55 protein-coding genes, 1 tRNA gene and 1 pseudogene (1 of these 57 cut by a window edge) are annotated in these 56,588 nt (G+C 55.8%); 19 read left to right on the top strand and 38 right to left on the bottom strand.

Translation table 11 applies throughout. The annotated features are described in order from the left end of the window. The 16 genes from AB0A83_RS13210 to smpB form a co-directional block, all read right to left on the bottom strand. Positions 1-1,117, bottom strand: the 5' end (the start) of a protein-coding gene (locus AB0A83_RS13210; RefSeq protein WP_367154421.1) for a hypothetical protein. It extends 2,483 nt beyond the left edge of the window; 1,117 of the gene's 3,600 nt are visible here — the first part of the coding sequence; the start codon lies at positions 1,115-1,117; its stop codon lies beyond the left edge, outside the window. Between the two features lie 392 nt (positions 1,118-1,509). Continuing rightward, a complete protein-coding gene (locus AB0A83_RS13215; RefSeq protein WP_367154422.1) occupies positions 1,510-2,691 on the bottom strand; it encodes an O-succinylhomoserine sulfhydrylase in 1,182 nt (393 codons plus the stop codon). 12 nt (positions 2,692-2,703) lie between these two features. After that, the gene (gene purF, locus AB0A83_RS13220) at positions 2,704-4,203 is read right to left on the bottom strand and encodes an amidophosphoribosyltransferase (RefSeq protein ID WP_150049147.1); all 1,500 of its coding nucleotides are present in this window, start codon (positions 4,201-4,203) and stop codon (positions 2,704-2,706) included. A 22-nt stretch (positions 4,204-4,225) separates the two neighbouring features. Continuing rightward, on the bottom strand, positions 4,226-4,744 hold the full coding sequence (locus AB0A83_RS13225; protein ID WP_232056650.1) for a CvpA family protein: 519 nt from the start codon (positions 4,742-4,744) through the stop codon (positions 4,226-4,228). A 42-nt stretch (positions 4,745-4,786) separates the two neighbouring features. Then, positions 4,787-5,545 carry an SPOR domain-containing protein gene (locus AB0A83_RS13230; RefSeq protein ID WP_367154423.1) on the bottom strand — a complete coding sequence of 253 codons (759 nt, stop codon included), beginning with the start codon at positions 5,543-5,545 and terminating at the stop codon, positions 4,787-4,789. Positions 5,546-5,550: 5 nt separating this feature from the next. Next, positions 5,551-6,822 carry a bifunctional tetrahydrofolate synthase/dihydrofolate synthase gene (folC, locus tag AB0A83_RS13235; RefSeq protein ID WP_367154424.1) on the bottom strand — a complete coding sequence of 424 codons (1,272 nt, stop codon included), beginning with the start codon at positions 6,820-6,822 and terminating at the stop codon, positions 5,551-5,553. A gap of 6 nt (positions 6,823-6,828) precedes the next feature. Then, complete coding sequence (gene accD / locus AB0A83_RS13240; RefSeq protein WP_367154425.1) at positions 6,829-7,749, bottom strand: acetyl-CoA carboxylase, carboxyltransferase subunit beta; 921 nt, start codon at positions 7,747-7,749, stop codon at positions 6,829-6,831. A gap of 25 nt (positions 7,750-7,774) precedes the next feature. After that, a complete protein-coding gene (trpA, locus tag AB0A83_RS13245) occupies positions 7,775-8,578 on the bottom strand; it encodes a tryptophan synthase subunit alpha (RefSeq protein ID WP_150049155.1) in 804 nt (267 codons plus the stop codon). After that, a complete protein-coding gene (trpB, locus tag AB0A83_RS13250) occupies positions 8,575-9,777 on the bottom strand; it encodes a tryptophan synthase subunit beta (RefSeq protein ID WP_150049157.1) in 1,203 nt (400 codons plus the stop codon). The genes trpA and trpB overlap by 4 nt, the downstream gene beginning before the upstream one ends. Before the next feature lie 2 nt (positions 9,778-9,779). Continuing rightward, the gene (locus AB0A83_RS13255; protein ID WP_150049159.1) at positions 9,780-10,403 is read right to left on the bottom strand and encodes a phosphoribosylanthranilate isomerase; all 624 of its coding nucleotides are present in this window, start codon (positions 10,401-10,403) and stop codon (positions 9,780-9,782) included. A 95-nt stretch (positions 10,404-10,498) separates the two neighbouring features. Beyond that, positions 10,499-11,251 (bottom strand): DUF2231 domain-containing protein, encoded by a 753-nt coding sequence (locus tag AB0A83_RS13260; protein WP_150049161.1) that lies wholly within the window; start codon positions 11,249-11,251, stop codon positions 10,499-10,501. Between the two features lie 57 nt (positions 11,252-11,308). Continuing rightward, positions 11,309-12,358: an FAD:protein FMN transferase gene (locus tag AB0A83_RS13265; protein ID WP_367154426.1), complete on the bottom strand. Its 1,050-nt coding sequence runs from the start codon at positions 12,356-12,358 to the stop codon at positions 11,309-11,311. Beyond that, positions 12,336-12,923, bottom strand: coding sequence for a phosphotyrosine protein phosphatase (locus tag AB0A83_RS13270; protein WP_150049165.1), 588 nt, complete (start codon positions 12,921-12,923; stop codon positions 12,336-12,338). Before AB0A83_RS13270 ends, AB0A83_RS13265 begins: the two co-directional genes overlap by 23 nt. Positions 12,924-13,004: 81 nt before the next feature. After that, positions 13,005-14,213, bottom strand: coding sequence for a hypothetical protein (locus AB0A83_RS13275; RefSeq protein ID WP_367154427.1), 1,209 nt, complete (start codon positions 14,211-14,213; stop codon positions 13,005-13,007). Positions 14,214-14,227: 14 nt separating this feature from the next. Continuing rightward, positions 14,228-15,190, bottom strand: coding sequence for a polysaccharide deacetylase family protein (locus tag AB0A83_RS13280; RefSeq protein WP_190303136.1), 963 nt, complete (start codon positions 15,188-15,190; stop codon positions 14,228-14,230). 41 nt (positions 15,191-15,231) lie between these two features. After that, positions 15,232-15,717 (bottom strand): SsrA-binding protein SmpB, encoded by a 486-nt coding sequence (smpB, locus tag AB0A83_RS13285; RefSeq protein WP_150049170.1) that lies wholly within the window; start codon positions 15,715-15,717, stop codon positions 15,232-15,234. Between the two features lie 97 nt (positions 15,718-15,814). Between smpB and AB0A83_RS13290 the strand changes: the two genes are divergently transcribed. The 3 genes from AB0A83_RS13290 to AB0A83_RS13300 are packed head-to-tail and all read left to right on the top strand — an operon-like array spanning position 15,815 to position 17,884. Then, positions 15,815-17,173, top strand: coding sequence for a sodium-dependent transporter (locus AB0A83_RS13290; RefSeq protein ID WP_150049172.1), 1,359 nt, complete (start codon positions 15,815-15,817; stop codon positions 17,171-17,173). After that, complete coding sequence (locus tag AB0A83_RS13295) at positions 17,173-17,610, top strand: type II toxin-antitoxin system RatA family toxin (RefSeq protein ID WP_150049174.1); 438 nt, start codon at positions 17,173-17,175, stop codon at positions 17,608-17,610. Before AB0A83_RS13290 ends, AB0A83_RS13295 begins: the two co-directional genes overlap by 1 nt. Beyond that, a complete protein-coding gene (locus AB0A83_RS13300; protein WP_150049176.1) occupies positions 17,600-17,884 on the top strand; it encodes an RnfH family protein in 285 nt (94 codons plus the stop codon). The genes AB0A83_RS13295 and AB0A83_RS13300 overlap by 11 nt, the downstream gene beginning before the upstream one ends. A gap of 85 nt (positions 17,885-17,969) precedes the next feature. On the opposite strand, the gene AB0A83_RS13305 is transcribed toward AB0A83_RS13300, so the two are convergent. After that, positions 17,970-18,452: a hypothetical protein gene (locus AB0A83_RS13305; RefSeq protein ID WP_190303137.1), complete on the bottom strand. Its 483-nt coding sequence runs from the start codon at positions 18,450-18,452 to the stop codon at positions 17,970-17,972. Positions 18,453-18,645: 193 nt separating this feature from the next. On the opposite strand from AB0A83_RS13305, the pseudogene AB0A83_RS13310 reads away from it, so the two are divergent. Continuing rightward, positions 18,646-19,439 (top strand): annotated as a pseudogene (locus AB0A83_RS13310) (transposase); the annotation flags it as partial. A 248-nt stretch (positions 19,440-19,687) separates the two neighbouring features. After that, positions 19,688-20,209, top strand: coding sequence for a hypothetical protein (locus AB0A83_RS13315; protein ID WP_150049180.1), 522 nt, complete (start codon positions 19,688-19,690; stop codon positions 20,207-20,209). 15 nt (positions 20,210-20,224) lie between these two features. Here AB0A83_RS13315 and AB0A83_RS13320 read toward each other — a convergent pair whose 3' ends face one another. The 7 genes from AB0A83_RS13320 to AB0A83_RS13350 form a co-directional block, all read right to left on the bottom strand. Then, a complete protein-coding gene (locus tag AB0A83_RS13320; protein ID WP_150049182.1) occupies positions 20,225-20,626 on the bottom strand; it encodes a hypothetical protein in 402 nt (133 codons plus the stop codon). A gap of 247 nt (positions 20,627-20,873) precedes the next feature. Further along, positions 20,874-21,386 carry a VPLPA-CTERM sorting domain-containing protein gene (locus AB0A83_RS13325; protein ID WP_150049184.1) on the bottom strand — a complete coding sequence of 171 codons (513 nt, stop codon included), beginning with the start codon at positions 21,384-21,386 and terminating at the stop codon, positions 20,874-20,876. A gap of 387 nt (positions 21,387-21,773) precedes the next feature. Next, a complete protein-coding gene (locus AB0A83_RS13330; RefSeq protein ID WP_367154428.1) occupies positions 21,774-23,630 on the bottom strand; it encodes a PQQ-dependent sugar dehydrogenase in 1,857 nt (618 codons plus the stop codon). A gap of 424 nt (positions 23,631-24,054) precedes the next feature. Beyond that, complete coding sequence (locus tag AB0A83_RS13335; protein ID WP_150049187.1) at positions 24,055-24,339, bottom strand: hypothetical protein; 285 nt, start codon at positions 24,337-24,339, stop codon at positions 24,055-24,057. A 294-nt stretch (positions 24,340-24,633) separates the two neighbouring features. Next, complete coding sequence (locus tag AB0A83_RS13340) at positions 24,634-25,422, bottom strand: sulfite exporter TauE/SafE family protein (RefSeq protein ID WP_150049192.1); 789 nt, start codon at positions 25,420-25,422, stop codon at positions 24,634-24,636. 452 nt (positions 25,423-25,874) lie between these two features. Further along, positions 25,875-26,657, bottom strand: a complete 783-nt coding sequence (eutC, locus tag AB0A83_RS13345) for an ethanolamine ammonia-lyase subunit EutC (RefSeq protein ID WP_367154429.1) — start codon at positions 26,655-26,657, stop codon at positions 25,875-25,877. Continuing rightward, positions 26,654-28,042: an ethanolamine ammonia-lyase subunit EutB gene (locus tag AB0A83_RS13350; protein WP_367154430.1), complete on the bottom strand. Its 1,389-nt coding sequence runs from the start codon at positions 28,040-28,042 to the stop codon at positions 26,654-26,656. Before AB0A83_RS13350 ends, eutC begins: the two co-directional genes overlap by 4 nt. Before the next feature lie 174 nt (positions 28,043-28,216). Here AB0A83_RS13350 and AB0A83_RS13355 point away from each other — a divergent pair, with 174 nt between their 5' ends. Further along, complete coding sequence (locus tag AB0A83_RS13355) at positions 28,217-29,629, top strand: flavin monoamine oxidase family protein (RefSeq protein WP_367154431.1); 1,413 nt, start codon at positions 28,217-28,219, stop codon at positions 29,627-29,629. Between the two features lie 24 nt (positions 29,630-29,653). On the opposite strand, the gene AB0A83_RS13360 is transcribed toward AB0A83_RS13355, so the two are convergent. From AB0A83_RS13360 to hemN, 8 genes are all read right to left on the bottom strand, one after another. Further along, the gene (locus AB0A83_RS13360; protein WP_150049200.1) at positions 29,654-30,124 is read right to left on the bottom strand and encodes a GNAT family N-acetyltransferase; all 471 of its coding nucleotides are present in this window, start codon (positions 30,122-30,124) and stop codon (positions 29,654-29,656) included. 162 nt (positions 30,125-30,286) lie between these two features. Further along, complete coding sequence (locus tag AB0A83_RS13365) at positions 30,287-30,685, bottom strand: hypothetical protein (RefSeq protein WP_367154433.1); 399 nt, start codon at positions 30,683-30,685, stop codon at positions 30,287-30,289. A gap of 136 nt (positions 30,686-30,821) precedes the next feature. Then, the gene (locus AB0A83_RS13370) at positions 30,822-31,268 is read right to left on the bottom strand and encodes a hypothetical protein (protein WP_190303138.1); all 447 of its coding nucleotides are present in this window, start codon (positions 31,266-31,268) and stop codon (positions 30,822-30,824) included. A gap of 84 nt (positions 31,269-31,352) precedes the next feature. Further along, on the bottom strand, positions 31,353-31,847 hold the full coding sequence (locus AB0A83_RS13375) for an ATP-binding protein (protein WP_150049205.1): 495 nt from the start codon (positions 31,845-31,847) through the stop codon (positions 31,353-31,355). Between the two features lie 438 nt (positions 31,848-32,285). Continuing rightward, positions 32,286-32,362 (bottom strand) — tRNA-Arg (locus AB0A83_RS13380). Between the two features lie 92 nt (positions 32,363-32,454). Beyond that, positions 32,455-34,044: a glycosyltransferase gene (locus AB0A83_RS13385; protein ID WP_150049206.1), complete on the bottom strand. Its 1,590-nt coding sequence runs from the start codon at positions 34,042-34,044 to the stop codon at positions 32,455-32,457. Beyond that, positions 34,037-35,083, bottom strand: coding sequence for a glycosyltransferase family 2 protein (locus AB0A83_RS13390; protein WP_150049207.1), 1,047 nt, complete (start codon positions 35,081-35,083; stop codon positions 34,037-34,039). Before AB0A83_RS13390 ends, AB0A83_RS13385 begins: the two co-directional genes overlap by 8 nt. Positions 35,084-35,130: 47 nt before the next feature. Next, entirely contained in the window at positions 35,131-36,510 is a 1,380-nt protein-coding gene (gene hemN, locus AB0A83_RS13395; protein WP_150049208.1) for an oxygen-independent coproporphyrinogen III oxidase, read from the bottom strand. A gap of 197 nt (positions 36,511-36,707) precedes the next feature. Between hemN and purE the strand changes: the two genes are divergently transcribed. From purE to AB0A83_RS13450, 11 genes are all read left to right on the top strand, one after another. After that, the gene (gene purE / locus AB0A83_RS13400; protein WP_150049209.1) at positions 36,708-37,205 is read left to right on the top strand and encodes a 5-(carboxyamino)imidazole ribonucleotide mutase; all 498 of its coding nucleotides are present in this window, start codon (positions 36,708-36,710) and stop codon (positions 37,203-37,205) included. After that, entirely contained in the window at positions 37,202-38,296 is a 1,095-nt protein-coding gene (locus AB0A83_RS13405) for a 5-(carboxyamino)imidazole ribonucleotide synthase (protein WP_367154437.1), read from the top strand. Before purE ends, AB0A83_RS13405 begins: the two co-directional genes overlap by 4 nt. Positions 38,297-38,485: 189 nt before the next feature. Further along, the gene (locus AB0A83_RS13410) at positions 38,486-39,847 is read left to right on the top strand and encodes a V-type ATP synthase subunit B (protein ID WP_367154438.1); all 1,362 of its coding nucleotides are present in this window, start codon (positions 38,486-38,488) and stop codon (positions 39,845-39,847) included. After that, on the top strand, positions 39,825-40,427 hold the full coding sequence (locus AB0A83_RS13415) for a V-type ATP synthase subunit D (protein WP_367154439.1): 603 nt from the start codon (positions 39,825-39,827) through the stop codon (positions 40,425-40,427). Before AB0A83_RS13410 ends, AB0A83_RS13415 begins: the two co-directional genes overlap by 23 nt. Continuing rightward, positions 40,427-42,226, top strand: a complete 1,800-nt coding sequence (locus tag AB0A83_RS13420) for a V-type ATP synthase subunit I (protein WP_367154440.1) — start codon at positions 40,427-40,429, stop codon at positions 42,224-42,226. Before AB0A83_RS13415 ends, AB0A83_RS13420 begins: the two co-directional genes overlap by 1 nt. After that, positions 42,219-42,668 (top strand): ATP synthase subunit C, encoded by a 450-nt coding sequence (locus AB0A83_RS13425; RefSeq protein ID WP_150049215.1) that lies wholly within the window; start codon positions 42,219-42,221, stop codon positions 42,666-42,668. The genes AB0A83_RS13420 and AB0A83_RS13425 overlap by 8 nt, the downstream gene beginning before the upstream one ends. A gap of 10 nt (positions 42,669-42,678) precedes the next feature. Beyond that, on the top strand, positions 42,679-43,368 hold the full coding sequence (locus tag AB0A83_RS13430) for a hypothetical protein (protein ID WP_367154441.1): 690 nt from the start codon (positions 42,679-42,681) through the stop codon (positions 43,366-43,368). Further along, positions 43,368-44,060, top strand: a complete 693-nt coding sequence (locus tag AB0A83_RS13435) for a DUF2764 family protein (protein WP_367154442.1) — start codon at positions 43,368-43,370, stop codon at positions 44,058-44,060. The genes AB0A83_RS13430 and AB0A83_RS13435 overlap by 1 nt, the downstream gene beginning before the upstream one ends. Next, positions 44,057-45,865 (top strand): V-type ATP synthase subunit A, encoded by a 1,809-nt coding sequence (locus tag AB0A83_RS13440; RefSeq protein WP_367154443.1) that lies wholly within the window; start codon positions 44,057-44,059, stop codon positions 45,863-45,865. The genes AB0A83_RS13435 and AB0A83_RS13440 overlap by 4 nt, the downstream gene beginning before the upstream one ends. Before the next feature lie 546 nt (positions 45,866-46,411). Continuing rightward, positions 46,412-47,053: a TlpA disulfide reductase family protein gene (locus AB0A83_RS13445; RefSeq protein ID WP_367154444.1), complete on the top strand. Its 642-nt coding sequence runs from the start codon at positions 46,412-46,414 to the stop codon at positions 47,051-47,053. Positions 47,054-47,317: 264 nt separating this feature from the next. Further along, positions 47,318-48,706, top strand: coding sequence for a nicotinate phosphoribosyltransferase (locus tag AB0A83_RS13450; RefSeq protein WP_150049226.1), 1,389 nt, complete (start codon positions 47,318-47,320; stop codon positions 48,704-48,706). Positions 48,707-48,986: 280 nt separating this feature from the next. Here the strand turns inward: AB0A83_RS13450 and AB0A83_RS13455 are convergent, their stop codons facing one another. Next, complete coding sequence (locus tag AB0A83_RS13455; protein ID WP_367154445.1) at positions 48,987-49,187, bottom strand: hypothetical protein; 201 nt, start codon at positions 49,185-49,187, stop codon at positions 48,987-48,989. Between the two features lie 267 nt (positions 49,188-49,454). On the opposite strand from AB0A83_RS13455, the gene AB0A83_RS13460 reads away from it, so the two are divergent. Continuing rightward, positions 49,455-49,769, top strand: coding sequence for a hypothetical protein (locus AB0A83_RS13460; RefSeq protein ID WP_150049230.1), 315 nt, complete (start codon positions 49,455-49,457; stop codon positions 49,767-49,769). Between the two features lie 58 nt (positions 49,770-49,827). On the opposite strand, the gene gspF is transcribed toward AB0A83_RS13460, so the two are convergent. The 5 genes from gspF to AB0A83_RS13485 all read right to left on the bottom strand — a co-directional run bounded on the left by gspF (position 49,828) and on the right by AB0A83_RS13485 (position 55,403). Beyond that, a complete protein-coding gene (gene gspF, locus AB0A83_RS13465) occupies positions 49,828-51,039 on the bottom strand; it encodes a type II secretion system inner membrane protein GspF (protein ID WP_150049232.1) in 1,212 nt (403 codons plus the stop codon). A gap of 3 nt (positions 51,040-51,042) precedes the next feature. Then, positions 51,043-52,554, bottom strand: coding sequence for a type II secretion system ATPase GspE (gene gspE / locus AB0A83_RS13470; RefSeq protein ID WP_367154446.1), 1,512 nt, complete (start codon positions 52,552-52,554; stop codon positions 51,043-51,045). 1 nt (position 52,555) lies between these two features. Then, complete coding sequence (gspD, locus tag AB0A83_RS13475) at positions 52,556-54,430, bottom strand: type II secretion system secretin GspD (RefSeq protein ID WP_367154447.1); 1,875 nt, start codon at positions 54,428-54,430, stop codon at positions 52,556-52,558. Positions 54,431-54,451: 21 nt separating this feature from the next. Beyond that, positions 54,452-54,967 (bottom strand): type II secretion system protein N, encoded by a 516-nt coding sequence (locus AB0A83_RS13480; RefSeq protein ID WP_367154449.1) that lies wholly within the window; start codon positions 54,965-54,967, stop codon positions 54,452-54,454. 313 nt (positions 54,968-55,280) lie between these two features. Then, complete coding sequence (locus AB0A83_RS13485) at positions 55,281-55,403, bottom strand: hypothetical protein (protein WP_367154451.1); 123 nt, start codon at positions 55,401-55,403, stop codon at positions 55,281-55,283. An 83-nt stretch (positions 55,404-55,486) separates the two neighbouring features. Between AB0A83_RS13485 and dhaK the strand changes: the two genes are divergently transcribed. Then, positions 55,487-56,473 carry a dihydroxyacetone kinase subunit DhaK gene (gene dhaK / locus AB0A83_RS13490; protein ID WP_150048553.1) on the top strand — a complete coding sequence of 329 codons (987 nt, stop codon included), beginning with the start codon at positions 55,487-55,489 and terminating at the stop codon, positions 56,471-56,473. Positions 56,474-56,588: the final 115 nt, after the last annotated feature.

Here is a 56,588-nt window from a genome sequence, read left to right on the forward strand (position 1 = left end):
CACCTACAAAGCCGCCGGCATGCCGGGCTTCGGCAAACTTCGCAGCCAAATCCAGTTTGCGGTAATCCAACTGCGGCGCCAGCATCGCCGCTTCCAGCTGGTCTTCGATTTCGGCTTTAATCGCTTCGAACGGCCGTTGGTCCTGACTTTCTTCTCGCCCGAGTTCGGAGGCGATGAAGCAGGATAAGGCTTCGCTCAGCGTCGCGCCGAAATTGACTTTAGGGTCCGCCAGCTGCGGGGTCCACACCGGCTCCTGCTCCTTGTCCGGTCTGAAATCCAGCTGACCGCAACAGGCCAGCAAGGCGTCGGCCGGCGGGTCGTTGCCGACCGTCCAATCCAGCTTGTCGCGCAGCACCTTGCTCATCAAATCCTTGCCGGTTTCGTCCTGCGAGCGCCCGGCTCTGGCCTGCTGCAGCAAGATTTGCAAGTAGTCGTGCCGGCCATCGTCGTACCAACCAATGACTTGATAATACAAGCCGTCAGGCATGCCGGCGGCGAAGCGCGGATCGTAAAACCCGAACACGCTGTGGCAGTTGGGGTAAAACGCAGCGAAACTCGGCTCGCCGTAACCGACGGCGCTAGGGGGAGGATTCAGATAGTCGTTGCGGCTTCTGTCTTGCTGCAGCCATTGCTTGAGTGGTATCGCTCTGCCCATGCGGCGAAACGGTCGCTGCTGAGTTGCTTGCGCGTCTTGCTCACTCCAAAACGGGTAAGCGATGCTGCGATGCTTAGGGTCTTGCGATGAATCGTCCTCGGGGAACAGATAGTTGCTCTCCACGATCCACTGGCTTTCGATTTGCCTACGTCCACCGCGTTCGCGGCCTTGGGTAATCAGCCAGCGATCCGGCAACGCCGGAAAGCCGCCGCCGTCGGCGCCTCGGGTCAATGCCGCCGGAAACGCCCAATGCAGGTGTATGCCCTTTTCCAGAAAGAAATGCCGGTCCTGGAAGGGTTGAGTCACGACGGCTTCGCTAAGCCAGGCAATCGAACTGTTGACGTCGCGCGTGCCGTCGAAATACGGCAAGCGGGAAAAATCGGCGCCCGGCTCGGCGACTCGGCGCCCTTGCTTGACGTAAAGCGCATCCAGGTGGATGGGGACTAGAACGACTGTTCTCATTCGGAAAAGACCGCCTTGCAACACATTGCGCAGAAAACCCAAACCAAGGCCGGCTACCCGCTATAGCCATCCGCCTCGCATGCAACGACACCATGGACCAGCGCAACTAGCCTCCACGAACGGCGCTTGTTCCTCACTTTCCGGTGCAAACCTAAACGACTATCCGGTTCGCTTCCGCAACGGCATTCGCAGCCTCAAGCAAGTAGCAGGCCCGCAACCAGGAAAGTTTTGTCTAGCGCTTCACAGTCGGGATAAGCAGCACATATTTGGCCCCAGAAGGGTGCGCTTAGTCAATAGACAAAAACTTTACCGGGCTGTCTTTCCCTTGGTTCGGCACAAAGCGGCAAGGTTATAGTTTCCGGGCGATGCGCCCACTTTGTACCGGCCTGGCATTACAAACCGCGCAGCAAATCGGCTTTGATGTCGTCCAAATGTTCCAGTCCAACCGAAATTCTGACCAAACTATCTTTGATGCCGGCTTGCGCCCGAGCTTGTGCACTCAGGCGGCCGTGGGTGGTAGTCGCCGGATGGGTGATGGTGGTTTTGACGTCGCCTAAATTGGCGGTGATCGACAGCAGCTTGGTGGAATCGATCAGGCGCCAGGCGTGGCCTTGTCCGCCGGTTAGCTCGAAGCTGACCACGGCGCCGAAATGGCCTTGCTGCCGCTTCGCCAATGCGTGCTGAGGATGCGAGGCCAGCCCCGGATAGTGAACCTTGGCCACCGAGGGTTGCTGCTCCAACCATTTGGCGAGCTGAAAGGCGTTGTCACAGTGGGCCTGCATCCTGAGCGCCAAGGTTTCCAGACCGGACAAGAATACCCAGGCGTGAAACGGGCTCATGGTCGCGCCGCCGGTACGCAGATAGGGGTAGATTTCTTTGTCGATCAGCTCGGCGCTGCCGATGACCGCACCGCCCACGCAGCGGCCGTGTCCGTCGATATATTTGGTCGTCGATTGCACGACCAAATCGGCCCCCAAGGTCAAAGGCTTCTGCAAGGCGGGGGTGCAAAATACGTTGTCCACGATCAACAAACAACCGTGGCAGTGCGCAATGTCGGCCAATGCTTGAATATCGGCGATTTCTATCAGCGGATTGGACGGCGTTTCCAAAAATAAAAACCGGGTATTCGGTTTGATCGCCGCTTCCCAGGCAGACGGATCTGTCAAATCGACGAAATCGCTTTCGACGCCGAATTTGCCGAAATAATTTTGAAACAACAAAACCGTATTGCCGAATACCGACCGGGAGCACACCACATGATCGCCGGCTTTCAGCAAGGCCATGCCTACCGCCATGATGGCCGCCATGCCCGAAGCGAACGCCAAGCAGCGTTCGCCTTGCTCCAACGCCGCCAAACGCTCTTGAAAGGCCGATACCGTCGGATTGGTGAAGCGCGAATAGATATTGCCCGGCTGCTTGCCGGTGAAGCGCAGGGACGCTTGTTCGGCCGAGTCGAATACGTAACTGGAAGTAGCGAAGATGGGAATGCTGTGTTCGTCTTCCGTCGTGCGACGCTGACCGGCCCGAATTGCCTGTGTTTCCAGCGCGTAATCTTGCCATTCGAATTCTGTCATCGTTTACCGCCGTTATTTTTGAGCAATCGTGTTGGAGCCGTTGCGCAGTTCCTGCGCGCCGTCGTTGCGTAACGCTTCAATGCGGGCCAAATAGTCGTCGTCGATGTCGCCGGTTACATATTCGCGGCTGAAACAAGAGGTATCGAATTGGCGTATGCCGGGATTGCCCTTGCCGACCGCATCGATCAAGTCCTCCAAATCCTGATAAATCAGTTTATCGGCGCCTATGGCTTTGCAAACCTCTAGTTCGCTACGGCCATGGGCAATCAATTCGCGCGCGGCCGGCATGTCGATGCCGTACACGTTAGGGTAGCGCACCGGCGGCGCCGCAGAGGCAAAATAGACTTTGCGCGCCCCGGCGTCGCGGGCCATTTGAATGATTTGTTCGGAGGTAGTGCCGCGGACCACCGAGTCGTCCACCAGCAATACGTTTTTGCCGGCGAACTCCAAGGAAATCGCATTGAGCTTTTGTTTGACCGACTTTTTACGCATTTTTTGTCCGGGCATAATGAAAGTACGGCCGATATAACGGTTTTTCATAAAACCTTCGCGAAATTTAACGCCTAGTTCGTGGGCGATTTGCAGCGCGGCGGTACGGCTGGTATCCGGTATCGGGATGACCACGTCGATGTCGTGATTGGGCCAATCCTTAAGAATTTTTTTTGCCAGTTTTTTACCCATCCGCATCCTGGCCTTGTATACGGAAATATTGTCGATGATGGAATCCGGGCGGGCAAAATAGACGTATTCGAAAATGCAAGGGCTGTGGTTGGTTTTTTCCGCGCATTGTTTGACGTGCAGCTTGCCGTTAGCCTCGATGAATACCGCTTCGCCGGGCGAAATATCGCGCAGCAAGCGAAAATCCAGCACGTCCAGCGCCACGCTTTCGGACGCGATCATGTAGTCCGAACCGCCCTCCTCGTTTTTGCGCTCGCCGAATATGATGGGCCGAATGCCGTGCGGGTCGCGAAAACCCAGTACGCCGAAGCCGGCGATCATCACCACCACTGCATAGGCACCGCGGCAACGTTTATGCACCATGGTCACCGCTTTGAATACGTCTTCCACGGTCAAGGTCAGACGGCCGGTTTGCTGTAATTCGTGGGCAAACACGTTCAACAGCACTTCCGAATCCGAATCGGTGTTGATGTGCCGCTGGTCGTCGACGAACACCTGAATCTTTAACTCTTCGGTATTGGTCAGATTTCCGTTATGCGCCAGCGTCAAGCCGAACGGAGAATTGACGTAAAAAGGCTGCGCTTCTTCGGAACTGGTGCAACCGGCGGTCGGATAACGCACATGAGCGATGCCCATATTACCCTTGAGCTTGAGCATCTCCTTGGCGGAAAACACGTCGCGCGCCAAGCCGTTCTCCTTGCGCAAATGCAGGCGCGAGCCGTCGCAAGTCGCGATGCCGGCGGCGTCCTGCCCCCTATGTTGCAAGACGGTGAGCGCGTCGTACAGCTCTTGGTTTACGTTTTGGTTGGATACTATTGCGGCGATACCACACATACTATTTGGAGCTGTCAGCAAGTTAGTGAAAATGTATATATCCCGCCAAATCCGGCGGAATATGGCCTTTTAGCCATAGGGCAAGCGCTTGGAACGGCGGTATCAACAGCGAACGCTGCCACCAAGGATCTTCGGGCAACGGCGTGGTTCCGGCCAGCATCACCGTCAGCGCGACCAATACCGAGCCTCTCAGTATCCCGAACATCATGCCTATCAAACGATCGGTGCCGCTCAATCCGGTTTTCTCGATCAACTGTCCCAAGATGTAGCTGATCACCCCACCCAGCAGCAAGGTCATGAAAAACAACAAGGCAAATGCCCCGGCTATACGCGCCGACGGATAGCTGATGGTATTTTCCAACAGCACGGCGAACGTTCTGCTGTAATGCACCCCAACGCCGACCGCCGCCATCCAGGTAAACAGCGCAAACGCCTCTTTGATAAAACCGCGGATCAAGCCGATCACGGCCGAAACCGATATCAAACCGGCGATCAGATAATCCACCCAAATCATCTGTTCGAACATAGCCAGCTGCGGCATGACTCCCCCCGTAAGCGACACCGCAGGAACTACCATGCACGCCTATTCTTCGCCGGAAACGAAGCTGTTGACGTTGATGCGACTTAGCTTGGCTTTCACTTCCTGCGCCTTGGCCTTATCCAGCATCGGACCTATCCGCACTTTATAAACAGTGCCCTTCTCGCCGGCAACTTCTTTGAGCGTAGCGGCAAAACCTTGCTGTTTTAATTTATCTTGTAAGGCCAGCGCGTTGGCTTTCTGGCCAAACGTTCCGGCATTCAAATACCAGCGCACCGCAGCATTTTCGACTTGAACCGGCGCCGGTTTGGCAATCGGCTCCGCAATCGCCGGTTTAGCCGGCTTGGCATTTTCTGTTGCCGGCGGCAATTTAGCCGGTTTGACCGCTTCCGGTTGCGGGCGAGGGGCCACATCGTCGTCCTCGGACGGTTCCACCCAGCGCGGCGCGGGTTCGCCGCTCGGCTTTTGCGGCGGTGCCGGTTTGGTATCGTTCGCGGTAATCTGCGGCCTTGGCGCGAATCCTTCTTCAGCGTCCTCTTCGGACTCGTTATCAGATACCGGTGGCTTGGGCTCGGTTACGGACGCTTCAGGAGCCGGCGGGGTTTGCACCACGTCCTCCACCTTTTCGGGCAACGGCATGATTTCCACATCCTGCGCTTTGCCCGGCAATTCCGGCATTTTCAATTCGTTGACGATTTTGCCCGATTCGTCGACCGGATCGTCGAACAACATCGGCACGAATATGGCCGCCAACGCGGTAATGACCGCCGCGCCTATCAATCTTTGCTTTAGCTCTTGATCCATGGTCCTCACCTCTGATCAAACTGAGACAAATATTCCGATACGAGAAAAAAAGATCCGAAAATCAGAACCAGCTCGCCGGGTTTCGCGGCTTGCCGGGCCGCAACAAAGGCCGCGCTCGCATCCGCGAAGCCACGATTTACCGCGCCGATTCCTGCTTCGTTCAATAAACTGGCAATCGATTCTACGCTTGCCGCGCGCGGATTGCGCAAAGGCGCCAGATACCATTCGACTATCCGGTCGCGCATCATCGCAACGACGCCGGCAATATCCTTGTCTTTCATCATTGCGAACACGGCGCGCACCGCTACGCCGGCGAAATGAGCCGACAAATGTTCGAGCAGCGTGCTCACCGCTTGCGGATTGTGCCCCACGTCCAAAAGGACCGGCACCTCGCCCTGAATCAGCTGAAAACGCCCTTCCAGCCGAGCCGTTTGCAATCCTGACACCATCGCGGCCGCATCTACCGGCAAACGCGCTTGCAAACTATGTACGGCTTGCAGCACCGCCGCCGCATTTCTAAATTGATGTTCGCCTTGCAAAGCCGGCAAAGGCAAGCCGGCGAGCGTCTGATTGTCCGTCCACCAGTCCCATCCAGCCGCTGTTTTGAGGTAACCGAACGCGCGACCGATTTGCGCAATCCTTGCCTGTTTTTCTTGGGCTACCTTCAGTAAGGAATCGGGAACGTTGGCGTCGCCGATAATGGCAGGGGTATCGGCACGAAAGATGCCGGCTTTTTCACGGCCTATGGCTTCCAAGGTGTCCCCCAGCCAATCGACGTGGTCGATGGCTATCGTCGTAACCAAAGCCGCATCCGGATCTACGATATTGACCGCGTCCAGACGCCCGCCTAAACCCACTTCCAAAATCCGGACGTCGACTCGTTCACGGTCGAAAATTTCCAAAGCCGCCAGCGTGCCGAATTCGAAATAGCTGAGGCTGGTATCGCCGCGCGCTGCGTCTATCCGCTCGAACGCCTCGCATATCTCGGCGTCACCCGCTTCCCGGCCATCGATGCGGATGCGCTCGTTGTAGCGCAATATATGCGGCGACGTATATGCGCCGACTTTATAGCCTTGCGCCAAGTAAATGGCTTGCAAGAACGCTACACAGGAGCCTTTGCCGTTGGTTCCGGCTACCGTTATCGTGGGGATGTCGGGTTGCGCCGGCCTTAGGCTGGCATAAACCCCGGCAACCCGTTCCAACCCCAGATCGATTTGCCGAGGATGCGATTGTTCCTGCCAAAGCAGCCAATCCTGCAGAGCGGCGAAACGCGCCATTGCGGCTTAGATCGTAGCGCTCTCGCTGTCTACCACGATTTGCGCATCGACGAACCGGTCACCGCCGGTCTCGGTAACAGGATACAAAATCGCTAAAATGCCGGCTATTTTATCGCGCATTTCCCGGCGGTCGATAATCATGTCGATTGCGCCGTGCTCCTGCAAAAATTCGCTGCGCTGGAAGCCTTCCGGAAGCTTCTCCCTGACGGTTTGCTCGATCACCCTGGGACCGGCAAAACCGATCAGCGCGTCGGGCTCGGCAGCGTTGATGTCGCCCAACATCGCCAAACTGGCGGATACGCCGCCCATGGTCGGGTCGGTCATGAACGATATATAAGGTATCCCGGCCGTGGCCAATTTAGCCAATGCGGCACTGGTTTTACTCATTTGAAACAAGGAGTATAAAGATTCCTGCATCCGCGCGCCGCCGCTGGCGGTAAAAACGATAAACGGCAAGCGCAAGCGCAAACTTTCGTTGATACCGCGCACGAAACGTTCGCCGACCACCGACCCCATGGACCCGCCCATAAAACTGAAATCGAAAGCCGCCGCGACAATGCCACGTCCGTGCAGCGAGCCTCGCATGGTCACCAGTGCGTCGTTTTCGTTGCTTTGCTTTTGCGCCTGACTGATACGGTCTTTGTATCGTTTGCTGTCTTTGAATTTCAAAGGATCGCTGGGCTTTAAACCGGCGCCGATTTCGACGCGCTCGCCTTCGTCCAGAAACAGTTCCAGCCGGGTGCGGGCGGAAATCCGCAAATGGTGATCGCATTTGGGGCAAACATGCAGATTTTTGACTAGCTCCGCGTTAAACAAAATGGCATCGCAACGCGGACATTTGCTCCATAGTCCCTCTGGCACGGAATTACGCTTTTCGGTCGCCTCGGTACGTATGATGGAGGGAACTAATTTCTCAAACCAACTCATTTTATTCTCTACTCCGCGTCGAGCTCTAGCTATCCATCGCTTGGCGCATGGACGTTAATAATTCGATGATGCCGCGCTTGGCTTGATCGGGATCGTCCAAACTGGCTTCGATTTTACTGATCAGGGCACTGCCGACCACCACTCCGTCGGCGATATTGGCTATGGTTTTAGCTGTTTCGGCATCCTTGACGCCGAAACCGACTCCGACCGGCAAATCGGTATTGGCCTTGACCAGCTTTAATTTTTCCTCGACGTCGCCGGTATCCAAATGGCCGGCCCCGGTAACCCCTTTCAGAGAGACGTAGTACAGATAACCGCTGCCGACCGCATCCATTTTTCGAATGCGTTCCGCCGTGGTATTGGGCGCCAACAAAAAGATTTGGTCGATTTCGCGCGCTCTTAACAAGGCTACGCAATGTTCCGATTCTTCCGGCGGCAAATCCACCGTCAACACGCCGTCGATGTCGGCGCGTTGCACGGCGTTGGCGAAATCTTCATAACCCATGATTTCGATGGGATTCAAATACCCCATCAACACCAGCGGCGTGGTTTGGTCGGTTTTGCGAAACTCCATGGCCATGCTCAACACCTTACGCAAACCGACATGATGGACCAAAGCCCGCTCGCTGGCGCGCTGAATCACCGGACCGTCGGCCATCGGGTCGGAAAACGGTACACCCAATTCTAAAATATCGGCGCCGGCCTTGACCATTTCGTGCAACATCGGCACGGTAAATTCCGGGTAGGGATCGCCGGCGGTAATGAAAGGAATCAGGGCTTTTCGGCCGGACGCGCGTAATTCGGCGAATTTGGCGGCTAAACGGCTCATAACGAAATCCCCTCGCGTTGCATGATGGTGTGCATGTCCTTGTCGCCGCGGCCGGACAGATTGGCGACGATGATTTGCTCTTGCCGCATCCGCGGAGCCAGCTTCATCGTATAAGCCAGGGCATGGCTGGATTCCAGGGCCGGAATAATGCCTTCCATCCGGGTCAAGGCGTGAAAGCCTTGCAAGGCTTCGTCGTCGGTGATGCTAACGTATTCGGCGCGGCCTATGTCTTTCAACCAAGCATGTTCGGGGCCGACGCCGGGATAATCCAGCCCGGCCGAAATTGAATGGGTTTCGATAATTTCGCCGTCGTCGTCGGCCATCAGATAAGTGCGGTTGCCGTGCAACACGCCGGGCCTACCTGCGGACAACGGCGCGGAATGCCGCCCGGTCTCTATGCCGTCGCCGGCCGCTTCGACGCCTATCATTTTCACCGAGGCGTCGTCTATGAAAGGGTAAAAAAGCCCGATTGCATTGGAGCCGCCGCCTACGCAAGCGACCAAAGCGTCCGGCAATTTACCGGCTTGATCCAGGCATTGCTGCCGAGCTTCCCGGCCTATCACCGCCTGAAAATCGCGCACCATGGCCGGGTAAGGATGCGGGCCGGCTACCGTCCCTATGATGTAAAAAGTGTTGTCGATATTGGTCACCCAATCGCGCAAGGCTTCGTTTAGCGCGTCTTTCAGGGTTTTCGAGCCTGATTCGACCGGCACCACGGTGGCACCCAACAGCTTCATACGGTACACGTTCAACGCCTGGCGAGCCACGTCGACCGCGCCCATGTAGACCACGCACTCCAGTCCGAGCCGTGCCGCGACCGTGGCAGTGGCCACCCCGTGCTGGCCGGCGCCGGTTTCGGCGATGATGCGGGTTTTTCCCATGCGCTTGGCCAATAACGCCTGGCCGACCGTGTTGTTGACCTTATGCGCGCCGGTATGATTGAGATCTTCGCGTTTCAAATAAATTTGCGCGCCGCCCAGATGCTCGCTCCAGCGTTGCGCGTGGTACAGCGGCGACGGCCTGCCGACGTAATCGCGCAAATCGGCATCCAATTCGGCAATGAAATCGGGATCTTGCAAATAGCGCTGATAAGCTTCGTTGAGCTCGGTAATGGCGGGCATCAAGGTTTCCGCCACGAAAATACCGCCGTAAGGCCCGAAATGGCCCCGGACATCCGGCATTGCGTATTTCTCAGTCATGATTACTCTGTTACTTGATTAGTTATTCTTATGAAGGCCGCCATTTTCCCGGTATCCTTTATGCCCTTGCCGGCTTCCACGCCGCTACTGACGTCCAACGCATAGGGCCTAACTTGCCGTACCGCTTGCGCGGCATTTTCCGCCGACAATCCGCCGGCTAAAATGATAGGCATCGAATGCGCGCGCGGGATCAAGTCCCAATCGAATCCGCTGCCGCTACCGCCCTGCACTCCCGGATGATAGGCATCCAACAACAAACCTGCCGCATCGGCGTAGTCTTGCTCGTAGTCCGACAACTCGATGTCAGGCGTCATCCTAATCGCTTTGATATAGGGTTTGCGATAAATCCGGCAGGCATCCGGGGTCTCCGCGCCGTGAAACTGCAAGCAATCTATCGCCACTTCGCCTAACACTTGCCTGACCCAATCCGGATCGGCGTCTACAAACAAACCGACCACAGTCACGAAGGCCGGCAAAGCCCTGACTATGCAAGCGGCCTGCTCTATCGTCACGTTACGCGGGCTGGGCGGATAAAACACCAAACCTACCGCGTCCACCCCCAACCTTGCCGCGGCAACGGCATCTTGTACCCGAGTAAAGCCGCAAATTTTAACGCGAGTTCGCATCGGCTGCCTCCCCAAAAAGGCCGGCTAGCATACCATAACGCTGGAAAATTTCGCGACGCAAATTGCCGCAAGACTCCGGGCTATAGGTCCGGGCATCAATGGTTGTGACCGTGGTGGTCGTGATGATGAGCGTCCGGCGCTACCGGTGGGGGCGGGGGCGCCTGTAAAACGGGTTCGACCGCAATCGGCGGGGTTTCGCCGGTAGCCGGCATGGCACTATCGCCGTGTTGATGCCGAAGCGCCGCCGCTTGATTCAGGGCTTCGACAGGCTTGACCGCCACACCGTATCGGTAAACCATCAAGCCACCCAAATCGGCGGTGAATGTCAACAGCACGAATAGCACGCTAGCCAACAACTGATACAAGGTGTTGGCGGCACCGCTGAGTTCCTGCTTGGCCAGCCAGCGCCACACCGCCAACGCCGATGCCAGCGACAAGACCGAAATCCCCAAGTGCTCGTGATTTTCCATGATTTCGTGCACCTCGCCGCCGTGAGGGATAGTGGCGGCGGCAAGCAAGCCGGCCGCGACCGTGAACCCGGCAAACACGGTGCCGGAGTATAAAAACCAACCGGCGATATGGCGCCATGAAGACTTGGACCACAAACTTCCGCCCAAATCGAACAAGTAAAACAAGGTCAACAACGCGATCGGAAAATGCACGAACAACGGGTGCAAATTATCCAGACTCGCCAAGCCCGGCATCAACGCCTGACCTACTTGAGCAGGCGACAGCTGCAGCAAGGACTCGATGAAGCTCAAAATGCTCTCCACCGCTCCCGCCGGACCGCCCCCCGAATCGCCGCCGCCGTGTACGGCAAAACTCGTAAAACCAACCATATCCAACATTATATCCCCCGGGTGTTTTAAGGCCGCCGGCAGTTAGGCGGCGGCGACGGCTGACGTTTACTCTATCGACAAACCGCTAGCCGCCAAAGCCTGCGATTTAGTTTCCACGAACCGGTCGCCTTGCTGCTGCACGAATAACACTTTGATCCGTTCCGCATCGGCCCATTGCATAGCTTGCTGTTGGCCTACACACAACAACGCCGTCGACAGGGCGTCCGCCAACGTCGGATCCTCGTGCAATACCGTCACCGAGACCAAATCGTGACTGACGGGTTTACCGGTTCCGGCATCCAACACGTGACTGTAGCGTTTACCGTTGACATCGAAATAGTGCCGATAAGTTCCCGATGTCATCACCGCCAAAGCATGTTCGGTAGGCATGCTCAGTACTTTGGACATACGCTGCTGATCCGGCAGCGGTTTTTCCACCGCAATACGCCAAGCCCCGCCGTCCGGCTTGCTACCTTGGGTTTTCAACTCGCCACCGATTTCAACCAGATAATTCCTTACCCCGTTTTGCTCCATGACCCGGCTGATGCGTTCGACGCTGTAGCCTTGCGCAATCGAGGACACGTCTACCCGCACCTGTGCCGGCTTGCGTAAATGGGTATCGTCGACGACTTCCACTTTGTCCATGCCGACATTGGCCAGCGTACTGAATAACATCGCTTGATCCGGAATATTCAACACGTCGTCCTTAAAGCCCCACAAGTCGAACAAGGGTTTAATCGTCAAGTCGTAACAACCTTGGCTGGCGCGAGTTACGCTTGCAGCGATTTTAACCAAAGACACGATTTCCGGGCCGACTTCTTGGCTGGCGTTGGATTCGCTGTTGTTGAACGACTCGATCAGCGAATCGGCCCGGTAATTCGACAACACGTTGTCGATTCGCTCCAGTTCACCGGCAACGGCCTGCTGCAAGTTCCGGGCGTCCACCGCTGGCTCGGACCAGTAACTGATATGGTAGGTGGTACCTTGGGTAAAGCCTTCGAACTTTTGCAATTCGACCCGCTCGGAACAGGCGGTGGCGAAAAAAACGATCAAAAACCATGCAAGGAATTTGGATAAGCCGGTATTCGCTACGCTATCGCATCGAACGCGCGGCAACGTAGTCCTCCGATAAGTGCTTGACGGCATTTTCTATGGTCTTGTAACAGTTGATGAAATAATCCGGATCCAGATTCATGGGATCGTGTATGTGCGGCTGCATGGGCCTCGCCCACAAACCCAACAACGCAATGTCGGCCTGAATCGCGGGCAAAGCGTTGCGCAAACGTTCAATTTGCCTCGCTTCCATCACCAAGTACAAATCGCCGTCACGCGGGACGAAATCGCCGATGTCGGTCGCTCGGTGCGCAGCAAGGTCGCGGCCGCGCCGTTTTGCGGTGTCTATGGCCGGTCCGTAAGCGGGCTGCCCGCTAGCGGACGCCAAACCCAACGATACGGCAGGCAGGCCGGATTCGCGCGCGATCAATTCGGCATAGGGACTGCGACACACGTTCCCCAGGCACACGAAAACCAAGCGCTCTACCTTGGATAAATCCGGCGTTAGCTGCCGATCGTATCGGCCCGACAGATAGTCGAGCCAAGCCAAACCCAAGCGTATTAAGCCTCGATAAGTCCCGAAATGGGTGTCGATACGTTTGAAAAATGCTGTCGGATAGTGCCGCATGGCTGAATTTTCCCACTGCCTGCTGTTAAATTTGTTTTTTAAAGTCTCGGGTGCCGGCGTTGACACCGCCAATCAATCTGCCTAAAGCCTAAACAATTTACGCAGCATATTCACGAGGTCAAATAAAAACGGTTTAGGGTCGTCCCAACTGAATACGTAGTAGTAACTGTCGGCCCGGAAAAACCGGCGCAAAAACGCCGATATTTCCGCGCATTTGGAAAATCGCAAGGTCTTGTTTTGAATCCTGTCCGGGAATAACAAAATGGTCATCAGGCGTTTGCATTCCGGCACCAGATAGCGGCATTGGACATTGGCTTGGTATTGCGGCTGTTCGGGTTGCTGCCCACCGGTCGCCGCCAAAAACCAGCCGCTAACGAACGGCACCCCTGCGTAGTAGGCTAACGGTAAACTCCCCCAAAACCGGCCATTGATTTCCATCAACACCGCACGCTGCCGGATCGGATCGTAGCGATACTCGACCATGGCCGGCCCGGTCCAATCGAGGGTTTGCAGCAATTGCGCCGATTTGGCCATCAACTCTTGATGCAGATCCAAGCCGAGCGAACGGCAAACCACGGACACCCCGCCTTCCGGCGGCCATTCGGCTATGCGCTGGTGCTGAAACCTCAAAATCACCCGGCCGGCAGACGCCAAGAACATTTGCCCCAAGCCGTATCCGGGGCAGTACTCCTGAATCAACGGAAACTCGCCGATCACGTCGTACTCGGTTAAATATTGTTTTAATTCCGCTGGGTCGTAAACGTAGCGAAACTTGTCGACCTGCCGGTTTAACGCGTGAATCTTAGCCTTGACCGCATGCGGATTGTCCCATTTAAGAATCAAAGGATAAGACAATTCGCTCGCGAGACCCTCCAGGTCCGCCAATGCCTTGATCCGCCAAGTTTTCGGGGTATCGATCCCGATTTGCCGGGCGGCCTCCAAGGTAACATTTTTATTGACCACCGCCGCGAACGCCGCTTCACTCGGCACGATGGGTTGCACCTGCAAGGCGTCGCGGTTGCGTTGCAAAAACATAATGTCGTCTTCGCTGACCGCCATGATCCAGGGACAAGCGAAAGCCTCGGCGATAGCGTTCAATTGCTCGACCAATTGGCCGGATTGCCGATAGTGCGCGCTTTCCAGATATTTCGAATATAAACCGACGCTGCCCTTGCCCCAGCCTATTCCGTGTACTTTGATACCGGCTCGGCCCAGCTCGCGAATCATGGTCAATCCGATAGGCGAATCGGCTCCTAACAAAATCGTCTGCATAGATTGGGATGATTGCATGGCGAGAACGGGTTTTATTGATAACGGCCGGCGGCCTGTGCCAAATAACGACCAGCAGTCAGCCAGGCCGGAGTTTCGGGTAATTCGGGTTGAAGAGCCGAGACTTGCGGGACCAAGCCGCCGATGCCCACGGTAGCGAACCGGTCGGCATGGTCGGCCAAATAACGGCATAACGCGACAAAGCGGCGAAAAACCATGCGGTCAGGCCGCAATTTGTCCTCGGTCAGCAACTCGAAGTTGTGCAGCACTATCACCACACTATCCCACCCCGTCCGCTGTGCATATTCCAACATCCAACGCATTTCGGCGAACGAACAGGCCGTTAATTGCAGGTGCCGGGATAGGCGCGCGCCTCCCGGCCGGTACACCGATACCGGCAGTTCCGTCACGCCGGCATCTATGGCCGGTTGCAGCAGCCGCCGACCCGGAAACATGTCGCAAACGCCAACCGGCGCAGCCCAGTTGTAACTACTGTCGATAAAAATCCCGTTATCGGCCAAGGCCAGCAAGGTATTGCGGTCGGCGGCGTAACTGCCGGCCCGAAACCCCTCTACCGATTGCGCCCCGGCTGCGACCAGCAATTCTTTGGCCTTGGCGATGATTCGGCGTTGTTGCTCCGGAGAAAACCCGCTTAATCTGGGCTGTTTGGTGTGCATGTCGAATAACGGCGCTTCCCGGGATTCATCCAACCATTCCGGGTGCGCGTGCAGTTGTACGTCCTGGCCGGCATCTTGCACCAAGCCGACGATTTCCCGCAAGGGCTCCAAACCGAAACGCAAGGCGAACAAAGGCTCGACGAAAAATGTCGCCCGCAAGCCGAAATCGGCCAACACTTTGAACAAAATCGGCAAAGCATAATGTCCGGCCCGAGTCGGGCCGTACACGTATTTTCTGAAATAATCCGGAAACTTGGCGTCCAAATCATGCCAACCCTCGCACCAGACTTCGGTATCAACAGTCAATAAAACATTGGTCATCATGTAATCCGGAAGAATTTTAGGGCCGGCATCGACTCGAATTAAGCGTGCTTCATCACTCTGGCCTTTTCCCGCTGCCAATCCTTTTCCTTGGCGGTTTGACGCTTATCGTGCAATTTCTTGCCTTTGGCCAAACCGATTTTCAGTTTGGCGCGGCCGCGCACCCAATACATCGATAGCGGAATCAAGGTGTAGCCCTTGCGCTCCACCGAACCGATCAATTTCGACAATTCGCGCTTATGCAACAATAGTTTTTTACGGCGCACCGCGTCGGGATTCACATGGGTAGAAGCCGACAACAGCGGCGACACGTGAGCCCCGCACAACCACGCTTCGCCGCGTTTGATGTCCACGTAACTTTCTTTCAGCTGTATCCTGCCGTCTCTCAAACTCTTGACTTCCCAGCCTTCCAGCACCAAACCGGCCTCGAATTGCTCCTCGATGTAATACTCGTGGGTAGCCTGGCGATTGACGGCTATGGTGTTGTCGGTTTGCTTGCTGTCCTTTTTGGATTTCTTGGCTGCCATGGCGTGCTGCGGATTTTTCCCTGACTGGAATAGATAATTTTGTTATTTTAACCGACCAGCAAGCAAAATAACGACATAATCAACCCGGCTTTGTCCCATGACGCAGACTACCCATTCTATCCACGGCCAATGGTCGTCGCGATTCGCCTTCATTTTAGCGGCCACCGGCTCTGCGGTTGGCTTAGGCAACATTTGGAAGTTTCCTTATATTACCGGCGAAAACGGCGGAGGCGCCTTCGTTTTAGTGTATTTGATCTGCGTGGCCGCGCTGGGAATACCGGTCATGATCGCCGAAATCATGCTAGGTCGCCGCGGCCGGCAAAGTCCCATCAACACCATGGAAACCCTGGCCGAAGAAGCCGGAGTCGATAAACGCTGGCACTACGTAGGCTGGTCCGGCATGATAGCCGGTTTTCTGATACTGGCGTATTACAGCGTGATTGCCGGTTGGTCCATGGCTTATATCACCAAGGCCTTCTTCGGCCAATTCATCAACAGCAGTCCTGAAGAAATTCAGCGACTGTTCGAAAACTTGATGGCAAGCCCCGTGGAGCAGATTTTTTGGCATAGCCTGTTCATGTTTGCCACCATGCACTACGTGATGAAAGGCGTGCAAGGCGGGCTGGAAAAAGCCGTGCGCTTTTTGATGCCGGGATTGTTTTTCATCTTGGTGTTTCTAGTCGGTTACGCGATGGTCGCCGGCGATTACCAGCGCGGCATGGCTTTCCTGTTCACCCCGGATTTCAGCAAAATCGGCGCCGAGGCGATACTCACCGCGATGGGCCAAGCCTTCTTTACCCTGAGCTTGGGCATGGGCGCCATTATGGTATACGGCTCCTACCTACCCAACCACGTTTCCATCGCCAAAACCACCTTCTTCATCGCCGGCGCCGACACCGCCGTCGCCTTGTTGTCCGGCATTGCCATCTTCCCGCTGGTGTTCGCCAACAACCTGGAAGCCGCTGCCGGCCCCGGTTTGATTTTCCAAACCCTGCCGCTGGCCTTCGGGCAAATGACCGGCGGTTGGTTATTCGGTATCTTGTTTTTCGTGTTGCTGTTTTTTGCCGCCCTGTCGTCGTCGATTTCTTTAATCGAACCGGCGGTTGCCTGGTTGGTGGAGAACGAAAACATCGAACGGCATAAGGCCTCGGTCTGGTCGGGTACGGCGTGTTGGGCGGTAGGCGTCGGCGTGGTGTTTTCGTTCAACGTGTGGTCGAACGTCACCTTATTCGGTAAAAACATTTTCGAATTCCTGGACTTTGTCACCGCGAATCTGATGCTGCCGTTGGGCGGCATGGCCATTGCGATTTTCTCCGGTTGGTTGATGAAGCGCGAACACGCCGAACACGAATTGGAAGTCGGCCACGAAGCGTTCGAAGCCTGGTATTTCCTGATCAAATATGTCGCACCCGCTGCGGTGTTTCTGGTGTTTTTGCACGTACTCGGAGTCATTTAATGATTTCGGTCGTACAAAAAAGCGCGTTGGTCAAGTTTTCGGCCAAACAAATGTTCGACCTGGTCGACGACATCGAGGCCTATCCGCAGTTTCTGCCCTGGTGCAGCGGCAGCAAGGTACTGCGCCGGGACGGGAATATCGTCGAGGGGCGCATCGACATTGCCAAAGCCGGCTTTCATAAATCCTTTACCACCCGCAACGTAACCGATCCCGGTGGGCGCATCACGATCAGCTTGTTGGACGGCCCGTTCAAGTCGCTGGAAGGCGTATGGAACTTCATGCCCTTACGCGCGGACGCCAGCAAGATTTCTTTGGATTTGGAATTCGAAATCGCCAGCACTTTCGCCGGCTTGGCCTTCGGACCGGTGTTCAACCAAATTTGCAACACCATGGTCGGGGCCTTCACCCAACGGGCCAAAGTCATCTATGGCTGTTGATGAAACTCTGCACATCGAGGTCGCTTACGCAACGTTGGAAAAACAATGCGTCCTCGAACTGAGCCTGCCCGTCGGCTGCAGTGCCGAACAAGCCATCCGGGCGTCCGGCATACTGCACATTTTTCCGGCAATTGACCTAACGACTCAAACGATCGGGATTTTCGGCCACATCTGCCAACTAGAGCAAACCTTGCAAGACGGCGACCGGGTGGAAATCTACCGGCCGCTGACGCAGGACCCCATGGCTGCGCGCCGGAATCGGGCGCAGCGCTAAGCGCAATCACCCGGATTAAGCCCCCTCCAGCCGCCACTCCCTTCAGGTCGGGACATTCGCCCCATCACGCCAAGCCGGCCGGCAGCTATTGCAGCAACCCTAAATCGGACAGCGCGTCGACCACCATGCCGGTACCGACCGCGATCATCAAGATATCCGACGCTACCCTGACGTAACGGTAACCTGCCGGCGGGTAGCCGATTTGGCTGACAATCGCCGGCGGCAAATCGTAATAGACTACCTCGCGCGGTAAGGGACGCCCCACCACCCAACGTTTGTGCTGACCTGGCGGCACGCAACCGTTATGTTTTTTCTTCAAACCCGGCGGGCAACGGCCGCCGTTGAATTCGTCTCGGTAGTAATTGTGGATAATCAGTCGGTGTTGATCCGAAAAGTACTTTTCCTCGCGACGGTCTTCTTCCCGCCGTTTTTCGTGATGCGACTTTTGTTTGTGCTTGCCCTCGTTGCCGTGCCCCGAATGCTTGTCCGCCAGTACGGGCAGACTGCAACTAAGCGCTAGCAAGGCCGTGCAAACAGGCGTTAAAAATCGTTTTGATGTCGCGTTCATAGATAACCCCATGGTGAAAAATTGTTTTAAATGCGAATCCGCAAGAACCTAGGACAGGTCAATTCGGCGTTGCGGCTGTACACGTTAGTAGATCGTCCCATTAATTATGGTTACAGGTTTATCCTGAATTGTCAGGATCCTCCTATTATTCTAATTGGCGGGTGATTATGGGACGTAAAAGTGAGCGAGCGGCTCTGAGGAGGCTAAGGCCTGGGTGGTCAGTATCGCTTGCATCCAGCTGAAGGAACTGGGGCTGGCCGCGGAATTGTGGAGGCTCTCGGCCTTGGCGCGCTATGTGTGCGAACACGCGGAGTCGGTAGGGTTCCCGCGTCTTGCCAGGGCCGGTAAAAGTACGGTTTGGCGGATTCTCGACGAGAACGAACTGAAGCCGCACAAGATCCGTTACTACTTGGAAAAGCCCGCCCCCGATTTCGACCGGAAGATGCGCGAGGTGCTGATCGCCTATCGCGACGTTTCGCTCTATGCCGAAGCTAGCCTTCAGGATGGGGCTAACCCGGTTTACACGGTCAGCGTCGATGAGAAGTCTGGGGTTCAAGCCATCGGCTTAACGGCTCCCGATTTGCCGCCGGTTCCCGGTAAGGCGCCAACGGTTAGCCGGGATTACGAATATATTCGGCACGGCACCGTAGCTGCGAATTCATTGCGTTGCTCCGGTCGATCGATGCCTACTACCCGCCGCAGGCCGTCATCCGTGTCGTTCTGGATAACCATTCGCCGCACATCTCCAAGGAAACCATGGCTTATTTGGCCACGCGGCCCGGGCGGTTTGAGTACGTTCACACCCCCAAACACGGTTCCTGACTCAACCTGATCGTGCGCCTTCTCGAAAATGGCCCGAACCTTCCTCCGTCATATCCGCGTCTCCCCGTTGCTGAACTCAAGGCGCGCATCCTGAAAGGGACTGCTGAAATGAATGCCGCGCCGGTCGTTTTCCGCTGGAAAAAGTTCGACTTGGAGCTTGCTTAATTAGTCAATATATTCATGGAACGAACTACTAATTTCCAGGGAATTAGTTCGAATACCCTATTTCGCTTTAATAACCAGATTAACGCCTTTTTTGATTCATGCGTTTTACACAGTGCAGTTTGACGGCAAATTGCCGGAGTTTACGGAGGAACCTTCGGGGAGTGTTGAACAATTACGATTTTTTCTTGACTTCTCCTATCTTCGGGGAATAGATAGTGCTTTCTGTTGTTGAATACAGGAGAAGCACTATGCAGATCAAAGATTCCTACTTAAACGCTGCCACCCCCACTTCGATCGCTGCTATCGTTTCCGCCATCGATAAAGATGTCGAGCATGGCGAAGACATTTTAATGCTTGGCTACAGCCTGGTTCTTATGGCGCCGATTTTCGCCCCCATTGCCCCGCCGCAAGTGCTGTTACCGTTAATGGCGTTAGTGTTTGCCGTATCGGTATGGCGGGCAAGGGCGAACTTTCTGGCTATTCGCGACAAACTGCTGCAAGCCATAAACGCTGACCAATGCCGCGACTGGTCGCGGTTAAACCCTATCGTCCAGGTATTTTCCGAACATCCCAAGCAACCTTTAAGCCAAGGATTTAATCCGCTCAAAAACGGCATGCGTACCGCTCGTAGCGTATTAGGCGCCTTAATGATCAACCCGCTGTGGATGCCGATTTTTTATACGCTGGGATTGCAGTTCTCGGAGGAACAACAGCTATCGCTATTAAACAAGGCAGTGTTAGCGGTTGAACAACGCTGGGGCAATCATTAAAACTATCAAGCGCAATTATTGAACCCGAATCAAATAGCCGTCGGTATGTATACAGTTAGGCTTGGTGTGCGCCGTAACGCTTAGCCTAACAAAGCCGTGTTGGAACGGCCTATCCAATTTACCGCTTACCTCAAAACGGCCACTCCGCTGCGGTGTAATGACCAATTGCTTGGCATTGAAATGGTATTTATTCGTCCCGGCGCTAACGTTAACTTCTATCGATGCAGGCGTCGTATTTGCAGACGCAACAAAGGAAAACTCCCGGAACTGTTGCACGTACTTGTTTGCCGCCGGATCGAAATTCGAAAATTCCGGTTTATCGCAACGGACCGAACCGGACCCGCTACCGTAAGCCAATACTTGCCCCGGCAACGCGCCGATTAACAAGCCCATCAGCAACCCACTAAATTTTTTCATATGCCCCCTCTTTGCTAGTTGTAGTTTTGCACTAAGAGTACCAAAAAATACTGAACAGCTCCCGAGAGAGGCGATTCAGGCCATCAGATTTAGCACATGTTATCGTATTGAACCGGAACAATGGCATGCAATGCAGAGTATCTACGGGGCTGTCCCGGTCAAACGGACTTAACTGCAAATCTCCGGGCAAAAAAAAGCCCGAGTAAAGCGAAAACCGCTTTACTCGGGCTAACTGCTTGACAACAGTTTATGCGGCTACGACTTTTTTGCGTCTATCCGCGTAGAGTAATCCCAATAACGCGCTGGTCATCAGCCATACGGACGCCGGCAAAGGCACTACCGGACCGCCGCCTTGATCCACCGAAGGCATGATGTCGAAACCGTACAGAAAATGCAGGTTGTTACCCAAAGGATAACTGGTAGCGAATACCAATAAATAGGTATTAGCCGCAGGTAACAGCGTTGCGCCGGCTTCGCTAATCCAGCCGTCGCTAGTCCACAAGCCGATTTGGAACGGATCGGTTTCGGTTATGGAACCCAAACCGGTAAAGGTCGACAGCGGAGCATCGCTACTCAGATCGGCGTCAATGGAGAAGATGCCGAACAAGTCCGAGGACGGAAACGGGAAGGAAGCCGAGCTGAACGAGATGAAGTTACTCGTTCCGTCAGTAGACTCCCAATTGATACCCGCGGAACTTGCTGTAGACACGGCGAATAAACATATCGCCAACCACGTTTTGATAGATACAATCACATTCATGGATTTTCACCTCTTAAGAGTTAACGTTAACGATAAGCCGTCCGAGGCTAGATTTCTCTAATGCTCGTTATCAATCCAAGAAAACAAGCGTTAGAAAAAACCAGACGCTAAAAATTCGCCTTGCTGGTCGTTGAATTTGCAAACAGAATTCATGCCAGATGAAAAATAAACTTAAATTCAATGGCATAAACCGGATCGCATTTACAATGTAGCACATTGGTTTACATTACCGTCATGTTAAAGCCCTTAATTGGCACAAATCGCACCACTTTAATACAACTTTCATCAACCTTCCCATCCGCATCCAAGATTGACGCCTCGTTCGAACACTTTCCTACCCGGCACTCAACTTAACAAACGGCGCAAACACATGCATGCGCATGGCTATCAGTCCGCCACGGGCGGCACGATCTTTTTTACGACGCCGGTTTCCAGATAATGCCCTTCGGAGTCACGCGGCGCGGGCACTCCGCTGGTGTTACCCAACACATACAGCTCGCCGTTGGCGTCCTGTGCAAAACCGTATATCGACATACCCACCGCCGCATCGTTTGCCAAACGGAATTCGACGACGGTCTTTTGCGTACCGGATGATTTGCTCGGATTTTTCTCAAGCAGGTAAAACAAACGCCCGGCGTTTTCCGGCTCGGAACTGGCAAATGCCCTGGCATAATCGCCGAATACGTAACGTGCCCGTAACGATCGGATGGCTTTTCCGCGATAGACAAACCCAGCGACTATCCCCAGCCCTTCGTCATGGTCGTATTGTGCCAGCGGATCGGTTAATCCGTTAGGCGCATCGCTGCGGCACAGCCTGCTATCGCTGACGTAACCCGCTCCACTACCGTCGCTGCCGTTAGGTAGAAAAAAGAAACTACCTTCTTTGTAGGCCCAGCCGTAATTGCGGCCTTTTTTGACCAAATCGATTTCTTCGATCTTGTTTTGACCGACATCCCCGGCAAACAAATTGCCGTTAGCCTTGTCGAACGAAAAGCGGTAAGGATTGCGAAAGCCGTAAGCCCAAATTTCGTCGCAAGTTTTAGCGCCTTCGCTGCAAGCCGCGTCGCCACCCTTGCTTTTTTTGGTTGTGAACGGATTGGAAGCCGGAATGCCGTATTGGCCGTTTTGCGCCGATCTTTTCAGCGGATTAATCCGCAAGATTTTGCCCAATACGCTGGCTAAATCCTGGCCATTACCGATGCTTGGATTGTGCCCGCCGATAGCGTCTTGATCATTGGCCATGCCGCCGTCGCCCATGGCGATATACAGCATGCGGTCGCGGCCGAAGTGCAAGGCGCCGCCGTTATGATTGAATTGCGGATGCTCAGCGCGCAACAACACTCGACGAGGGCCGGACACTTTGGGATGCAAGGCCTTGGGATCCTCGACCTTCCATTCCGATACCACGTTGATGTGATCCGGCGTGTTGCCGTCGCTCAGAGTGTGCAAAACGAAATCCGCGCTACCGGCTGTGTAAGGCTCAGAGGTAAAGGTATAGAGCAAGCCGTTTTTCTTATAGCCGGGATGAAACGCCAACCCCAACAAACCGCGTTCGTCGTAACCGGGCAATTCCGGGATAGGGTTGCCGAAGTTAGTAACCAGCAGGGCCGACAGATCCAGAAGCAAGTCTTTGCTTTGATCAGTTAAATTGATCGCCCAAATTTTGCCTATCGTGTCGGTGACGAACAAATGCCGCTTGTCTCCGGGAGCGGCAGTCCCGCCATTCGGCGCTACCAAACCGCCACCGCTAGCCACGGTTTGCAGCGCAATGCTGGCGGTGGTTTCTTTATCTACGGTTTTGGGAATCGGATCTAAATTGACCGCATCGGTTTCCGAGCAGGTAGCAGGCACAACATCCGCGTCAACGATGATGCTCCCGGTCATGCCTATCGACGCATGCACTTTACAATAATAGGGATAAGTACCCGCCGTGGTAAACGCCGTCGGTTTGGTAAAGGTAAATCCGGAATTACTGCTCAGCCCGGAATCCCAGTTGTCGTCCGGATTGGCACTACAGCTTGCGCCGGTACAACTGCCGGAGGTTGTGGTATGCGGATTGGCAGTATCCTGCCAAACCCATTGCACCGAATCGCCGATTTTGACGTGCAGGGTAGCGCTTTGAAAACGATTGTCTTTAACGCCGACTGTCAGCGTATCCGCATCCGCCGCAAGCGTGGAATACAACAATACGAGCAGCAACCCCAGTTGCGCCCGGAACATCGTCATGAATCTTAGGTATCGCATGATGACTCTCCTCGAACGCCTGGGCGTTCAGTAATCGGTCGAGCCTTCACTGGCCGGAATGATCCTTTTAGTTGCAGGAGGTAGGGCGACGCAGGAAGCCAAAGCCGAGAGCTTAGCGGTCACGCGCCCGCTACCCCGGATGTGTCACGCCTCATATCCGGTTCTTGCTATTCGCATCTTCCTGATGCTCACCCTGCGGGCCGCACTTTTGGGTTCGGCTTGACCGCCATGGATGGCGGACATGCAGATCTTGCAGGAGCAAAAATCTGCCTTCCAGACCCTGTCTCGCAACAACGCCCTTGCCGTTTCCCTAGCCTTCGGCTCTACGAAAACCTGACTGCCGGACTTTCACCGACATAGTAACGGACCATAACCGGCATGCAAATGCGCAGCGTAGCTTTTGCCGGTCAAGTTTACCCGCTGGCTAGCAGTTGCCGTGGCCATAATGTTCTTTCAGATGTTGAAGCCACAATTTCAGAGTTTCCTTTGCTGGGGTTATTTTTGACTCAAACTCTGCTTTTTCAAAGTAGCCCTCGGTTTCAATATCGCGCTCATGATTTCGAAGCTCTAGGCGCACGCTGTAAGGCACACCTTCCAACGCTTCAATAGTGTTGGATAGGAACTTCACAAATTCCGCTCGCGTCACTTCGTTTCGCTCGTATGCGGCGAGATATCCTTCCAGGCGTTCAAGTACCGAGAGGTTCGACATAGAAAGGGCTAACGTAAAGCTAAGCCGACCGCTGGAGCGTAGCGGAAGCTGGTCGGCTTGAGCGTCATGTTAGGTTTCTGTTTACTCATGCGTGCAGCCCTTTCAAGGTGGGTAATTATTTTTAAAGTAGTCAACCATTATCAATTACTTAAGAAGTGATCACTCCTGTTCAAAAAGGTCGCGATGTCCGAAAAAATCGCGCCCCAAAGATATTGCAGTCCTAAATAGTCACATTTTTTAACATAAAACGCGCGGCTACAAGGACAAACTGAGTTGACACCTTGAAAGGGCTGCTCATGCGTGGTTCCAAACCTTTACCGCTGAGAGCAACAAAATACCAGCCAGCAGAGGAAGCAAGATATGGGTTGGAATAACGCCCAGCAACTGACTGCCAATGAATGCGCCCAAGAACGACCCCGCCACCATGAACACGACGAAACGGCGCTCAGTGCGAATGACGGAAAAACTTTGGTCTCGGCTGTAACGTGAAAAACCAACAATCATCGTGGGCAGGCTTACGGCAAGCGAAAGGCTACCAGCGAGCTTAATGTCGGCACCAAAGAGCAACACGATGGTTGGAATAAGCAACTCGCCGCCAGCGACCCCCATGAGTGAGGCAACAACGCCAATGCCAAAACCGGCGTTAGCGCCAGCAATGACTAGCGGCATCCCGGTAAGCGACACTGCCGAAGAAGCAGACGTGCCGTGACCAAAGACCAAGACAAACGCAATTACCACCAAGAGTACGGCCAGCACACGATAGAGAACGTGCGACTTCAGTTTTGTTGCCCAATCGGCACCGAACCACGCCCCGGCAAGACTGCCAGCCAGAAGAGTAAAGATGATATTGGCGTGTTCAAGCAACTGTTGGAACGGAACTGACGATGCGCGGAAGGGCAAAGCGGACGCAACGACGGCGAGGCTCATGGCTTTGTTGAGGATGACTGCCGGCAAAGCGGAATAACCAAAGACCCCAATGAGAAGAGGAAGACGGAATTCGGCACCTCCGAGGCCAATAAGTCCTCCAAGTGTGCCAACGGCGGCACCAGCACTTGTACTCAAAATGAGGTTTTTGGATTTCATAAGCAGTGAAGAGATAAAGAAACCTAGTAATTAGATAGTTCCGTATATCTACTACGAAACCTGTGTAGCCACAATATTTTTTGATTCGCAAGACTTTTTCCCGACTGTATATCATCCAAACTGCGCCGAATGCCGATGGCACGATTGCCATGCTAGCCGCTCCCGCATCCTCTCCGTCCGGCATTCGGAACGCGACTCGAGCAGTGCGGGTGCCGGGCTGCCGCAATTTTCTAGCGTAACTTAGTCCGAAAATTGCTACGCAATCGCCCGCAGGCTTACAGGGTTTGGCGGTGTATCGGCTCTACCAACGTTACCGATGAGAAATACTTTGCCGCGGATAGCGGCTTGTGAATCGCGGCGGAGTACCGCTGCCGCCGTCAATGAATCCGCTTAATACCGGTAGTCACGCGTTCAACGGTTTAGCCGTCGAATAGGAGTCCGCCCCAAACGCGCTAAGGCTTGGCCGCTATCAACTTCGTATCGCCCGCTACTAGCGCCGGCGGCATATCGTCTTTCAGCGCGACGCCGGAAATACCCTTAAGCAGCGCCGCTTCGGACAAATAACGCAAGGTGGCCGCCGCCGCAGCGTAACTCAATCCGTGCGGCGGGCGGATGTTGGAAATGCAGTTGCGCTCGGCGTCGGTTTTACCGGGCTGCGGCGCGTAAGTCAGATAAATGCCCAAGCTGTCGGCGGCGCTCAGCCCCGGCCGCTCGCCGACCACGATGACCGCCAGCCGGGCGCCGAGCAGCGCACCGATTTCGTCGGCAACTGCCACCCGCGCGTCCGCCAGCAAACACAATGGGGCAATTTGCAAACCGGCTTGCCGGTAAGCCTGTAATACGGCCTGCAACAAACCCGGCGCGTGCGCCTCGACCGCGCTGGTCGACAAGCCGTTGCTGACGATCAATGTCACGTCAACCGGTTGTAACAGCTTGTCCTTTGCAGCCGCTAAGTGCTGACGACTCTCGGCTGCCAATTGCCGGCCCAGGTCCGGCCGCCGCAGATAAACCTGCCGGTCGCCGGCCTGGGTAGCCAAAATCAGGCTAGGCATGTCCATGGCCGCGACCGATTCGGCCAAGGCTTGGGGCGACCACGCTTGCAACACAGCATCTCGAGCAGCCGCGTGCGCCAGTTGAAACTCCAGTTGTGCGGCGGTCGGCAGCGCACAACCGGCCCGGCCTTGACCGATGCGGGCTTGCGTATATCGGCGCAATACCTGCCAAGGATCGTTCACGAAGCGTGCTCCGCCAAGTCCGAAAAGCCTTGCAACAACGGTGTCTGCAAGCGCCTGTCCGCTAAACGGTTTTCGCCGTCGAAAATTCCCATTTGTTCCAGCCAAGCCTCGAACTCCGGCGCCGGCCGCAAACCCAGCACCTGGCGCAAGTACAGGGCGTCGTGAAACGAGGTGCTTTGATAAGCCAGCATCACGTCGTCCGCGCCCGGCACGCCCATGATGAAGTTGCAGCCGGCAACGCCGAGCAGGGTCAACAAATTGTCCATGTCGTTTTGGTCGGCCTCGGCATGATTGGTGTAGCAAATGTCGCAACCCATCGGTAAGCCCATCAACTTGCCGCAAAAATGGTCTTCCAGGCCGGCCCGGATGATTTGCTTGCCGTCGTACAAATATTCCGGGCCGATGAAACCGACCACGCTATTGACCAGGAAGGGCTGAAATTCGCGCGCCACCGCGTACGCTCTGGCCTCGCAGGTTTGCGCATCTACGCCGTGATGGGCGTTGGCGGACAAGGCGCTGCCTTGCCCGGTTTCGAAATACATCAACTGCGCGCCGTCCGGACCTCGATTTAGACTTTCGGCCAGCGCTTTAGCTTCGCGCAGCAAGGCTAAATCGATGCCGAAACCGGCGTTGGCGGCCTCGGTACCGGCGATGGATTGAAACACCAAATCGACTGGTGCACCGCGTTGCATCAAGGCCATGCTGGTGGTGACGTGGCTGAGCACGCAGGCTTGGGTGGGAATGTGTTGGCTCTGGATCAATTCGTCGAGCAGCTGCAGCAAACCGCGCACGTTGTGCAGATTGTCGGTAGCCGGATTGATGCCGATCACCGCATCGCCGCTGCCGTACATCAAGCCGTCCAGTATCGCCGCGGCGATGCCTTTGCTGTCGTCGACCGGATGGTTGGGCTGCAAACGGGTGGAAAGCCTGCCCGGCAAGCCCACCGTGCTGCGAAAGCGGCTGACTACGGGCCTGCGTTTGGCGACCGCGATCAGATCCTGATTGCGCATGAGTTTGCTGACCGCCGCCAACATCTCCGGCGTTAGCGCGGCGGTCAAAACGGTTAAATCGGTGGATTCGGTCAACAAATGTTCGCGCAATTCGCCGACCGTCATCAGCGCCAGCGGCTTAAACGCCGCGGAATCCTGTTGTTCGAAAATCAGGCGGCTTACCTCGTCCCGTTCCGGCTCAATCAAAGGCTCTTCGATGAAACGGCAAAGCGGCACCTCAGCCAGCAAGCGTTGCGCTAAAGCGCGCTCCACTTCGGATTCGGCCGCCAAGCCGGCCAATTCGTCGGCGGCTCGGCGCGGCGAAGCTTTTGCCAGCAATGTCCGCAAATTTGCGAAATGGTAGTTTTTTCCGTTTAACTGAGTCGAAAAAGCCATAATTATGTTCGCTAGAAAGCCGAGCGCCGAGCTTAGCGACGGCAGATGACAGCCGGATGACACACCCAAGGGACGACACGCTGCAGAAGACTGCGTTTCACATCGTTGCCATATACTGCTTATAAACTTTCATACTTCTATTCACAAGCGTTGCCATAGGTTATGAATTTGCGGTTGAAACCTCTGCTCGTCGTTACCCTGACGGTTCGCTTGTGGTATTGCGCGCCGGCTGTAGCGAGCGAAGCCGAAGCCGACGTGCTGATCGTCGGCGCCGGTTTGTCCGGTTTGACCGCCGCTTACCGGCTCAAACAAGCCGGCCGCTCGGTATTATTGCTGGAAGCGACGCCCCACGTCGGCGGACGCATCCGTACCGCACAGTATGAAAACGGCCGGTACGCGGAACTCGGTTTGGAAGAATTCTGGGATAACAATCCGGCGATCCCTATTTTCAGAGAACTCGGCGTCCCTTTGGAAACCTCGTACAGCGGCTTTTCCAGCTTTATCCACCAAGGCCGCTTGGTTCCGTTCGTTCAGGATAGCAATTCGGAATTCGTCGGCGCATTCGCCGGGGCGCAACAGGTGCCGGCATTTCGCGCCTGGGACGCACGCATGGCACAGCTTTACCGGCAATTGCAAACTCGCCCGCTAACCCGGGAATTATTGGATCTTCAACAAATTTCGTTTGCCGATTGGGTGCGCGGCAGCGGGTTGCCGAGTGCGCTGCAAGACATGATACGCATCGAAACGGAGCCGGAATACGGAGTGTCTTGGGAAAAAATCAGCGCGTTGGACGGCATCGCCGAATGGCATTTGTTTTCCGGAGACGGAGTAACCCCCTACCATGTCATCGGCGGCAATCAACGCGCTGCGTTGGCATTGGCAGACGCGATAGGCCGCGGCTCGATTCGCCTGAACCAACTGGTGACCCACGTCAGCGCCGATGAGAAGGGCGTTGAAGCAATCGCGGTCGACCAAAGCGATTTTAGCCAGCACACATTTCGCGGCGGTCGGATTATCCTGGCCATCCCCTTATTTCGGCTGGCCGACCTGCAGTTTTCCCCACCGTTGACCGCCGAACGCCGGCAAGCGATCGCCAGCCAAGCAAGCGGCGCTTACTTCACCGCCCACGTGCAGGTCGATAAAGCCGCTTCCCGCTTCTGGCATGTAAACGACATCGACGTTTTGCCGATCTTGAGCGACGGCCCGCTGGGGGTCATTTACGGCGGTCACGGCGGCGACAGCAACACCGCGATGCTGAATCTTTTGATAACCGGCAACTACGCCGAACGCTTCAATTCGCGCGGGCTAACGGCGGACGAAACCAAACAAGCATTGACCGATGCCTTCGAATCCTTGTGGCCGGGCTTCGCGGCTTCCATAAAACAAATGGTTTTCCACCGCTACCATCCGCGCGCCATAGCGGCATGGCCGATAGGCCGCTCGCGCTTCGACGCATTATCGGACAGCCTGCGGCAACCGCAAGGCCGCGTGTGTTTCGCCGGCGACTTTACCGAGGACAGCCATTCAAACGGCGCTGCCGAAGCGGCGTTGCGTTGCGTGCGCGATAGCTTGGCTATCCACGATTAAGCCAACAGCCTTGGAATTGCGACTTTACTTCGGTGCCAGCAAATCGGCCTGCATGACGCTCACCTCGTGTCCGCGGTACAACTCTTGCTGCAAAACCCGCCACTCCAGGCGCCGGTAAAAGGCTGCCCGGTCTGGGGTAAACAAATACAAACGTTCGAAGCCGGCGCCTTTGGCTTGCTGCATGACGTGCCTGACTAATTGCGAACCTATGCCCTGATTACGAAACGGCGGCGCTACGAATACGCTGGCTAGCCAGGGCGTCAACTCCGGGCGGGTATCCATATCGCAGGCGATCAATGCCGCCGAGCCGGCCAATTCGCCATCGTGCAAATAGAGGTAGGTGGCGGGAACCGCGTCGCCGTGCAAATAGGCCTGCATTTTTCCTATACGCTGCTGCAAGCTTTGGCCCGGGTTCAGTTCGGCCCATTCCGCCTGGTGCCAGGCCGCTAAGGTGGGAAGATGTTCCGGTAAGCTTGTCAGATTTACTATGGTCATATTGGTTCTGTACCCGACGATACGGATCAAACGCGAATGCGCTGAGGGATGTAAAATTACCTATGTGCATTCAGGGTTGGAAATTAGCCCTAACCCGATTTTTAAATCACTCCGTATTGAGCAAAAGTTGGTTGGTTTATTATGTTTCCAGCCAGTGAGCTGTTATGTGCAAAAGTTGATTGGGAGCAATTCTCGGTATCGGCCATTATGTGAAGCTTTGCATAACGGCCAGTAGCAGGCGTAAATGCAAGCAGTGAGTGGGCCAATTTCATTAAGCATCCATGTAGTTTCGACGCGCCCCGGAATCTCCATTTTATTCTTTGGGATCATTGTTAGGGTACGGCTTTCCGGATCCGTGTATTCACAAAGAATTTCGTCCTCACTTAGGTCGAAATGCTTATGCACCAGGTGCAAAGCGAAACGATCCAACTTCCCGTGCTTTTTCAATACTTCCCTGATTTCCGCCAAGCATTCAGAGTCTTGGTCATTCAATGGCTCTACATCTTGTAAATAGTTGATTGGTGCCCACTGCATAGGGGCGACTGCAATTTGCTCGCGCATGTTTCCTCCAAGTTTTACCTTTCCGCCGTTCAGACATCAGACCCACATGTGGCGGTTTTCATGAGAGTCTGACGCCTGCGCCCAGCCGCGTGCGTCTTCGCACGTCGGCTGCAGCTCGTTGTTGGGCCGCGATGTGTCACAGAATTCGCCATCGCAGCATGTAGTCAGGGCCGCTAGGTTCATAACGGCTTTCGCGATCAATTTGATCAACTTCAACTTGGGCGCGCTGGGCATTCCCAGGCACTCGATCCCTGCTTTCCTTTAGCCTCTCGTTTATCTCGTCCCATCTTCGGTTGACGCCACCATGACCCGGATGTGATTCAAGTTTCGCCTGACCAGACTCGTACAGAGCATTCCACTCGACAAAGATGCGCCACTGTTCAATCTCTAGCTGCAGAGACTCCGCGTCAATTGGCCAGACCACGAAGGTTCCAAGATATTCGTCTTCTGCTTCGTCGAATAGGGACCTGAATCGCTGAGGTAACCCGTTGATGTCCGCGACACCCGCGCGTGGTCCGTCATACCACTCGTTCTCGACGTACACCCTCTCAGGTGGACCAAATCCTTTCGTGTCGCGAGTCATATCTTCGAGGCCCAACGCCCGCCATAACCGGACGTAAAAAGCAGAGCGCAGCGGCACTTTTTGCGGTCCGAGTTTATGGCATTGTTATGCATTGTTACCAATTCTCATTGTGTTAAAGCCTTCTTCAGCTGCTGGCTCAACAAAATACTTCGTCACCTGAGCGAACATCTCCGCTGTATCAGTGGCTGCCCTCTCAGGTTGCTCTATACGTCTTTTCTCGATCTGTTCGAGGCATATTTCATTAGAAACATCGATATATATCAACTGATGACAAGCTTCCACCTCTGAGAAAATTTCCCTGAACCATTCTCTTTGTGAAACAGTATTTGCCGGGAAATCCATAACAACATCTGTGGCAGTATTTAATATTGATTGCACTAGCCTTTTAATAGGAGGCTTGATCTGGCTAGAATATTTAACATAGTCCTCTAGTGAAGCAATCATATTGGGGTATATAGACGTCAGCCATTCATCTTCGGATAGCAATACAGCATTCCTTTCCAAAGCGATTTCCTTGGACTTAGTTGATTTTCCAGCCCCCATCTTCCCGCAGAAAAATATCAGAGTACCTTTTGGCATTTCAGATCTCGTTTAAATGCATAACGTGAAGCTAACCGGGCGCGGCGCGTCTGGTCAAAACAGTAAAGCCGCATTGTGACCGCGCCCCGGGCCTACAAGACGGCCCAGAACAAGGAATTGTCGACGAGGATGAAAAGTCAAACCGCGAAATCGGCGGTTTGACTCAGCGGAATGTTCCGCTCAGTACAAAGATGGAACGGGAAGGTCTTTGCCCCGCCTCAAATTCCCGCGCCGTGAATAAAGACGAAATTCAAAACCGACAAATCGTAGGTTTTGGTCACTGGCTTTAGCGTGGTCGCCGATTCTGGGCATTTGCCACCTTCTCGCAATACCGTGGTTTTTCGATAGTTATTTGGGGTATTTATTTCCAAGTGGATCACCAGTGGATCATTGACAAAACAAAGACCAACCAAAATAACACTAAGCAATTGATTTAATTGGCGTCCCGGAGACGATTCGAACGTCCGACCTGTCCCTTAGGAGGGGACTGCTCTATCCTACTGAGCTACCGGGACTTTTTGAAAGGAATTAGGCGCTTACCGCTTGCTGAAAAGCGACTTTACCCCATGCCTGATGCGGCAGAGATGGACATTTTACCATGCCCGGTTCAGTTTTGGCCGTTTTGACTGGCCGATACGGCCCGCTCCAAAAAAATTTGCTGCAACCGGTTTTTATAATTTGTGCCGACTTTTGCAAGCGAAAATTCCGGCCATTGCATTCGGGCACCGCCGGATTCGGCTACGGCAAACCGACGCATCATCTCAGCCGCGTGGGCGATATCCGGTTCCGCCCAAACCTGACCGTGGGCGTGTGGGTATTGGTCGCAGCCGACCTCAACCAGCGAAAAGTTGACCAAATCGGCCGCCGGGGGCTTGCAGAAATCCACGTTTCCGGAGTAGCCGGTACAAATGACGTGCAAGCCCAGTTGCAAGGCCTCCGCCAAGCCACGGCCGAACCCTTCCGCACGGTGCAGAGACAAAAAGCAATCGCAGGCCTGGTATAAAGCCAGCAAATCCGGCCGGGGCAAGGTGGTTTCGACGATGTGTATCCTATCGTCATGTTTTGCAAGTTTTTTCAAACGCTCCCAAGCCGGATTTTGTTGTTTGGGTTGATGGGCTTTAATCACCAAGCCGACCGTGTCGGCACCGAAATCGCCGCTGTCGAAAGCGCTTAGAAAGGCGTCGACGCACGCCTGCGGATTTTTACGCGCCACATACGAATTCAAATCGAATGAAAAGCAGAACAGGATTGCGGTTTCCGGCAAATTGAAATGCCTTCTCGCTGCGGCCCGGTCGGTAAAGGCTGTTACGCTGCCAATGTCCACCGCCATCGGCATCCAATGTAAGGGCTTGTTGCAAACCGGCTCTAAGGCCTGATAGGTGTGCCGGCTGGAGACCCAAACCTCGTCTACCAAGGCTAGCATTTGTTCCCAGGCGGCGGGCCAGCGCCCCAATTCCCAAGGCCAATAGCCGATGTTGTAGCGGCCGTCGAGTTGTTGGCTGCCGTTTTCCAGAAAATAACGGCCCTGCTCTTCCGCGGTCATGCAAAACAGGTTGAAGGCAAATTCGCCCTGCCCGGTCACGTACTCGGCCATACTGGTATCGTTTTGGGCGATGTCCGCGCCCGGGGCAAAATTCAGCATAGCCATCGGTACGTCTGCCGCCAATAACGCACGCGCCGCCATCCGGGCGTCTTCGCCTATGCCTAATTGGCCGAATGCATAACCGATGACGTTAACGCCGAATTCCCGGTCGGAAAAGGATGCCGATTCGACCGGTGGAATTTGTTGCCGCGCTATCGCATACAGCACCTGGCTGCGACCCGGTTCCGGCAACCGGTCGATCAAGCGTTGTTCGTTGCCGGCCAACACGTCCCAATAGCCGTATTCGCTGACCCCGAAGCTATAAAACCAATCCAGGTAGGCTTTGCGTTGCCGCGGCAGCGGGAATTGGGCCTGCAAATCGCCGCGCCATTGCCACAACAGATATTGCAGTGGCGTCAACGAATAAGGATTCGCTTCGGTTTCGTTAAGCCAAGCACCGATCAGCGTGGGATTTTCCCGCAGGGCTTTGTACTCGGAAAGCCCGGAAGTAATCAGCCAGCCCATGAAGGCGTCGCGATTTTCCGGCAAACCGAACTGCATGGTTTCGCGTAAATCGATGCGCAAATCCAAAATCAATTGTTTTACCTCAAGCATTCAACCACCGTGCTTCCCGCCCTTCTTGGCGGCCGTGTTGTTCGAAATGCGCTTGGCCGCAGCTTATATGACCGTTTCGTACCGCAAACGCCACGTCGGGATAACGTTGCAAGTATCCGGCTTCGTCGAATTCGCGCGTTGGCGGTACGACTTGCGGCGCTTGCATCATAGGCGCAACTGAGGCGGCGACAATGGGCTGCAAAGCCTTTAATTCTTCCGCCGTAGCGACGGCGGCTAACTGCTCCAGCAGCTGTGCATGCCGGTGCGCCAAGGCTTCGCCCTCCAGGCCCTGATCGGCCAAACCGTTCAAATAGGCGGCCGCCCAGTGCGGCGCTACTACGCCCAGATGACGCTTGATACACAGCATGCCTTCCGCCGTTGCCCGGCTGCGCAGTCGAAGCGTAATGCACTCCGCATGCAGGCGCGAGCGGGCTTGCAGCGCATCGATAAAGCCGATGCGTTCCGGCACGCGGGTAAACGCTCTAAGCCAGTAGTCGAAATCGAATGCGGTTTTCAAGCCTTCGTCCAAGCGGCCCAGCAACACATACAAGCTTCTTTGGAAAAACACGCTGGGCTGACAAATAAAGCAGCCGAATTCGAACTCGGCCGCCGGGGTATCGGCGGGCTTGCTGGGGTAAAGCTCGATCACCTTGCCGCCGGCATCGATGTGCTGGCCGTGGCCGTACACCATTAACCAGTCCGGGTGGCGGCCGAACGCCTGCACGGCTCTATCGACCGCGCCGGGCAAATACACGTCGTCGGAATTCAACCAACCGATGACGGTCCCCCTGGCCCGCTGCAGCGCCTGATTCAAGGCATGGGCCGGGCCGGTATCCGGACCGGAATACACGCGCAATCGGCCGTCTTTAGCTTGCCGCTCGCGTAACCATTGCAAACTGCCGTCGGTAGAACCGCCGTCGGCGACTATCAACTCCAAATTCCGCCAGCTTTGCTCAAGCACGCTGGCCACCGCCTGCGGGATGAATTCCGCCTGATTCAGGCTGGGCATGACGATGGACACCAGTGGATTTGTTAGCATACGTTCCGAAAATCCGTCTTTACACTGTAGCGCTGATAAACAGCTGCTTAAATAACTTTGGAAAACTGCTGCTGTTTTTGAGCCAGATATTTATCGAACACCATGCAGATATTGCGGATCAACAGTCTTCCGGCCGGCAATACCTGAATGCCGGCATTATCCAGCGCCAGCAAGCCGTCTTGCTGCATAACCTCCAGCTTGGCCAATTCGCCCTCGAAATAAGCGTCGAAATCGATGCCGAAATCTTGCGCTATCTTGCCGAAGTCGAGATCGAAATGGCAAATCAATTGGGTGATCACCGCGCGGCGCAATTTGTCGTCCGCGTCCAGTTCCACGCCGCGAAACACCGGCAGCTTGCCCTGGCTAATCGCCAGGTCGTAGTGTTCCAATTCCTTGTAATTTTGCATGTAAGCGTCGCCGACCCTGCCTATCGAGGTCACGCCCAAGCCGACCAAATCGCAATCGGAGTGGGTGGAATAGCCTTGAAAATTGCGGTACAGCTTGCCTTCCCGTTGCGCCACGGCGAGTTCGTCGTCCGGTTTGGCGAAATGATCCATACCGATATAGACATAGCCGGCCTCGGTCAACTTTTTGCCGACCATCTGCAAAATATCCAATTTAGCCGCGGGCGACGGCAAATCCGCGTCGTTGATCTGCCGCTGAGTTTTGAAGCGGCTGGGCATGTGCGCATAGTTAAAGACGGAAAAACGATCCGGCGCGTGGGCCAGCACTTGATCCAAGGTACGGGCGAACGTGTCCTCGGTTTGCAACGGCAAACCGTAAATCAAATCGACATTGGTGGAGCTAAAGCCTTCGTTACGGGCAGCCTCCAACACTGCGAAAGTTTGCTGCTTGCTTTGCAAGCGGTTGACCGCTTGTTGCACCGCCGGATCGAAATCCTGCACCCCGAGACTGATGCGGTTGAAACCCAATTCGCGCAACAAGGCGATGGTACGGTCGTTGGTTTCGCGCGGATCGACTTCGATGGAATACTCGCCGCTGTCGTCGTCGTACAAGTTGAAATAGCGGCGGGTGGTATCCATCAGGCGTTTCATTTGTTCGTCGTTCAAAAAGGTCGGGGTACCGCCACCCCAGTGCAACTGAGCGACCTTGCGGCTAGGCTCGAACAACGCGCCCTGCATGGCGATTTCCCGGCACACATTATCCAGATAAGGTGCCGCGTGCGCCCGATTCTTAGTGACGATCTTGTTGCACGCGCAGTAAAAACAAACGGTATCGCAAAACGGCACGTGAAAGTACAAAGACAGCGGCCCGCCGGCGGCGTTGGACTGGTCGATATAAGCGCGATACTCGGCGTCGCCGAAACCTTCGTGCAACTCCAACGCGGTCGGATACGAGGTGTAGCGCGGTCCGGATTTATCGTAGCGGTGAATCAGATCCAGGTCGAATTCGATTGATTGGTCCATATCGGGGTGTTTTAGGCAAGCGAGCGCAGCGACGGGCTTGCCGTCGGTTGCTCTCGGAAAATTCGTAAATTGCGAAGGGTTATCTTACCAACAAACCCGGCCGGTGAATAATCAATGGTAAATTTGCCGGCATGGAAAAACCTCCCGATATGCGATAATTCCGCTCCTTTTCTGTTTGGCAATACCGGAGAGCTTGCATGACCGCATTGATAGGCATCATCATGGGGTCCACATCCGATTGGGACACCATGCAACATGCCGCGCAAACCTTAGAACACTTGAAGATTCCGCACGAAGTGGAAGTCGTGTCCGCGCATCGCACCCCGGACAAGCTGTTTGACTACGCGGAAAAGGCCGAGAGCAGAGGTTTGGAAGTCATCATCGCCGGCGCCGGCGGAGCGGCTCATCTGCCGGGCATGACGGCGGCCAAAACCGCGCTGCCGGTGCTGGGCGTACCGGTGCAATCCAAGGCGTTAAATGGCATGGATTCCTTGCTGTCCATCGTACAAATGCCGGCCGGCATTCCGGTTGGGACTTTGGCGATAGGCAAAGCCGGGGCGATCAATGCCGCGCTGCTGGCCGCCGCGATTATCGGCAACAAGCATCCGCACTACCGTCCGGCCCTCGAGGTTTACCGGCAACAACAAACCGAACAAGTCCTCGCCAACCCGGATCCAAGGCAGGTATCGGCATGAAAGTCGGCATCTTAGGCGGCGGCCAGTTGGCCCGCATGCTGGCCCTGGCCGGCTACCCGCTGGGTTTGAAGTTTGTGGTGCTCGATCCCGATCCTAACGCCGGCGCCGGCCCGATCAGCGAGCATCTGCTCGGCGCCTACGACGACCCGCAGTTGTTGGCACAACTGGCCGAAAAAGCCGACGTGGTAACTTACGAATTCGAGAACGTCCCGGCACAGGTGGCGCAATTCCTGGCCAGCCACACCACCGTGTACCCGCCGGCCAATGCGTTGGCGGTCGCTCAAGACCGCTTGCTGGAAAAAAACTTTTTCCGGGAACTGGGCATAGGCACCGCACCTTTTGCGCCTATTGCCAGCCTGGCGGACTTGCAAAACGCGATAGCCGAAATCGGTTACCCCGCAATCTTGAAGAGCCGGCGCATGGGTTACGACGGTAAGGGCCAAGTGGTGCTGAAATCGGCCGACGACTTGGCAGCCGCCTGGCGAGCGATGCAAGACGCGCCGGCCATCGTCGAAGGCTTCGTCGACTTCAACCGCGAAGTATCCATCATCGCCGCCCGCCGTCCGTCCGGCGACATCGCCTTTTATCCGCTATCGGAAAACCGCCACCGCGGCGGCATATTGCGCGTGGCCAGCGCTTGCAGCGCCGACCCCTTGCAAGCCCAGGCAGAAAACCAGGTTCGCCGTTTGTTGGAAGCATTGAATTACGTCGGGGTAATTGCGCTGGAACTATTCGACATCGACGGCGAACTACTGGCCAACGAATTCGCACCCAGGGTACACAACTCCGGGCACTGGAGTATAGAAGGCTCGGAAACCAGCCAATTCGAAAACCATCTACGGGCTATTTTGGATGAGCCCCTGGGCAGCACTCGCAACCGCGGCCAAGCCGCAATGGTCAACTTCATCGGCGGCCTGCCCGAGACGAGCCAATTGCTGAACCTGCCCAACGTTCACCTGCATTTGTACGACAAGGCGCCACGCAAAGGCCGCAAAGTCGCGCATGCCACGGTACGTTGCGATCAAGCCGAAAGTTTTCGCGACACGCTGGAAACTTTGGAAAACTTGGCGAAGCGGACGGACGACTCCTAAAACCTGCCGCATTTGGCATGTAAATCCAGGCAAAGGCCGCCGTTTTGGCGGCTTTTTTGTTTTTATCGATACGAGCAAAACTTCCGGCCTAATGTCCGATTGCAGGAGCAGCCTTAACATCTGTAACAATATTTCTCCTACACTAGAGGCGCAAGGCTTGCCTGGATAAGGCGCCAAATGGAGGTTTGGATGATAGAACACCTGATTAAACACCACCGGATTTTATCCATCGTCGGCAACATCATTACCGTCGACATCGACGCCGCAGGTCAGGGCGGCACCGGCACCCGCTTTGGCGATTTGGCCAGTGTCGAAGATCCTAACGGCGGCGATTCGTTGGCACAGGTCATTAAAATCGACGGCGGCAAGGTGTCGCTGCAAGTGTTTTCCGGCACCCGCGGCGTATCCACTGCCGCCGGGGTACGCTTTTTAGGCCACGCCCAGCAAGTCACGTATTCCAACAACATACTGGGCCGCATTTTCAACGGGACAGGCCGGCCGATGGATGGCGGCTCCGAGCTGCTGCCCGATCCCAAGGTCACCATTACCGGCGCGTCGGTCAATCCGATGAAACGGGTGCTGGCTTCCAAAATGATTCGCACCGACGTGCCGATGATAGACGTGTTCAATTGCTTGGTGGAAAGCCAGAAAATTCCGATATTTTCGGTGGCCGGCGAACCTTACAACGCCTTTTTGGCCAGAATCGGCATTCAAGCCGACGCCGACATCGTGGTGTTCGCCGGCCTGGGCCTGATCTTCGACGATTATCATTATTTTCACAGCCAATTCGAAAACGCCGGGGTATTCGCCCGCACCGTGATGTATTGCAATCTCGCCTCCGATCCCATCGTCGAGCGTCTTTTAGTGCCGGACATGGCGCTGGCGGTAGCGGAACGTTTCGCAGTGGAGGAAGCCAAGCGGGTATTGGTGTTGATGACCGACATGACGGCGTATGCGGACGCGATGAAGGAAATCGGCATTTCCATGCAACACGTGCCGTCCAATCGCGGCTACATGGGGGATTTGTACTCGCAACTGGCCCGCCGCTACGAAAAAGCCTGCGATTACAAGGGCGCAGGCTCCGTCACCGTGCTGACGGTCACCACGATGCCAGGCAACGACGTCACCCACCCGGTGCCGGACAATACCGGTTATATCACCGAAGGCCAGTTTTATCTGCACGACGGCGTGTTGGACCCTTTCGGTTCCTTATCCCGCTTGAAGCAACACGTCATCGGCAAAGTCACCCGCGACGACCACGCCCAAATCATGAATACCATGATCCGCTTTTACGCCGCCGCCAACGACGCCGAGCAAAAACAAGCCATGGCCTTCGATTTGTCGGATTACGATCGCAAGCTGTTGAAATTCGGCAAACTGTTTCGCCGGCGCTTCATGGACATCCAGGTTTCCATAGGCTTGGAAGACGCCCTGGATTTGAGTTGGCAAACCCTGGCCGAATGCTTTTCCGAAAACGAATTGCTGATGAAGCAACAGCTCATCGACAAATACTTCCCTAAATCCGCCCATGCCGCAGCTGTCGCTCAATAAAGCCACCTTGCACAAGGAGAGCGACAAATTGCGCCGCTACCGGCAATATTTGCCGTCTTTGGAACTGAAACGGCAAAAACTGGTGGCCGAACGCGTCAAGGGTCACCAACAGCTGGAACAGACTCGGCTGGAAATCGAGCGCTGCCGCCAGTGGATTGCCCAAACCCTGCCTATGCTAGCCAACCGCGACATCGAGTTACAGGAAATGGTCGGCGTCAGCGAGGTGCAAACCGCGCAGGAAAACCTGGTAGGACTGAATTTGCCGGTGTTGAAACGGGTGGTATTGAAGCATCGGCATTATTCGCCGTATTTAAAACCGCATTGGGTAGACCCCTTAGTGGCGCAGCTCGGCGCCATGCTGGAATTGCAATGCCGCTACCGCATCGACTTACAACGCTTGCAACTATTGGAACTGGCGGTGAAGAAAGTGACGCAAAAAGTCAATCTGTTCGACAAAGTACTGATCCCTAAAACCCAAACCAACATCCGCAAGATCCGCATTTTTTTGTCGGACGCCGAGCGGGCCGACGTGGTGCGGGCCAAAATCACCAAACAATTGCGCGAAGAAGCGCTAGGCTAATGGCTATCGTCGCGTTGAAAAAACTGAGCTTTTGCGGCTTGCAAGCGGACAAGGTCCGGGTGCTGCAGCAATTGCAAGCCTTGGGCGAATTGCATTTGATTCCGTTCGAAGCGCAAACCGAAGGCAACGCGCCCGGCCAATCGGTCGCCGACATGATGGAAGCGCTCCGCTTCTTGAACGCCACCGGCCGCAAACGCCATCAAGCCAAAAGCGCCAATGATTTCGACCTGCAACGCATCGTCGGCGAAGTGCTGCAATTAAAGGCCGAGTTGCGCAACTTGCACGACCGTTACGACAGCTTGCAAAAACGCATTCAAGAATTAACCCCGTGGGGGGATTTTCAGTTACCCGAAACCGGGTTACCGGGCGGGCAACGCTTGTGGTTTTACATTGTCCCCAAGCGTTTGATGCGCCGCATGCCGCTATGCCCCTACCCGTGGCAAGCCGTATTTCAAGACAATCTGCGTTGCTACGTGGTGGTCATCTCCGCCGGCGAGCCGGCCGAGAATGAATTGCCGGTGGCGCGCACCCATACCGGCTCGCAATCGTTGTCGGTATTGCGTCAGCAAAGCAACGACATGGCCATCGCGCTGGAAGACATGCAAGCCAAGCGCGAATCCTACACCCGCTGGATTGCGTTGATGACGCTACATTGCCACGAAATCCTGAATCAGGCCGAACTGCAACGCGCGCAAGCCGCCACTCGCGATACGGCCGGCGTATTCGTGTTGCAAGCCTGGTTGCCGGCCGACCGGGTGGAGGATTACCGCGCGCTTGCCGCGCGCCACGACCTAGCCTTGCTGGTTGAAGAGCCGAGCGAACAAGACAATCCGCCCACCTTGTTGCGCAATCCGGCAGCACTGGCAGGCGGCGAGGATTTGGTCGGTTTTTACCAAATGCCCGCTTACCAAGGCTGGGACCCTTCGGCGGCGGTATTTTTTTCCTTCTCGCTATTTTTTGCGATGATTTTGTCCGACGCCGGTTACGCCTTGGTCTTTGCCGGTCTGTTGCTGTTCAAGTGGCGCCGCTTAAGCAAAACCGGCAAAGGTCGCCGCCTGCGCCTATTGGCTGCGGTCGCGGTCACGTTGTCGCTGCTATGGGGTATTTTATGCGGCAGCTATTTCGGCGCCGAGCCCCGGCCGGACAGCATTTGGGCGCAGTTAAGACTGTTCGACTTGAACGATTTCGACGGCATGATGCGTTTGACCATCGCGGTCGGCGTGCTGCATTTGCTGTCGGCCAACCTGATCAGCGCTTGGCAAAACCGCCATTCGCCGACCGCGCTGGCCTCTGTCGGCTGGATAGCCCTGACCGGCGGCGGATTCTCGTACTGGCTGGATAGCCTACAACCCCTGCCCTTGCTGCACACCACCGGCATTAGCCTGATGGTTGCGGGATTGTCGCTGCTGGTTTTATTCAGCAGCCCGCGCGCGCTGAAAACCTGGCGCGACGGCCTTTGGCGCGTGTTGGACGGGCTGAAAAGCTTGATCCGCATCAGCCAGCTGTTCGGCGACGTGCTCAGCTATATGCGTTTATTCGCATTGGGCTTGGCCAGTGCCTCGCTGGCCTTGACCTTTAACCGGCTGGCCGGGCAAATCATGCAGCAATTGCCCGGCACCGGCCTGTTGTTCGGCATATTAATCCTGTTGTTCGGTCACGGCTTGAATCTGGCCTTGTGCTTGCTGAGCGGGATGGTGCACGGCTTGCGCCTGAATTTCATCGAGTTTTACAACTGGAGCGTATCCGACGAAGGATACCCGTTCAAAGCTTTTTCCAAAAAGGAGTCCGCTGATGGCTGAATTGTTACTGGTATTGGGATGGATAGGCTTGTACGCGCCTATGGCGCTTAGCTCGGTCGGCAGCGTGGTGGGCTGCTCGATAGCCGGCCAAGCGGCGATAGGCGCGTTGCTGGATACCGAATCCGGGCACGGCCGCTATATCGGCGTATCCGCCATGCCGTCGTCGCAAGCCATTTTCGGCATCGTGGTGATGTTCACGCTGAATCGCCCGGTCACGGCCGAAAACGCCGCCGGCTTGTTCTCCGTGGGTACCCTGGCCGGCCTGGCCCTGATGCTGTGCGCGATGTACCAAGGCCAATGTTGCGCAGCGGCCATTCACGCCTCCAAAGCCAAGCCGGAAATATTCGGCCTGTCCATCGTGCCGGCCGCGATTGTAGAAGGCTTTGCGGTATTCGCCTTCATCTTCGCGCTGGTGATCAGCGGCGGCATTCCCCACGGCTGAGGCGATGCTGATGAAAGACGACAAAACCGAATACGCCTCGTCCGGCGTCGAGCAGTTAATCGAGCGCTTGCGGGAAGAAGCGGTCGAAGCCGGGCAAAACAAAGCCAAAGACATCGTCGCCGACGCCCAGCGCCGCGCCGCCTGGCTGATAGCCGAAGCCGAGCAAGAAGCCAAAACCATAGTCCAACGCGCCCGCGCGGAGGCTGACGCCCTGTCCGGCGCCGGCGTCGATGCGCTGAATTTGGCCGCCCGCGACACCTTGCTGAAGTTGCGCGACACCCTGCTCAGCAGCTTCTCGCAAGACGTGCGCCGAGTAGTCGGCGAACAACTGCTCGACCAAGCCTTTCTGCGCGAACTGATCCTGGCTTTGGCCGGCCAGGTGCGCGACCATGCCTGTTTGGACCGTCAACAGCGCTTGACCCTGCTGCTACCGGCCACGGCGGACGGAGTCGAAGAACTGCGCCAGCACCCGGAAGCGTTACGCCACAGCGAACTGTCGCAATTATCCGCGGCCATAGCCGGCGACATGCTACGCAAAGGCGTGAGTTTTCAAATCGGCGACGATGTGCAAAACGGCTTGAGCATCCGGCTGGAAGACAGCGCGATGCACATAGACTTTACCGACGACGCGCTAGCCAATTTATTGCTGGCCCACCTGCAACCGCGTTTTCGGGCCCTGCTGCAAGGAATCGTCAAATAATGTTGCCCGATTGCCGCTATGCCATGCTGATCGGCAGCCTGCCGCCACAGCCCATGGACTTGTTCGGCTGCCGTTTGCCGGTGATTTCCCGCATCCAACTGGACAGGCGCTTGGCGTTATTGGCAGAAAAAGACGCCGCGGACTTGCAACGCATCGAAGGGCTTTTGCATTGGTCGAAAATGCAAGGCGGCGACGATGCCGATATTTTTGAACACGGCCGCCGCGAGCTGGGTTTGATACGTAGCGACTTTCTGCGCGACATTGTGGCTTGGCGTTTGGAATTGCGCACCCTGCTCAGCGCGCTGCGGCGCCGGCAAGCCGGCCTGCAGCCGGCACCCGGCCAGCCGTTTTGCGGATTCGGCGCGCGCCTGCCGCTGATCCGGCACAACTGGCACAAGCCGGATTTCGGTTTAGGCCACGCCCTACCCTGGATAAGCCAAGCCCAACAACTGATGGCACAACATCAACCTTTGGCCCTGGACAAATTGTTGTTGCAATTGAATTGGCACTATTACGCGCGCTTAAACTTAGGCCACTATTTCGACTTTCCAGCCGTGGTGCTTTACGTGCTGCGTTGGGATTTAATCCACCGCTGGGCCACTTACGACGGCGAATTGGCCGTCGCGCGCTTCGACGAATTAGTCGAAGCCGGCTTGGCCGCCGTTCAGGCCGAATTGGAAGGAACAGCATGAACGATACATCAACCCCCCCTGCCAGCGCACGCATCGTCGCGGTTCAAGACGATTTGGTCGCGATAGAAGCGGTCGGCGACCGGCCGTTGACCAAGAACGAAGTGGTTTACATCTTGCCCGGCCGCAGCCAAGCCAAGCACCAAGAGCGCTTGAAAGCGGAAGTGCTGCGCATTTACGGCAATCGCGCCGACGCCCAAGTTTACGAAAGTACCTTGGGCGTCGGCGTCGGTGATCCGGTGGAACAAAGCGGCGAATTATTGTCCGTGGAACTGGGGCCCGGCTTGCTTGGCCAAGTTTATGACGGCCTGCAAAATCCGCTGGATTTATTGGCAGTCGAATTCGGTTTTTTTCTGCCGCGCGGCGTCGATTTACCGGCCCTGAACCGTAACAGCAAATGGGCATTCAACCCTTGCGTGCAACTCGGCAGCAAATTATGCGCCGGCGCGACTCTAGGCACGGTGCAGGAGCGCCGCTTCATTCACAAAATCATGGTGCCGTTCGACGTCAAGGGCGAAGTCGAGGTCACCTGGATTCAAGCCGGCAACGTCACGGTCGACGAAGCGGTCGCCAAAATCCGGCTGACTAACGGCAAGGAACAAGCGGTCGGCTTGATGCAGCGTTGGCCGGTACGCAATCCTTTGACACAACCATTGTTGCGCAACGATCTGATTCAACGCCTATACCCGTTCGAACCCTTGATCACCCACCTAAGACTCATCGACACCTTTTTCCCGATCGCCCGCGGCGGGACGGCTTGCATTCCCGGCCCGTTCGGCGCCGGCAAGACCGTGTTGCAAAGCCTGATCGCCCGCAATTCGGAAGTGGACATCGTGATCGTGGTAGCCTGCGGCGAACGGGCCGGGGAAGTGGTGGAAACCATCAGCGAGTTTCCGCAAATGATAGACCCGAAAACCGGCGGCTCGTTGATGGACCGCACCATCATCATCTGTAACACCTCGTCCATGCCGGTAGCCGCCCGGGAGGCGTCGATTTATACCGGCATCACGCTCGGCGAATACTACCGGCAAATGGGTTTGCAGGTTTTGCTGCTGGCCGATTCCACCTCGCGCTGGGCGCAAGCGATGCGGGAAACCTCCGCCCGTCTGGAGGAAATACCCGGCGAAGAGGCTTTTCCGGCTTACCTGGATTCGTCGATCAAAAACATTTACGAGCGGGCTGGGGTGATTCAAGACAAACAGGGCAATAGCGGCAGCCTGACCATGATAGGCACGGTGTCGCCGGCCGGCGGCAATTTCGAGGAACCTGTCACCCAATCCACCCTGAGCACGGTCAAAACCTTTCTCGGCCTCAGCGCCGACCGGGCGTATAAACGCTTTTACCCGGCGGTCGATCCGCTGCTGTCCTGGTCTCGCTATCCGGAACAACTCAAGCCGTGGTACCAACGCGAATTAGCGCCGGAATGGACTGCGAATGTACAGAAACTGCTTGACTTACTGGCCCGGGGCAATAGCGTTTACGAAATGATCCAAGTCGCCGGCGAAGAAGGCGTTACTCCGGAGGATTATCTGACCTACCATAAGGCCCAATTCGTCGACATGGTCTATCTGCAACAAGACGCCTTCGACCCCGTCGACGTATCCGTGCCGCTGGAGAGGCAAAAAGCCGCCTTTTTGCTGATCCTGGACCTATTGGAAACCGAACGCGCATTCGGCGGCCAAGAGCAAATCCGCGACTACTTTACCCGTCTGACCGGCTTGTTCAAAAACCTGAACTACGCAGTTTGGCAATCCGCGGAATACAAACAACTACTCGACAAAATCAAAAACCTCAAACCCATCGAATAAAACCGCTGTCGCCCATGGGCTATCACTCCGGCGCCCCGCTCAAACCTTGGCGGGAAAAACTCAACGACTGACGATGATCTTTTTCAGGCTTATTGCGGTTGGGCTTGGCTCCTCCCAGCCCTCCAGGATGGTTCCGTTCAAAACAAGTTTGAATCTTCGGTAGAAGAGGCGCACTTCTTTGATAAATTAAAGCAGGAGGGCTACGCAGACATTCACTCAGAGTGGGCATTACAACATCGGCACCAGCGAACTTACCGGATTTCGGACAACACGTGACGGCATTGACTTTCGGGGGGCAGGCGATACGAATAGGGCTTTAGTGTTCCCTGCGTCTGACCTTCGTTTTAATTTGCCAAGCATCTACTTGCTTCTTGGGCAACAGGTAGTTCAGAGTGTGGACTAATGCGCTTTAACCAACACCTTAACCCGTCTTCGCTACGCGAGTTGTGCTTAGCGTTAAGCCCCGCTTCGTCAGCGTAGCTCGGCGCAGTGGTTCAATACGCGTTTTGTCGAATGTCGGAGGTATGAAAAACGGAGAAACATGCTATGTCTGAGGCATTGATAGGCCGGGTTGCGCCGCCGCTGGAAATCGCCGAGTGGTTGCAAGACGGGCCGCTGGCGCTGAGCGAACTAACCGGTAACGTGGTTTTGCTCGCGGTGTTTCAAGTCAATTGCCCCGGCTGCTTTCTGCACTGCCTGCCTAAAATGGAAAGTTTGCACCAGTCTTACCACAAGCGGGGCTTGAGGGTGTTGGGTCTGGCGACCGCGTTCGAGGACTTCGATAAAAACACGCCCGACAATCTGCGCAAGCTGTTGCAAGAAGGCCGGGTCATCGGCGAAACCGAGAAAATTCTGAGTCGCTACGGTTTACTGCAAAACGGTATTTGGCCTCACTCACTGACGTTTCCGGTAGCGATGGATAAATTGACCCCGCGCGCGGGCGGCAACCTGGAGGCGGAAATAAACCGCTTGCACGGTTTCGCCGCCCCATCCGAACTCGAGCGGGAAATCCTGCGCAACCGTTTGCGCGCTTATTGGGCGCATCGGCCCTATCGCCCGGAAACCTTCGACCGTTATGGCTTACAAGGCACGCCGTCGTACGTGCTGATAGCGCGCGGCGGCATGGTGCACGCCAGCCGCTTCGGCGCATACGAAGAGCTGGAGTCTGACCTGACCGGGTTGCTGTAGTGCTTGCCATCCCGCTATCTTTTAACTCAAGCGCTCCGCCAAAACCCGCTTTCGCGGCTGGGCCGAACAACTAGGCAATCGCCGGTTGACAGCCAACACATGGATTTAAATCGGCTCCATGCAAGCCGCACCGACACCGGCAAGCGCGGTTTCCCTGGGTCGCACAGGGCATAGCGCCGAGGTAGCGTCAGGCTGTCGCGACAACTGCTGTTAAAATCGCAACTCAGCATCCCCCATCACGATTTCCTGTTTCCAAGCCTGCACATGCACAGCCTAGCCGACAACCTGATACTCAACACCGACAGCTACAAATCCAGCCACTATCTGCAATACCCGCCCGGTACCCGCTATGTGTCGTCGTATGTGGAATCGCGCGGCGGCGACTATCCGCAAATCGTGTTTTTCGGTTTGCAAATGTTCATCAAGGACTATTTGTTGAATCCCGTTACGCCTGCCATGGTCGACCAAGCCGAGACGGTTTTAACCGAGCACGGCCTGCCGTTCAACCGGACCGGCTGGCGGCATATCGTCGAGCGGCACCAAGGCTATTTGCCGCTGGAAATTCAGGCAATACCCGAAGGCATGCTCACCGAACCCGGCCAAGTGATGATGCAAATCGTCAATACCGACCCGGCTTGCTTCTGGCTGACCAGTTATTTAGAAACCATGTTGCTGCGTGCCGCCTGGTACGGCACGACGGTAGCCAGCCGTTCCTATGCCTGCAAACAATTGATCGCCCGGTACCTGCGGGAAACCGGCGCCGATTTGTCGGGACTGGATTACAAATTGCACGATTTCGGCGCGCGCGGCGTGTCGTCGTTCGAATCGGCCGCCATCGCCGGCTTGGCGCACTTGGTCAACTTCAAAGGTACCGACACCCTTGCCGCCGTGCTGGCGGCCAAGCGTTACTACGGCGTCGACGAGATGCCGGCCTTTTCGATTCCGGCGGCAGAACATTCCACCATTACCGCCTGGGGACGGGAGCGGGAAGCCGACGCTTATCAAAACATGTTGGACCGGTTTCTAGCCCCGGACAAAACCGTCGCGGTGGTCAGCGATTCGTACGATTTGTGGCACGCTTTGGAATGTTGGGGTACCCGGTTTAAACGGCAGATCGTCGAATCCGGCGGCCGGCTGGTGGTGCGCCCGGATTCCGGCGACCCGGTCGAGGTGGTATTGCAAACCGTGCAACGCTTGGATCACCATTTCGGCGCTGAAACGGTCAACGGATACCGCTTGCTGCACCCGGCGGTGCGCGTGATCCAAGGCGACGGCGTCGATATTCGCAGCATAGAAAGAATTTTGCACGCCCTGAAACAAGCCGGTTACAGCGCCGACAACGTGGCCTTCGGCATGGGCGCCGGCTTGTTGCAAAAGCTGGATAGAGACACGTTGAAATTTGCCATGAAAGCGTCGGCCATCTGCATAGACGATACCTGGCATGACGTATACAAAGATCCGGTTACCGACCCCGGCAAACAGTCCAAACGCGGCCGTCTGGCGCTGATCCGCGCCGAATCCGGCCGCTTGCACACCGTGACGGAATCGGCGCTAGGCGATAGAACCAATCTGCTGCGCACGGTATATAAAAACGGCACATTATTGATCGAACAAAATCTTAGCGAGATCCGGCAACGGGCCGGCTTGGTTTGAGCTAACTTCGCAGCGCAACCGCATTGATTGACCCTGGGCATTTCGGCGTTTGTCCAATCGTTCACCTAATGCTCATGAAAAAGCGGCATCACCCCAGCAAATAAAAGTTTTTCTGTGGGAGCGACATCCGCGCCGAAAGGGAATGACGGTTGCCGGACCCGGCCCTTAAATTACCGGTCGCCCTGAGCCTGTCGAAGGGCACAGCAACCTGGGCTTCGACCAGCTCAGCGCGAACGGAATACCAGTGATAAACAGGGCCGGATTAATAAGCGAATCAAATTCACTCACGCTTCGTCAGACTCGCCACGTACAGCCGATTGATTTTTTCAGAATACGCACCAAAACAGTCTATTTGCACCAAAGTACGCACCAATATAAACCATAACTCATTACAACCCTGCCTGCTTACCTGCGGCCGTTTCCCTGAAAGCTCGCTTCCCTCCGGCTTTGACTTCATATTGAAAAAGCTGGCTTGATTCATGCTTATAATTGCGGTTGCAACGGTGCACTTTAATTTCCCTTCTTCGACAATGGCGTCGTAAATCGTTGGGTTCGCCTACGGTTAATTGTTCGATCGTCCATTGTTCTTCTATTGCTTGGCCAAAAACCATTCCGACAGACGAGTCGACAACCGCGCCGGTTCCGGCGCCGGATTTTCCGTAGGCTTTCGCTGCGAACGGCTTCTTAGCGGACGCCTTCGCGAATAGTTAGTTTATTCATCATATTCGGCGTAAAGCCCGGAGTATTTATGATCGTAATCTTATCGCTCATCGCATTATTCTTCTTGATTTACGGCTTGTTGTTGACCATGTGCGCCTGCCGCATCGAGGGTCACCCGTTGGCGGACAGCGTTTGCCATAGTCTGCAAGACCGTTCGCATGCCGCTAATGTCACTGCGATTCCGGAAGATGCGGTGCTGAGACGCCACGTGCTGTCCTTGCTGCGCCACGAAGTCGAAGCCGCCTTGCCGCCGCGTCCGACCGATTCCATCTTGAGGCGCCATCACGAAGCCTTGGTGTCGGCGGAATTGTCCAGAAAAGTAGCCGCCGTCACCGCGTCTTAACGCTGACTATAAGACCTTGGCGTCCGACGGTCAGTCAGGCGCCAATACCCCCCTAAAATCAGCGTATCAGCTGATTCATTTCGAAGATCGGCAACAAAATGGCCAACACGATGGTCAGCACGACCAGACCCATGGTCAAAATCAAGGCCGGTTCGAACAAGCCTAGAGTCAATTCGGTCAAGGCTTCAATATCCCGCTCCTGATCGTCCGCCGCACTTTCCAGCATGCGCGGCAGTTGACCGCTGGCCTCCCCGCTGGCCACCAGATGAATAGTGACCGGCGGAAACATACGGCTGATCTCCAGCGCCTTGTTCAGCGTCTGCCCTTCCCTAACTCTTAGCGCCGCGTTTTCGACGGCTTGCCGCATCGCATCGTTGGCCAATACTTGCCCGGCAATTTTCAAGGCCACCAACAATTCCACCCCGCTATTGGTCAAAATCGCCAAGGTTCGGGTAAAGCGAGCATTGTTGATGCCGCGGGAAAATTTGCCGATCAACGGCAGGCGCAACAGCCAACGGTGAAAACGCAAACGCGGCCCGTCACGGCGCAAGATCCATTGCCCCAATCCCACGCCAACCAACGTAGCCAGCACTAAAAACAAACCGTAAGCTTTGAAAAAGTCGCTGCAGGCGATCAAGCCTTGGGTAATGCCCGGCAATTGTTGCCCCATTTTGTCGAACACCCCGGTTATTTCCGGCACCACGTAAGCCAACAAGCCTATCACCACCAATAAAGACACCAAGCTCAACAGCACGGGATAAATCAAGGCCATCTGCAACTTGCGGTGCAACTGACCTTTGTCGCTTAGATAATCAGCCAATTTCTCCAGCACCTGCGCCAATTTACCGGAAGACTCACCGGCTTCTATGGTGGCGCGGTACAAGGGGGGAAAGGAACTGGGAAAGCCGGCGCAGGCTTGCGCCAGACTTTGCCCTTCCAACACCCGACTACGCACCGCCAATACGATGCGCCGGGTAGCGGCCGCTTCCAACTGCCGCGCCACGATGGTCAAGGCTTCGTCGATGGCCAAGCCGGATTTCAGCAATGCCGCCAGTTGCCGAGTGATGTGTCCCAATGCGCGCATGCCGATGCGCTGTTGCCACAAAGCAATTTTGCCGACGGCTTCGGCTTTCTGTAACGGCTTGATGTCCAGCAGGACCAAGCCTTGGGCCTTTAGCTGCTGGCGCGCGGTTTTAGCACTATCGCTTTCCAAGGTGCCTTTGGTTTGCCGCCCGCCTCCGTCTATGGCTTTGTATTCGAAAGCCGGCACGGTTTATTCTTTCAAGGTCATGCGCAATGCCTCGTCCATGCTGGTCGCGCCGCTCAACACTTTGTGCAAGGCGCTCTGCTGTATGCTGGGCGCCAGCGTGCGGGCGTGGCGCTCCAAGGCCGAATCGGCGGCGCCGTCGTGAATCAACTTGGCCATCGCGGCATCGACAGGAACAATTTCGAAAATGCCGGCCCGGCCTTTATAACCGTGATCGAAACAGCGTTGGCAACCCTTGGGCTCGAACACCTGCACGGTCCGGTGCGCCGCGCCGTCATAACCCAGCTTGCGCAAATCCTCGCCCAAGACGCCAACCGGTTGCTTGCAATGCGGGCACAGCAAACGCACCAAGCGTTGGGCTATCACGCCGACCAGACTGGATGCCAATAAAAACGGCTCCACGCCCATGTCGCGCAACCGGGTAATCGCGCCGACCGCAGTGTTGGTGTGCAGGGTGGACAATACCAAGTGCCCGGTCAAACTGGCTTGCACCGCAATCTCGGCAGTCTCGCGGTCGCGGATTTCGCCGACCATCACCACGTCCGGATCTTGGCGCAAGATGGCCCGCAAGCCCTTGGCGAAGGTCATATCCACTTTGGCGTTGACTTGGGTTTGGCCGATACCGTCCAGATAATATTCGATAGGGTCTTCCACCGTCAGGATGTTGCGGCTGCGCTGGTTGAGCCGGTTGACGATGGCGTACAGGCTGGTGGTCTTGCCCGAACCGGTCGGTCCGGTCACCAACACGATGCCGTGCGGCCGGGCTATCATGGCCCGGATGCCGGCCAATTCCGACTCCGCCATGCCGATTTGCGCCAAATCCAGTTGATTGGCCTGTTTGTCCAACAAGCGCAACACCACCCGCTCGCCGTGTCCGGACGGCAAGGTCGACACCCGCACGTCCACGTTGCGCCCGCCGATCTGCAGGGAGATGCGCCCGTCCTGCGGCAAGCGTTTTTCGGCGATGTCCAGCTTGGCCATGACTTTCAGGCGCGAAATCACCATCGGTGCGAATTCGCGTTGCGGCTGGATGATTTCGCGCAATACGCCGTCCACCCTAAACCTGACCACCATGCGCGACTCGTAAGTCTCGATGTGGATGTCCGAGGCATTTTCCCGGATCGCCTCGGCCAGCAAGGCATTGATCAAACGGATGATGGGAGCTTCGTCGTCGCTTTCCAGCAAATCCTCCGGCCTGGGCAAATGCTGGGCTACGTCGGACAAATCGATTTGCTCATGCAAATCGTCGACCATACGCCGGGTTTGACCGGATTTATGCTCGTAGGTTTGCTGCAACAATCGTTCGAACTCGGCCGCAGCAATCACGGCGAAACGGGCCGGCGAGGGTATCCAGCGCCGTACTTCCAACAGCGCGCTGACCGGCGTGTCCGCCCGGTGAAACACTTGCCAAATCGCATCGGCTGCGTATAAAGCAACCACTCCGTAGCGTTTGGCAAAACCGTAGGCCAACAAACGCGGCATGCCGAGGCTATTTTCTGCCAACTCGACGGATTGCATATCAAGGCTCCTGCAACTGACTTGCCGGCGGCGATTCCGGCATGGGTGGCAACAACGGTTGCGGCTCGTCGGGCAACAGCAGTAAACCGTCTCGATTGAACTCCTGCTGCTTCTCGCGCAACTCGCGATATTTGTCTTGGGTAACGCCCAACGCTTCGTGGCTGGCGCGAATGATCTGCGGGCGTAAAAACACCATCAAATTGGTCTTTTTGACCTTGGTGGTCGTGGATTGAAACAAATAACCCAACACCGGTATGTCGCCCAGCAACGGCACTTTGTCGACCACTTCATTGACGTCGTCCTTGATCAAGCCCCCCAGCACCAGCACTTTACCGTCGTCCACCAGCACCGAGGTTTCGATCTGGCGTTTGTCGAAGCGCTGGGCATCGTCGCCGACTATGCTGGAAACCTCCTGGGTAACTTTCAGTTTGACCGCGTCGCCTTCATTGATCTGCGGCAGCACGCGCAACTTGATGCCGATGTCTTGCCGCTGTACGGTGGTAAACGGATTGCTGGCGCCGGAAGTATTGGTCGTATAACTGCCGGTATTCAGCGGGATGTTTTGGCCGACGATGATGCTGGCTTCTTCGTTGTCCATAGTCACCAAGGACGGAGTCGACAATACGTTGACGTCGTTGTCGGTGGAAAAGGCGTTGATCAAGGCCTTAATTTCGCTGCCGGCCAAATAGCCCACGCTCAAGCCCTTGCCGAAAGTGCTGACGAATTGCGATAAATCCAGGGAATTGTCGCTACCTTTGCGAAACGCCGCCACCGCGTCGCCGTCGGCCTTGGTTTGCCACTCCACCCCCAATTGCTGGTTCTTGTCGTAGCTGACTTCGGCGATGATGGCCTCGATGTGCACCTGGGCTCTACGCACGTCCAGCTGCCGCACCACGCTTTTCAGCGTGCGCATCTTGTCGCGCGGCGCGGTGATAATCAAGGCATTGGCAGCCTCGTCGGCGCGAATGTCCAAATTCTTGGGCGTATTCGCGCTGACTTGCACGGCGGCGTTTTTGTCGGTTTTCTCGCCGCCGACACTGGTCAACGTCTCGACCAAATCCTTGGCGACGGCGTAGCGCATATAAATCACTTCGGTATTGCCGTCTTTTTCCACCGGCACGTCCAAGCTGGCGACCAAAGCCCGCAATTGCAGTCGGGTGTCCGCATCCCCGCCGATGATCAAACTGTTGGTGCGCTCGTCGGCCGCCAATGGCGGCGCACCGGCCGTGGTTTTACCCGCATTGGCGGCCGCCAACAAATTGTTGATGGGTTGCACCAAATCCGCCGCACCGGCATGGCGCAACGCAATCACTTCCATGCCGTGCGTATCGCGCCGGTCGATTTGCCGAATCATGGCTTCCAAGCGCGTCACATTGGCGGCGGTATCGGAAATCACCAAGGTATTGCTTTCCGGAACCGCCGCCATAAAGGCATATTGCGGCAACAAAGGCAGCAGGGTCTGCACCAACAGATTGGCGTCCAAGTGCTGAACCTGAACGATGCGGGTTTGCTGCTCGTCGCCTCGCTTAGGCCCAGATTGCAATTCCCCCGGCTCACCGTCCTGTTTTGCCGAACCGCTCGGCACGATTTTGATCACATTGCCGTTGGGGACCGCCGCATAACCGTGCACTTTCAAGATCGACAAAAACACGTCGTAAACCTGAGCGGCGCGCATCGGCGTCGAAGTCATCACGGTAATGTTGCCGGTTACGCGGGGATCGACCACGAAATTCTTGCCGGTCGCGTCGGCCACGGTTTCGATTAAGGCCTTGATATCGACGTCTTTGAAATTCAGGGAAAATTCGCCCGGCTCCGCGACGGCCCATTGCCATGCGACCAGCGCGAGCACTCCCAGCCAAACGCGAGCTTTGTTCATGATAGGGGGAAAGGCGAAAAGTTAAGGCGCGGCGGCCGGAGCCGGCGCGGGAAAGGCTAACGACTCCAAACGTTGCCGGTTGCGCACCACAATGCATTTTGCGTCCACCCGCTCCAATACAACATCTTCAGGCAGCCTGTCGCCGACCCGGTAACGCCGTTGCGCACCGTCGTTGTGTTGAACAATGGCATACCGCCTGTCGCTTAGCGCGGACACCACAAAGGTGCCGAGCAACTTGAGCTGCAAATCGGATTCCACCGGTTGTTCCGCCGCGCCCGGCGTCTCGTCATTTTGTCCGCCGAATAAATTCCACGCCGCAATCCGTCGGTAATCCGGAGCGGCGGGCCGCTCGTCCGTGGACGGTGTTACCGCCGCAACCGGTTCTTGCGCCTTCAAGCTTGGCCAATGCCATAGCGAATAAAGCAAAATCCCCAGCGCGCACAAACCGGACAGCGGCGCGCTCCCACATTGAAGATTGCGAAAACGGGGAGAAAGCCGAGCTTTCTCGGAGACAGAAATCAACCGCAGGCTAAACATGCGGCGATTATGCTAATTCAATATGACCGGATTATGACGTTAGCGCGAGTAACTCCGGCGTGATCCAGCCGCAGCCACCCGATAGCAAGCGTTCGCGGCCAATCCAGGACTACGGCGTTTTGTCGTATTTTCTTCAGCCCGAACACGACCATCAGCCGGCTTTTGTTGACCGACGCCGACAGAATTGTTGACATGCGTTCCGTACGGTTCCTTACCTCGCCGCACGCTACGAGCTGACAGGACAGATCATCGTCCCCACGCTCCGCGTGGGGACGCAGCTCCGGACGCTCGGCGTCCTTATGAATAAAGCAACTCATGGGAAGAAGCCGACAAACCCCATTTCATGACCTGCACCGTCGTCGAATGGCTGGCCGTGTTTACCCGCCCGGAAACCGTGCAAATCGTCCTCGACAGTTGGCAATACCAACGCCAACATACAGGTTTAAAACTCTACGGCTACGTAATTCTGGAAAACAGAACTCACCACTGCCTTACAACAACTATAAACCGGAGGTAAGCATGAAAAAATTCCTCGACAGCCCGGCGACCCTGCTGGACACCAGCTTACGCGGCTTCGCCAAAGCCCATGCCGACATCGTCGATTTACATACCGAACCGAACTATGTGTGCCGCAAACAAAACAAACCCGGCAAGGTTGCCTTGATTTCCGGCGGCGGCTCCGGCCACGAACCCTTGCACAGCGGTTTTGTCGGCTACGGCATGCTGGACGCCGCCTGCCCCGGTCAGATTTTCACCTCGCCCACCCCGGATCAAATGCTGGCTGCCGCTCAAATGGTCAATACCGGCGCAGGCGTACTGTTCATCGTCAAGAACTACGCCGGCGACGTGATGAATTTCGAAATGGCGGCCGAAATGCTGGATTGTCCCAACGCCACGGTAGTGGTCAACGACGACATTTCCCTACCGAAAAACCACAGCATCGGCAGGCGTGGCGTAGCCGGCACCACCATCATCGAAAAAATCGTCGGTGCCGGCGCCGAAGCCGGCCTGGATTTAGCCGCCTGCCAAGCGCTGGGTGAACGCGTGGTCGGAAACACCGCATCGATGGGCGTCGCACTCACCAGCTGCACCGTGCCGGCGCTAGGCCATCCGACGTTCGCCATCGCGGACGACGAAATGGAAATCGGCGTCGGCATTCACGGCGAGCGCGGCCGGGAAACCGGTAAAATCGCGCCGGCAACCGAAATCGTCGCCCAAGTCGCCGGCCACATTATCGACGAACTCGCCCCCAGCGCCGGACAATCCATCCTGCTGCACGTCAACGGTTTCGGCGGAACGCCGTTGGTCGAACTGCATTTGCTATACGAACTGGCCTGGCAATTTTTGAGCGGACGCGGCTTGCACGTGCAGCGTTCACTAGTCGGGAATTTCACTACCTCGCTGGACATGGCCGGATGTTCGCTCACCGTCACGCTATTGGACGACGAATTGCGGCAACTTTGGGACGCGCCGGTCAACACCGCCGCCTTGCGCTGGGGATGTTAAACGGGGGAATGCTCGGCAATGCAAATTAGCTAGCGCCGGCAATACCGTTACAAACGACGTCCCGAAATTGAAAGAATGCCATTTATAAAACGCTGTCGGCATTTAAGTCGCTATC

It is taken from the genome of Methylomonas sp. HYX-M1 (assembly GCF_040741385.1).
GTDB lineage: Bacteria > Pseudomonadota > Gammaproteobacteria > Methylococcales > Methylomonadaceae > Methylomonas > Methylomonas rhizoryzae.

What these genes read in the sequence shown, in the direction of transcription:
- AB0A83_RS13215 (WP_367154422.1), bottom strand. Translation starts at nt 2,691, where the DNA reads ATGACAGAATTCGAATGGCAAGATTACGCGCTGGAAACACAGGCAATT.
- purF (WP_150049147.1), bottom strand. Translation starts at nt 4,203, where the DNA reads ATGTGTGGTATCGCCGCAATAGTATCCAACCAAAACGTAAACCAAGAG.
- AB0A83_RS13225 (WP_232056650.1), bottom strand. Translation starts at nt 4,744, where the DNA reads ATGCCGCAGCTGGCTATGTTCGAACAGATGATTTGGGTGGATTATCTG.
- AB0A83_RS13230 (WP_367154423.1), bottom strand. Translation starts at nt 5,545, where the DNA reads ATGGATCAAGAGCTAAAGCAAAGATTGATAGGCGCGGCGGTCATTACC.
- folC (WP_367154424.1), bottom strand. Translation starts at nt 6,822, where the DNA reads ATGGCGCGTTTCGCCGCTCTGCAGGATTGGCTGCTTTGGCAGGAACAA.
- accD (WP_367154425.1), bottom strand. Translation starts at nt 7,749, where the DNA reads ATGAGTTGGTTTGAGAAATTAGTTCCCTCCATCATACGTACCGAGGCG.
- trpA (WP_150049155.1), bottom strand. Translation starts at nt 8,578, where the DNA reads ATGAGCCGTTTAGCCGCCAAATTCGCCGAATTACGCGCGTCCGGCCGA.
- trpB (WP_150049157.1), bottom strand. Translation starts at nt 9,777, where the DNA reads ATGACTGAGAAATACGCAATGCCGGATGTCCGGGGCCATTTCGGGCCT.
- AB0A83_RS13255 (WP_150049159.1), bottom strand. Translation starts at nt 10,403, where the DNA reads ATGCGAACTCGCGTTAAAATTTGCGGCTTTACTCGGGTACAAGATGCC.
- AB0A83_RS13260 (WP_150049161.1), bottom strand. Translation starts at nt 11,251, where the DNA reads ATGTTGGATATGGTTGGTTTTACGAGTTTTGCCGTACACGGCGGCGGC.
- AB0A83_RS13270 (WP_150049165.1), bottom strand. Translation starts at nt 12,923, where the DNA reads ATGCGGCACTATCCGACAGCATTTTTCAAACGTATCGACACCCATTTC.
- AB0A83_RS13275 (WP_367154427.1), bottom strand. Translation starts at nt 14,213, where the DNA reads ATGCAATCATCCCAATCTATGCAGACGATTTTGTTAGGAGCCGATTCG.
- AB0A83_RS13280 (WP_190303136.1), bottom strand. Translation starts at nt 15,190, where the DNA reads ATGACCAATGTTTTATTGACTGTTGATACCGAAGTCTGGTGCGAGGGT.
- smpB (WP_150049170.1), bottom strand. Translation starts at nt 15,717, where the DNA reads ATGGCAGCCAAGAAATCCAAAAAGGACAGCAAGCAAACCGACAACACC.
- AB0A83_RS13290 (WP_150049172.1), top strand. Translation starts at nt 15,815, where the DNA reads ATGACGCAGACTACCCATTCTATCCACGGCCAATGGTCGTCGCGATTC.
- AB0A83_RS13295 (WP_150049174.1), top strand. Translation starts at nt 17,173, where the DNA reads ATGATTTCGGTCGTACAAAAAAGCGCGTTGGTCAAGTTTTCGGCCAAA.
- AB0A83_RS13300 (WP_150049176.1), top strand. Translation starts at nt 17,600, where the DNA reads ATGGCTGTTGATGAAACTCTGCACATCGAGGTCGCTTACGCAACGTTG.
- AB0A83_RS13305 (WP_190303137.1), bottom strand. Translation starts at nt 18,452, where the DNA reads ATGAACGCGACATCAAAACGATTTTTAACGCCTGTTTGCACGGCCTTG.
- AB0A83_RS13315 (WP_150049180.1), top strand. Translation starts at nt 19,688, where the DNA reads ATGCAGATCAAAGATTCCTACTTAAACGCTGCCACCCCCACTTCGATC.
- AB0A83_RS13320 (WP_150049182.1), bottom strand. Translation starts at nt 20,626, where the DNA reads ATGAAAAAATTTAGTGGGTTGCTGATGGGCTTGTTAATCGGCGCGTTG.
- AB0A83_RS13325 (WP_150049184.1), bottom strand. Translation starts at nt 21,386, where the DNA reads ATGAATGTGATTGTATCTATCAAAACGTGGTTGGCGATATGTTTATTC.
- AB0A83_RS13330 (WP_367154428.1), bottom strand. Translation starts at nt 23,630, where the DNA reads ATGCGATACCTAAGATTCATGACGATGTTCCGGGCGCAACTGGGGTTG.
- AB0A83_RS13335 (WP_150049187.1), bottom strand. Translation starts at nt 24,339, where the DNA reads ATGTCGAACCTCTCGGTACTTGAACGCCTGGAAGGATATCTCGCCGCA.
- AB0A83_RS13340 (WP_150049192.1), bottom strand. Translation starts at nt 25,422, where the DNA reads ATGAAATCCAAAAACCTCATTTTGAGTACAAGTGCTGGTGCCGCCGTT.
- AB0A83_RS13350 (WP_367154430.1), bottom strand. Translation starts at nt 28,042, where the DNA reads ATGGCTTTTTCGACTCAGTTAAACGGAAAAAACTACCATTTCGCAAAT.
- AB0A83_RS13360 (WP_150049200.1), bottom strand. Translation starts at nt 30,124, where the DNA reads ATGACCATAGTAAATCTGACAAGCTTACCGGAACATCTTCCCACCTTA.
- AB0A83_RS13365 (WP_367154433.1), bottom strand. Translation starts at nt 30,685, where the DNA reads ATGCGCGAGCAAATTGCAGTCGCCCCTATGCAGTGGGCACCAATCAAC.
- AB0A83_RS13370 (WP_190303138.1), bottom strand. Translation starts at nt 31,268, where the DNA reads ATGACTCGCGACACGAAAGGATTTGGTCCACCTGAGAGGGTGTACGTC.
- AB0A83_RS13375 (WP_150049205.1), bottom strand. Translation starts at nt 31,847, where the DNA reads ATGCCAAAAGGTACTCTGATATTTTTCTGCGGGAAGATGGGGGCTGGA.
- AB0A83_RS13385 (WP_150049206.1), bottom strand. Translation starts at nt 34,044, where the DNA reads ATGCTTGAGGTAAAACAATTGATTTTGGATTTGCGCATCGATTTACGC.
- AB0A83_RS13390 (WP_150049207.1), bottom strand. Translation starts at nt 35,083, where the DNA reads ATGCTAACAAATCCACTGGTGTCCATCGTCATGCCCAGCCTGAATCAG.
- hemN (WP_150049208.1), bottom strand. Translation starts at nt 36,510, where the DNA reads ATGGACCAATCAATCGAATTCGACCTGGATCTGATTCACCGCTACGAT.
- purE (WP_150049209.1), top strand. Translation starts at nt 36,708, where the DNA reads ATGACCGCATTGATAGGCATCATCATGGGGTCCACATCCGATTGGGAC.
- AB0A83_RS13405 (WP_367154437.1), top strand. Translation starts at nt 37,202, where the DNA reads ATGAAAGTCGGCATCTTAGGCGGCGGCCAGTTGGCCCGCATGCTGGCC.
- AB0A83_RS13410 (WP_367154438.1), top strand. Translation starts at nt 38,486, where the DNA reads ATGATAGAACACCTGATTAAACACCACCGGATTTTATCCATCGTCGGC.
- AB0A83_RS13415 (WP_367154439.1), top strand. Translation starts at nt 39,825, where the DNA reads ATGCCGCAGCTGTCGCTCAATAAAGCCACCTTGCACAAGGAGAGCGAC.
- AB0A83_RS13420 (WP_367154440.1), top strand. Translation starts at nt 40,427, where the DNA reads ATGGCTATCGTCGCGTTGAAAAAACTGAGCTTTTGCGGCTTGCAAGCG.
- AB0A83_RS13425 (WP_150049215.1), top strand. Translation starts at nt 42,219, where the DNA reads ATGGCTGAATTGTTACTGGTATTGGGATGGATAGGCTTGTACGCGCCT.
- AB0A83_RS13430 (WP_367154441.1), top strand. Translation starts at nt 42,679, where the DNA reads ATGAAAGACGACAAAACCGAATACGCCTCGTCCGGCGTCGAGCAGTTA.
- AB0A83_RS13435 (WP_367154442.1), top strand. Translation starts at nt 43,368, where the DNA reads ATGTTGCCCGATTGCCGCTATGCCATGCTGATCGGCAGCCTGCCGCCA.
- AB0A83_RS13440 (WP_367154443.1), top strand. Translation starts at nt 44,057, where the DNA reads ATGAACGATACATCAACCCCCCCTGCCAGCGCACGCATCGTCGCGGTT.
- AB0A83_RS13445 (WP_367154444.1), top strand. Translation starts at nt 46,412, where the DNA reads ATGTCTGAGGCATTGATAGGCCGGGTTGCGCCGCCGCTGGAAATCGCC.
- AB0A83_RS13450 (WP_150049226.1), top strand. Translation starts at nt 47,318, where the DNA reads ATGCACAGCCTAGCCGACAACCTGATACTCAACACCGACAGCTACAAA.
- AB0A83_RS13455 (WP_367154445.1), bottom strand. Translation starts at nt 49,187, where the DNA reads ATGAATCAAGCCAGCTTTTTCAATATGAAGTCAAAGCCGGAGGGAAGC.
- AB0A83_RS13460 (WP_150049230.1), top strand. Translation starts at nt 49,455, where the DNA reads ATGATCGTAATCTTATCGCTCATCGCATTATTCTTCTTGATTTACGGC.
- gspE (WP_367154446.1), bottom strand. Translation starts at nt 52,554, where the DNA reads ATGCAATCCGTCGAGTTGGCAGAAAATAGCCTCGGCATGCCGCGTTTG.
- gspD (WP_367154447.1), bottom strand. Translation starts at nt 54,430, where the DNA reads ATGAACAAAGCTCGCGTTTGGCTGGGAGTGCTCGCGCTGGTCGCATGG.
- AB0A83_RS13480 (WP_367154449.1), bottom strand. Translation starts at nt 54,967, where the DNA reads ATGTTTAGCCTGCGGTTGATTTCTGTCTCCGAGAAAGCTCGGCTTTCT.
- AB0A83_RS13485 (WP_367154451.1), bottom strand. Translation starts at nt 55,403, where the DNA reads ATGTTGGCGTTGGTATTGCCAACTGTCGAGGACGATTTGCACGGTTTC.
- dhaK (WP_150048553.1), top strand. Translation starts at nt 55,487, where the DNA reads ATGAAAAAATTCCTCGACAGCCCGGCGACCCTGCTGGACACCAGCTTA.